The following is a 57,671-nucleotide window of genomic DNA, read 5'->3' on the forward strand; positions in this document are numbered from 1 at the left end:
TGCGCCATGCCGATGCAGGCTACGAGATTGCAGTGGAAGCTTCCAAGCGCCATGGGCTCAACCTGCCGATGGTCAAGTAACTGTCACCCCCTGAGGCGCTTACGCGCCTTCCCCCTCTCTCGCTGCGCGGGAGGGGGACGACAGCCTCGGTGCGGGACGGCCCTTCCTCGCTGTCTCTCGCCTGGGCCGCGCCAGTTTTAAGCTGCGTTTTGTTGTAGTTTTTGTGCTTTTGATCGATGCAACGCTTTGACCTGAACCAGATTGCGCCCAGCCCGTGGAAGAACGGGGGCGGCAGCACGCGCGAGATTGTCTGCTGGCCGCAGGGCGCGGGCATGGACAGCTTTGGCTGGCGCGTGAGCGTGGCCACGATTGCCCAGGCCGGCCCGTTTTCGGCATTTCCGGGCATAGACCGGCAGATCATGCTGCTCGATGGCGACGGGGTGCGGCTGCACAGCGCCCAGGCCGGGCTCGAGCATGCATTGACCGAGCGCTGGCAGCCCTTCGCCTTTTCGGGCGATATGGCGCTGGATTGCGATCTGCTGGGCGGCCCGTCCAGCGACTTCAATGTCATGACCCGGCGCGGACAATGGTCGGCCCGGCTGGAGCAGCTCGGCGGCCAGGCCGAGGCGGGGCTGAGCGCCGCAGGGCTTTGCATGGTGTTGCAAGGTGGCTGGAAATGCGCCGACGGGCGGATACTGCAAGCCGGCCAGGGCCTGTGGTGGAGCAGCGTCCGGCACGAGCCGCTGGTCGCGCAGGGTGAGCAGGCCAGGCTGATCATGGTCAGCCTGACGCCGAACAGCTGAAACAGGAGCAGCTTGCGCGCTTTGGTTGGTCATTTCAATGCTTATTGATATGAAAAATCAAGAGAGGCAAGCGCATGAAGCTATGAAATAAGGAGCTTCATGGTTTGAATTGTCGTCATCGAACACGAGGAGCATCGCCATGGCGCAAGCTAATCCCCATCCCGCAGTCTCAGCCGACGGCTGCTGGCACAACCTGCGTCTGGCGCCGCAGCTGTATGTCTCCGAGGTGGCGGATATTCCCGAGGGCATGCTTGCCTGCATCGTGGTGGAGCAGGGCCGCATGGTCTGGGTGGGCCCACAGGACGCCATGCCTGCCCAATACCAGGCGCTGCCCAGACACGATGGCGCAGGGCGCCTGGCCACGCCGGGCCTGATCGACTGCCACACCCATCTGGTCTATGGCGGCGAGCGTGCCAACGAATTCGCCATGCGCCTGGCCGGGGCCAGCTACGAGGAAGTGGCCAGGGCCGGCGGCGGCATCGTCTCCAGCGTCAGGGCCACGCGCGAAGCGTCGGAGGACGAGCTGGTGGCACTGGCGCTGCCGCGTCTCGAGCAGTTGCTGGCCGAAGGCGTGACGGCCATAGAGATCAAGTCTGGCTACGGCCTGGCACTCGAGCACGAGCGCAAGCAGCTGCGTGCCGCACGGCGCTTGGGCGAGCGGTGTGCCGTGACCGTGCGCACCACGTTTTTAGGGGCCCATGCGCTGCCGCCCGAGTACGCGGGCCGCAGCCAGGAATACACGGATCTGGTCTGCGAGCACATGTTGCCGGCGCTGGCCGCCGAAGGTCTGATCGATGCCGTCGATGTGTTCTGCGAACGCATTGCCTTCTCGCTGGCCGAGACCGAGCAGGTCTTCCAGGCGGCCAAGGCCTTGGGCCTGCCCGTCAAGCTGCATGCCGAGCAGCTGTCGAATATGGAGGGTGCGGCCCTCGCGGCCCGCTATGGCGCGCTGTCCTGCGACCATATCGAGCATCTGTCCGAGCACGGCATCGCCGAGATGAAGAAGGCCGGCACCGTGGCCGTGCTACTGCCCGGGGCCTTCTACACGCTGCGCGACACCAAAGTGCCCCCGATTGAGGAATTAAGGGCCGCCAAGGTCCCGATGGCCGTTTCTACCGATCACAATCCGGGTACCTCCCCATGCTTGAGCTTGCTGCTCATGGCCAATATGGCTTGCACGCTGTTCCGTCTGACGGTTCCCGAGGCTCTGGCCGGTATCACCCGGCATGCCGCGCAGGCTCTGGGCCTGCAGGACGAGCAAGGCCTGATTGCCGTGGGTCGCCCCGCCAATTTCGTGCTCTGGCCCGTGCAGCAGGCAGCAGAGCTGGCCTACTGGTTCGGCAACAAGCCTGACTGTACGGTGGTGCGCCAGGGCCTGATTGCACAGCAAGCCAAAGCCTGAATGCGGGGAGCGCGAAAGGTTGCTGATGTCTCACGAACAATTTCTCAATGAACTGATCTCCACTCTGGGTGCCGACGTGGCGCTGCGCGGCACGGACACGCCCGAGCGTTGTCGCACCGACTGGAGCGGCACGCCGCCCCAGCAGCCATTGGCGCTGGTGCGCCCACGCACCACGGAGGAAGTCAGCGCGGTCATGCGCCTGTGCAGCGCCCATAGGGTTGCGGTAGTCCCGCAGGGCGGTCTGACCGGCCTGGCCGGTGCCGCGGTTCCGATGGAGGGGGCAGTGGCCCTGTCGCTGGATCGCATGAATCGCATCGAGGACATCGATGCCAAGACCGGACTGATGCAGGTGCAGGCCGGCGTCACCCTGCAAGCCGTGCAGGAGGCGGCGGTCGATGTCGGCATGGTGTTCGGCGTGGATCTCGGCGCTCGCGGCAGCTGCCAGATCGGCGGCAATGTCTCCACCAATGCGGGTGGCAACGGCGTGCTGCAGCACGGCATGATGCGCGAGCAGGTGCTGGGCCTGGAGGTGGTGCTGGCCGACGGCACGGTGCTGCCCATGCTGCGCCCCATGATCAAGAACAACACGGGCTACGACCTCAAGCAGTTCTTCATCGGAGCCGAAGGCACGCTGGGCATCATCACCCGCGTGCTGCTGCGCCTGCGTCCCGCGCCCCAGGCCACGGCCACGACGCTGGTGGCCATGCCCGATTTCGACGCGGCGCTGGCTGTGCTCAAGCGCATGCAATCGCGCTTCGGCAACAGCGTCGCGGCCTACGAGCTGATGTGGGACAGCTTTGTGCAGGCCTCCATGGCCTGGCTCAAGCTCGCCGCGCCTTTTGAGCAGCGCTACCCCTTGCTGGCCCTGATCAATGTGGACGGCAAGGACGAGGCGCAGCTGCAAGGCGATGTGCAGCAGGTGCTCGAGGAAGCCATGGAAGCCGGCGAGGTGCTCGATGCCATCGTGGCCCAGTCGGTCGCCCAGGTGCAGCAGCTGTGGAAGCTGCGCGAGGCCCCGGCCGAGCTCAACAACAATATGCATCCCGCAATCAACTTCGATGTGAGCCTGCCCCAGGCGGACATCGGCCGTTTTGCCGAAGCCTGCATGCAGGCTTTTGCCGCTCGCTGGCCTGGTCACCAGGCGCTGTACTTCGGCCATGTGGGCGACGGCAATCTCCATGTCTCGGTGGATGGCAAGACCGTCAACGGCGAATGCGAGCAGGTGGAGGAGCTTCTCTACCGCATCGTGGGCGAGATGCAGGGCAGCGTCTCCGCGGAGCACGGCATCGGCCTGCACAAGAAGCCGTATCTGAGCAACAGCCGCACGCCCGCGGAGCTGGCGGCGATGCGGGCCATCAAGCTGGCCCTCGATCCCCTGGGCCTGATGAATCCCGGAAAGGTGTTTGATCTATGACGAATTCCCTGGTGGCCTCGCTGGCCCGTGCCCAGGTGCGCCCGCTGCCCGCATACAACGCCGGCCTGTCCAATGAGGCGGTGCGGGCGCGCTATGGCGTGACCGATATTGCCCGCCTGGCCAGCAACGAGAACCCTTTTGGCGCCAGCGCCTCGGTGCGCCGGGCGATTGCCGAAGTGGCCAACGATGTGGGCAACTATCCCGATGCCAACTGCACGGCCTTGCGCGAAGCCATTGCCAAGCGCACGGGGCTGTCTGCCGGGCGCCTGGTGTTCGGCGACGGCTCGGAAGACCTGATCAAGATTCTCTGCGAGGTCTTTCTGGCCCCCGGCGATCTGGTGGTGACCCAGCGTCCCGTGTTCGGCCTGCACGAAATCTATCCGAAGATGATGGGCGCGCAGGTCGAGCTCCTCGATCTGAACGATGAGCTGGGCTTCGATGTGGCCCGCTGGTGCGCTGCCGTGGCCAAGGCCCCCAAGATCGCCTTCCTGCCCAACCCGTCCAACCCCGTGGGCTGCATGCTGGATGCGGCGCAGTTTGCACAGGTGCTGGAGGCCACGCCCGCCCACACCGTGCTGGTGGTGGATGAGGCCTATTACGAATACGCGCTGCATGACGATGACTACCCCGATGTGCTGGCCATGCTGGAGGCACGGGTCGGGCCCTGGATCGTGCTGCGCACCTTCTCCAAGGCCTGGGGCCTGGCCGGCCTGCGCGTGGGCTACGGTATGGCCGACAGCGCCGAGCTGGTGGGCCTGATGGACAAGGTACGCTCGCCCTTCAATGTGAACATGGCGGCCCAGCGCGCGGCGCTGGCTGCCTGGAGCGATCCTGCGCACATGCGCAGCGGTGTGGCGACCACGGTGGCGTTGCGCGAAGATCTGCGCAGACAGCTGCTGGCGCTGGCAGGGCCGGGCCGGCCGCTGCAAGGCCTGCGCATTGCGCCCTCGGTAGCCAACTTCCTGTTTCTCGACCTGGGCCGTCCCAATGCCCCGGTGACCGAGGCGCTGCTCAGGCAGGGCGTGATCGTCAAGCCCTGGAAGGAGCCCGGCTTCGAGAATTTCCTGCGCGTGTCCATAGGCACCGAAGGCGACAACGCGCGTTTTGTGCAGGCCTTGCTGGCCGCGTTCGAGGCCTGAGGCATGAAGCTGTTCCGGGGCTGGACGATTGTTGCGGCGGCCCATGGCCTGCTCGCCCTGGCCTTCGGTGCGGCTTATTCCTTTGGCGCTTTTTTCAAGAGCATCCAGACGCAGTTCGATGCGGGCCGCTTCTCGGTGGGCTCGCTGTTTGCCGTGACGGCTTTGCTGTATTACTGCGTGGGAGCCATTGCCGGTACCCTGGCCGACCGCATAGGCCTGCGTCGCGTGACCGGTGCGGGGGTCTTGCTGCTGGCCACAGGCTTTGCGCTGGCCAGCCAGACCCGCTCGCTGGCGCAGCTGTTCGTGGTTTTTGGCCTGTTTGTGGGCGGTGGCGTGGGCCTGATCTACGTACCGGCCCTGGTGGCCGTGCAGCGCTGGTTCATAAGGCTGCGCAGCCGTGCCTCCGGCCTGGCCTCGGCCGGCACCGGCGTCGGCACGTTCGCCGCGCCGCTGTTTGCGGGCTGGCTGCTGGAGCAGCAGAGCTGGCAGATCGCCATGCAGTGGTTTGCGCTCGTCATCTTGCTGCTGGGACTGCCGGCCGCGCTGTCCATGGTCGGCCAGCCCTCGCAGCTGGGCCTGAGCTGCGACGGTGATCCTCACCCTGCTCAGGCTGCAGCCCAGGCGCAGGGCATGGAGCTGTCCCAGGCCTTGCGCAGCAGCAGCTTCGGCTGGTTTTTTCTCGCCATTTTCCTGGCTTCGGTGAGTCTGTTTGCCGCCCTGGTGCATATCGCTCCCATGGCCCAGGGCCTGGATATCGATGCCGTTTCAAGCCAGTGGCTGATCGCCTTGATAGGCGCCGGCAATGTGCTGGGCCGACCGCTGCTGGGCGGTCTCGGCGACCGGCTGGGTGCGCTGCGTCTGCTCATGGGTCTGAGCATATTTCTGGCCCTGCTGCACCTGCTGTGGTGGCAGGCCCATGGCTGGGCTGCGCTGGCCGTTTTTTCCCTGCTGTTCGGTGCGGCGCACGGCGGCTGCATCGCCCTGTTTCCCGTCCTGGCCGCCCAGTGGTTCGGCACCTTGCGGCTGGGGGCCATTTTGGGCATTCTTTACATCAGCGTGGGGCTGGCGGCAGTCGCCGGCGCCAGCGCGTCCGGCTGGGTGTTCGACCAGACTGGCGGCTACACCCTGGCCATCCAGGTCAGCGCCACTCTGGCCTTGCTGGCCGTGGCTGCGCTGGCGCTTGCGGCCCGTGGCCAGCGTTTGGCTTTATCTCCTTCAGGCATTTCGAAATGATCATGCACTCCTCCTTCTCCAGCGGCACACTCTTTGCCGAAGACGCCTTACTGCCCACGGGGTGGGCGCGCAACGTCCTGCTGAGCTGGGATGAGAGCGGGCGTCTGGCCGAGGTGCTCACCGATGTAGATCCGCAAAGCGGCGAGGCCGGCGAGGTCGATACCGCCATCCGCGCCGCAGGTCCGGTGATCCCCGGCATGCCCAATCTGCACTCGCATGCTTTCCAGCGCGCCTTCGGCGGGCTGACCGAATTCCGCGGCCAGGCGCAGGACAGCTTCTGGAGCTGGCGCAAGCTGATGTACGGCTTTGCCAACCGCATGACGCCCGAAGCCCTGGAGGCGATCGCGACCTGGCTGTACCTGGAAATGCTGGAGGCCGGCTACACCTCGGTCTGCGAGTTCCACTATGTGCACCATGATGTGGGCGGCAAGCCCTATGCCAACGATGCCAGCCTGTCCCTGGCGCTGCTGCGTGCGGCGCAGAAGACGGGCATAGGCATGACCTTGCTGCCCGTGCTCTATCAGACCAGCGGTTTCGGGGGCCTGCCGCCTCGCGAGGATCAGGCCCGCTTCATTCGCAGCACGGACAATATGCTCTGCCTGCTGCAGCAGCTGGAGCCCGTGACCAGGGCGCAGCAGGCCGCTCTGGGCCTGGCTCCGCACTCGCTGCGCGCCGTGCCGCCGGACAGCCTGAAAACCGCGCTCGCAGGCCTGCACGCCATGCTGCCAAAGGCTGTCGTGCACATCCATATCGCCGAGCAGACCCAGGAGGTGGATGACTGCCTGGCCTGGAGCGGTCAGCGCCCCGTGCAATGGCTGCTCGACCATGCGCCTGTCGATGCGCGCTGGTGCCTGGTTCATGCCACGCATATGACGCCCGAGGAATATGCAGGCGCGGCTCGCAGCGCTGCCGTGGCCGGCATCTGCCCCACCACCGAAGCCAATCTCGGCGACGGCATTTTCGACATGCCGGCGTGGCTCAGGCATGGCGGCCGCTGGGGCATTGGCTCGGACAGCCACGCCACGGTCAATGCGGCCGAAGAGCTGCTGATGCTCGAATACAGCCAGCGCCTGAACCTGCGTCAGCGCAATGTGCTTGGCGGCGGCGTCCAGCCGCAGGTGGCGACCTCCATGACCTTGCAGGCAGTGGCCGGCGGTGCCCAGGCGTCGGGCCGTGCCATTGCCGGTCTGGCCGTGGGCCAGCAGGCCGACTTCGTGGTGCTCGATGCCCGGCATGTGGCCCTCAACGGTCTGCCTGCCGACAGCGGTCATGCCGCCCATGTGTTTGCCAGCCATCGCACTTCGGCCATTGCCGATGTCTGGGTTCGCGGCCAGCAGCGCGTGCAGTCGGGCCGCCATGCGCTGCACGAGGTCGCGCAACAGGGCTTTGTCCAGGCCCGCAAGGCATTGCTGCAAGGCGCCTGAGCGCGGCTTGCCATCAGATTTTTGACACAAGAGAGACGCTCCATGAGCCCATCCGTTCCACCCTTTGTCTTTCACCAGGGTACGGCACCGCTGCTGATTTCCATGCCGCATACCGGCACCCATGTGCCGCCCGACATCGCTGCCAGGCTCACGCCCGAAGGGCGCGAAGTCCACGACACCGACTGGCACATGCCGCAGCTCTACGACTTTGCCCGGGCGCTGGGCGCATCCATGCTGGTCGCCACGCATTCGCGCTATGTCATCGACCTGAACCGTCCGCCCGATGGCGCCAGCCTCTATCCGGGCCAGAGCGTGACCGGGCTGTGCCCGGTCGATGGCTTTGACAGCGAGCCTCTGTATGCCAGCAAGGACCTGGAGCCCGACGAGGTGGAAGTCGCGCGCCGCCGCGAGCTTTACTGGCAGCCCTATCACGCGCAACTGCGCGCCGAGCTCGATCGCATCAAGAGCCAGCACGGCGTGGCCATGCTGTGGGACGCCCACAGCATCCGCTCGGTGCTGCCGCGCTTTTTCGAGGGCAAGCTGCCCGACCTGAACCTGGGCACCGCCGACGGCAAGAGCTGTGCGCCGGCGCTGGCCCAGCAACTGCTGGACATCGCGCAGCAGGCACCGGGTCACACCAGCGTGCTCAATGGCCGCTTCAAGGGCGGCTTCATCACGCGCAACTATGGCCAGCCGGAGCAGGGCTTCCATGCCGTGCAGCTGGAGATGACGCAGTCCAGCTATATGCAGGAGCAGATGCCGTTTGACTACCTGCCCGAGGTCGCGGCCCGTATCCAGCCCACCATGCAGCGCCTGCTGCAGGCCGTTGTGGCCTTCGCCCAAACCAGCGGCCGCTGAGCCCAAGGCGAGGGCGAGGCGAGGGCAAGGCTAGTGGCCCTCGGGCTGTAGCGCATCGCCAAGCCAGCGGCGCGGCCCCGGGCCGCCGCGCTGGCATTGGTCGTCGGGGTTGTACATGCTGCAGACCTTGAGCGACAGACAGCCGCAGCCTATGCACTGGTTCAGGCTGTCGCGCAGACGCTGGAGCTCGTCGATGCGCTCGTCCAGCCGCTGCTGCCAGATGCGCGACATCTTCTGCCAGTCGCCGCCCGTGGGCACATGCCGCGTCGGCAGCCGCGCCAGCTGCGCGGCGATCTCCTCCAGCGTGAACCCCACGCGCTGCGCAAACACGATGTAGGCAATGCGCCGCAGGCCCGAGCGGTGGTAGCTCCGCCTTCCGCCGCTGCTGCGCACCGATTCGATCAGACCCAGCGACTCGTAAAAGCGCAGCGCCGATGCGTTGACGCCGCTGCGCTGCGCGAAGTCGCTGATGCTCATCAGCGGATCATCCTCAATTTTCATGATGTCTTTCCTCGGGGCTTGACTTCAAGTTAACTTGAACTTGAAGAATGTGAGCCATTGTGATCGATAGCGCAGGAGCCGGGCAAGTCCGCTGAGGCAGTCCATGAAGGCCAGTTGGCCGGACTGAGAAATTCTTTGGCTGAAAGTTGCAATGACGCCGCTGCTGTTCACTCATAAAGTAATGAGACGCATTTTTATTGGTAAACATAGACGGGAGGTTCCATGTACATCGACAGCAGCAGCTATCCACTGGTCCGCATGAGCTACGAGCGTGACAAGGCCCAGCCAATGGACCGCTTGCTGGCGGATTTCTCGGCTCTGCTCGATCGCGGCCAGGCCTTTGTCTTCTACAGCGACGGCGACATGTCCCAGGAGGATCGCTCGCCCGAGGAGCGCAAGCAGGTGGTGCTCTGGATGAAAGCCCGCCGCAGCCAGCTCAAAAGCCTGGTTCGCGCTCTGGTTCATGCCGAGCCCGATGCGCAAAAGCGAGAACAGGCCCAGGCCTTGGCGCAGATGTTCGGCAAGGCATGGGGTTATCCGATGCTGCTGGTGGCCTCCACGCATGAGGCGCGCGAGCGAGCGCTGGAGCTTCTTGAGAGCGATTGAAATGGAATGAGGGAAAAGCGATGAATGCCGTGGATGAAGCCTCGCTGCAGGACAGGTTCGGAATGTGGGATCCCGACCAGGTGGACCGCCCGGTGATCGTGCTGCCCATGCAGTCGGGCCCGGGGGATTGGGGCATGGACTTCCATGCCCATCGCAAGAGTCAGCTCATGGTCACGAATGTGGGACTGATCACGCTGGAGACCGATGCTGGCGTCTGTGTGGTTCCGCCGCGCAGCGCCGCCTGGATCGAAGGCGGCATGCCGCATCGCGTCAGCTTCAGCGGCGCGGCCAGCGGCTACATCGTCTTCGTGGCAGCGGGGGCGGCGCGTCCAATGACCGGCCCCTGTCATGCGCTGGCGGTATCGCCATTTCTGAGTGCGCTACTGGAGCGCGTGCAGGCGTTGCCGCAGCACTACCGTGTTGATGACGGTGACGGCCGGTTGATGCAGGTGCTGATCGACGAGATCCAGGCGGCACAGCCCGAGGGTCTGCACCTGCCGATGCCGCGTGACCGGCGTCTGCGCCGCATGGCCAGCACCCTGTGCGCCGAGCCGCAGTTGCAGGTTCGGCTGGCCGATTGGGCGCAGCGCATAGGCATGAGCGAGCGCAGCATGACCCGGCTGTTTCTGGCCGAGACAGGCCTCACCGTCAACCAGTGGCGTCGTCAGCTCCATGTGCTTACCGCGCTGCAGCAGCTCTCGGAAGGGCAGCGCATACAGACCGTGGCAGACGCCCTCGGCTACGAAAGTGCGCCTGCCTTCGTGACCATGTTCCGCAAGGCGGTGGGTAGCTCGCCGCGGCGCTTTCTGGCGCAGCGCAGAGCACCGCTGCAGCCTGCGTGGCCCGGGCTGCGGCCTGTGTCCGGGGCCTCGGTCTGAAGGCCGGCAGGCCCCGTTTTCAACCTGTTTTCCACGACGTCCATTGCGCGCCACGCGCTGCGCAGGGACGGGTGTGCCCGTAAAGCGCCGCAGCACGCCGTGCACGGCCGTTTCCTGAAGGAGAGAGTCTCATGTTTGTCTTCCAAGCACCGCAGCTGCGGCCTACCATGCTTGCCAGCGCCGTGGCGGCGCTGGCCCTGCTTTCCGGCTGCAGCCGTTCCGGCGCGGGCGATGCACATGCCAGCAACGGCCCACCGCCCGCGCCCGAGGTGCAGGTGGCCGAGGTCGCCTTGCAGGCCATACGCCCCTGGGACGAGTTCAACGGCCGCATCGAGGCCGTGGAGTCGGTGCAGCTGCGCTCGCGCGTGTCGGGATATATCGAGCGCATCGCCTTCGTCGAAGGTCAGGAGGTGAAGAAGGGCCAGTTGCTGTTCGTGATCGACCAGCGGCCCTATCGCGCGTCCCTGGCCAGCGCCCAGGCCCAGCTCGAACGCGCGCGTGCCGCTGCCGGGCTGGCGCAGACGCAGGATCAGCGCGCGCGCCAGCTGGTGGCCGAGAATGCGGTCTCGCGCGAGGAGGCAGACACAAGGGCCGCAACGCTGGCCCAGGCCACGGCCCAGGTGCGCGCGGCCGAGGCCGAGCTGGCTATCGCGCGGCTGCAGCTGGACTTCACCGAGGTGCGCGCGCCCATCACGGGCCGTGCCAGCCGCGCCCTGCTCACCGTAGGCAATATGGCCCAGGCCGACCAGAGCGTGCTGACCACCCTGGTCTCGCAGGACCCGGTGTATGTGTATTTCGATGCCGACGAGCACAGCTTTCTGCGCTACCAGAAGGCCGGTCTGGCCGGCCAGGGCCGCGCGGTGCGCATCGCCCTGGTCGGCGACGACGGCTTTGCCCATACGGGCACGCTGGACTTCAGCGACAACCAGCTGCAGCCGGGCACGGGCACCATGCGCCTGCGCGCGCGTCTGGCCAACCCCGAGCGGACGCTGACGCCAGGCCTGTTTGCACGCGTGCAGATGCAAAGTGGCCCGCAGCGGCAGGAGGCCGAGCCCCAGGCGCTGCTGATCGACGACAAGGCCGTTCTCACCGACCAGGACCGCAAGTACGTCTATGTGGTGGGCGAAGGCAATCTGGCCGAGCGTCGCGACCTCACGCTGGGCCGCATGGTCGATGGCAGGCGCCTGGTGGAAAAGGGCCTGGCTGCGGGTGACCGGCTGGTGGTGGGCGGGGTGCAGCGCATCTACTACCCCGGCATGCTCATCAATCCCAGGCCGGTGGCAGCAGCGGCAGCGGCCGCGCAACCCGCGCCGGCCGCTGTGCAGTAAGGGGAAGTGCCATGGACTTCTCCAAATTCTTCATAGACCGGCCCATCTTCGCGGTCGTGCTCTCCATCATCATGTTTGCCGTGGGGCTGGTCGCGATTCCGCAGCTGCCTGTGGGCGAGTATCCCGAGGTCGTGCCGCCCAGCGTGGTGGTGCGCGCCACCTATCCGGGGGCCAATCCCAAGGAGGTCGCCGAGTCGGTGGCCGTGCCGCTGGAGGAAGCCATCAACGGGGTCGAAGGCCTGATGTACATGAAGTCGGTCGCGGCGTCCGACGGCAGCCTGCAGGTGGTGGCCACCTTCCGCCCCGAAATCGACCCCGACACCGCCGCCGTACGCGTGCAAAACCGTGTCAGCCAGGCCCAGAGCCGGCTGCCCGAGGAGGTGCGACAGTTCGGCGTGACCACGCAGAAGCAGGCCTCCACGCCGCTGATGTACGTGGGCCTGGTGTCCCGCGACGGCGCGCATGACGCGCTGTATCTGCGCAACCATGTCACGCTCAAGATCAAGGATGTGCTGGCGCGCATTCCCGGTGTGGGCGACGTGGGCATCTACGGCGCGGGCGACTACGCGATGCGCGTCTGGCTGGATCCGCACAAGGTGGCGGCACGCCAGCTCACGGCCGGCGAGGTGATCGCCGCCATTCGCGAGCAGAACATCCAGGTCTCGGCCGGTCAGCTGGGCGCCGAGCCCAGTGCGCAGAAGTCCGACAAGCTGCTGTCCATCAATGTGCGCGGGCGGCTGAAGACGGCCGAGGAGTTCGGGGACATTGTGCTCAAGAGCGGCGAAGACGGCCAGGTCGTGCGTCTGGCCGACGTGGCGCGTATCGAGCTGGGCGCCAGCGACTACACGCTGCGCTCGTGGAGCGACACCAAGAACATGGCGGCCGTGGGCATCTTCCTGTCGCCCGGTGCGAATGCGCTGGGCGTGGCCGAGCAGGTCTACGCGGCCATGGAGCGGCTCTCCAAGGATCTTCCCGAAGGCGTGGTCTTCGAGTCCGTCTGGGACCCCACGGTCTTTGTGCGCGACTCGATCAAGGCCGTGCAGAGCACGCTGATCGAAGCCGTGATCCTGGTGGTGCTGGTGGTCATCGTCTTTTTGCAGACCTGGCGCGCCTCCATCATTCCGCTGCTGGCCGTGCCCGTGTCCATCATCGGCACTTTCGCGGGCCTGTACCTGCTGGGCTACTCGATCAACACGCTGACCTTGTTCGGCCTGGTGCTGGCGATCGGTATCGTGGTGGACGACGCCATCGTCGTGGTCGAGAACGTGGAGCGCTACATCGAGCAGGGTCACAGTCCGCAGGAGGCTGCCCATCTGGCCATGAAGGAAGTCTCGGGGCCCATCATCGCCATCGCCCTGGTGCTGTGCGCGGTCTTCGTGCCCATGGCTTTTCTCAGCGGCGTCACGGGCCAGTTCTACCAGCAGTTCGCGGTGACCATTGCCATCTCCACGGTGATCTCGGCCATCAACTCGCTGACCCTGTCGCCCGCGCTGGCGGCCAAGCTGCTGCAGCCGCACGGCGCACCGCGCGACGCGCTGGCGCGTGTCATCGACAAGGGCCTGGGCTGGCTCTTCCGGCCCTTCAACCGCTTCTTCGATCGCAGCGCCCACGGCTACCAGAACTCGGTGGGCCGCTCGCTGCATCGACGCGGTCTGGTGTTCGCGGTCTATGCGGCGCTGCTGGCCGGCACTGCCGTGCTGTTCCACGCCGTGCCCGGGGGCTTCATTCCCATGCAGGACAAGCTCTACCTGTTTGCCGGTGCCAAGCTGCCAGAGGGCGCGTCGCTGAACCGCACCGATGCGGTCACGCGCCAGATGGTGGAGGCGGCCAAGAGCGTGGATGGCGTGGACATGGTCGCCGCCTTCGCGGGCTTCAATGCGCTGCAGTCCACGACCACGCCCAATCTGACCAGCTCCTACATCATGCTCAAGCCCTTTGGCGAGCGCACCCGCAGCGCCGAGGAGATCAACGCCGAGCTGGGCGCCAAGTTCGCGCAGATCGAGGGTGGCTTCGCCTATGCGCTGATGCCGCCGCCCATACAGGGCCTGGGCAACGGATCGGGCTATTCGCTGTTCCTGCAGGACCGCGCAGGTCTGGGCTATGCAGCGCTGCAGCAGGCGCTTGCGGCCTTTCAGGCCGAGATCGCCAAGACGCCCGGCATGACCTACCCGGTCAGCAGCTACCAGTCCAACATCCCGCAGCTGGAAGTGAAGGTGGATCGCATCAAGGCCAAGGCCCAGGGCGTGGCGCTGACCGATCTGTTCCAGACCCTGCAGGCCTATCTGGGCTCGGTCTATGTCAACGACTTCAACGCCTTCGGCCGCGTCTGGCGCGTGATGCTGCAGGCCGATGCCGACCACCGCCAGGCCGTGGAGGACATCGCCCAGCTGCGCACGCGCAACGCGCGCGGCGAGATGGTGCCCATAGGCTCCATGGTCACCGTGGTGCCCAGCTACGGGCCCGATCCGGTGCTGCGCTACAACGGCTTTCCGGCCGCCGACCTGATCGGCGACTCTGATCCGCGCCTGCTGTCCTCGGCCGAGGTGCTGACCAAGCTGCAGGAGATCGCGCAGCGCACGCTGCCGCGCGGCATCGAGCTGGCCTGGACGGATCTGAGCTACCAGCAGGTCGAGCAGAGCCATGCCGCAGCCGTGGTCTTCGTCATTGCCGTGATGCTGGTCTTTCTGGTGCTGGCCGCGCTCTACGAGAGCTGGACCCTGCCGTTGGCCGTGATCCTGATCGTGCCCGTGTGTATCTGCGCGGCGCTGTTCGGCGTGTGGCTGGCCGGGGGAGACAACAATGTCTTCGTGCAGGTGGGCCTGGTGGTGCTCATGGGCCTGGCCTGCAAGAACGCGATTTTGATCGTGGAGTTCGCACGCGAGCTGGAGATGCGCGGCTCGTCCATCGTCGATGCCGCGCTGCAAGCCTGCCGCCTGCGGCTGCGTCCCATCGTCATGACCTCCATCGCCTTCATCGCGGGCGCCGTGCCCTTGCTGATCGGCAGCGGCGCGGGCAGCGAGGTGCGCGCGGCCACGGGCGTGACGGTGTTCTCGGGCATGCTCGGCGTGACGCTGTTCGGTCTCTTCCTCACGCCGGTGTTCTACGTCACGCTGCGCCGCCTGTCGGGCCGTTCGCTGGCGACCCGCACGCCTGCCCAACCCGCTTCAACTGTTGCACCCGCATCCCTGGAGAGCCGCCATGTCTGAGATCCCCCAACCTCTGCGCCGGCATGCGCTGGCATGGGCCGTGGCGGGCCTTTCGGCCCTGCTCGCAGGCTGCGCCGTAGGCCCCGATTTCCGCACGCCCGAGCTGCCCCAGGCCGGCGCGCAGTTCGCGCGGGCCGAGCCGCCTGCCAGCACGCAGCCTGCCAACGCGCCGCAGCCAGCCCCCGATGCCGCATTCTGGCGTCAGTTCCAGGATGCGCAGCTCACGCAGCTGGTCGAGCAGGCCCTGCGTGCCAACCAGGATCTGCGCGGCGCGCTGGCGCGGCTGGATGCGGTCCAGGCCCTGCTGCGCGAGAGCCGTCTTGATCAGCTTCCCACGCTCACCCTTTCGGGCCAGGCGCTGCAGCAAAGACGCAGCGAAAGCCAGGCAGCAAGCGGGCCGCGCAGCCAGCGCAGCTACAGCGCCGGCATCAACGCGAGCTGGGAGCTGGACCTGTTCGGTCGCGTGCGCCGCAGCATCGAGGCCGGCAGCGCCGAGCTGCGTGCCAGTGCCGCCGATCTGGCCGCGCTGCAGGTTGCCATTGCGGCCCAGGTCGCTGCCAGCTACGCCGATCTGCGCGGCTGGCAACAGCGCCTGCATCTGGCCGAGGCCAATGCCGCCAATCAGCAGGACACGCTGCGCCTGGTGCAGCTGCGGCTGGCCCATGGCAGCGGCTCCGACTTCGACCTGGCGCGCGCCCAGGCGCTGCTGGAGACCACGCGCTCGCGCATTCCGGCGCTGCAGGCTCAGATCGCCGTAGCCCAGCACCGCCTGGCCGTGCTCACCGGCCAGGTGCCCGAGGCACTGATCGCGGCGCTGGACGCGCCGGCCGCGTTGCCGCAACTGCCGCAGACCATCGCTCCCGGCACGCCCGCCGAGCTGTTGCGCCGTCGCCCCGATGTGGCAGCCGCCGAGGCGCGTCTGCATGCCGCCACGGCGCGGGTGGGTGTGGCTACGGCCGAGCTGTTCCCGCGACTGTCGCTGGGCGGCCTGCTGGGCAGCTCTGCCTTTGGTGCGGGCGCGCTGTTCGAGGCCGGCAGTGCCAGCCGAAGCGTATTTCTGGGCGTGGACTGGTCTTTTCTCGACGTGGGCCGCGTGCGCGCGCGCATCGCTGCCGGCGAGGCGGGCGCCCAGGCCGCGCTGGCCCAGTACCAGCAAAGCGTGCTGCTGGCGCTGGAGGACACGGAGAATGCCCTGGTGCTTCTCACGCGCACCCGCAGCGAGGACGCCCATCTGACCCAGGCCGCCGAGCAGCGTGCACGCGCCGAGCAGCTCGCGCAGCGCCGCTACCGCTTGGGCAGCGTGGGCCTGTACGAGGTGCTGGACGCGCAGCGCGACCTCTACGCGGCCCAGGACGCTGCGGCCGACAGCCGCGCGCGCGGCCTGCGTGCCGCCGTGGCGCTGTACCAGGCGCTGGCCGGTGGCTGGGAGGGGCAGCCGCCTGCCAGGCCTATGATGGCGTTGCAATGACGCTTTCGCTGTTTCCTCTCGACCCCCTGCCCGCCGAAACCATTGATGACGGCGCCGTGCTGCTGCGCGGCTTCGCGGCAGCCGAGGAGCAGCGCTGGGTGGCCGAGGTGACGGCCTTGCAGACGCGGGCCGCATTTCGCACCATGCAGGTGCCCGGGGGCAAGTTCATGTCGGTGGCGATCAGCAACGCCGGCGGCTGGGGCTGGATTTCGGATCTGCAGGGCTATCGCTACAGCGCCGTCGATCCGCAAACCGGAAAGCCCTGGCCTGCCATTCCCGCTTTTCTGGGCGAGCAGGCGGCCAGGGCTGCGGCGCTGGCCGGCTATCTGGGCTTTGCGCCCGATGCCTGCCTGATCAACCGCTATCAGCCGAGCGCGCGCATGGGTTTGCACCGCGATCAGGACGAGAGCGACTTTGCTGCGCCCATAGTCTCGGTCTCGCTGGGCCTGGCTTGCAGCTTTCTCTGGGGCGGGCTGACACGCCACAGTCCCACCCGGCGCCTGGCGCTCACTCATGGCGATGTGCTGGTCTGGGGCGGGCCCTCGCGCCTGGTGTTTCATGGCGTCGCCCCGCTCAAGCAGGGCCAGCACCCGCTGCTTGGCAATGAACGCTGGAATCTGACGTTCCGCATGGCCAAGGCTCGCTACCCGGCAGGCCTGCCATCGGAATAGGCGCTGGCAGCAGGGCAATGCCCGGCTGTCCGGCAAAGCCTGCCAGCTTTCCTACAATGGCGGCCTATGAGCCAGTCGCACCCCACCCCCGCCTACACCCGAGCCCAGGAGCTGCCCGCAACGCTTGCCAAGCGCCTCGTCATTCTTGACGGCGCCATGGGCACCATGATTCAGCGTTTCAAGCTGGGCGAGGCGCAGTATCGCGGCGAAGGCTATGCCGGTGCCGACGGTGCGGGCGAGCGCTTCAAGGACTTCGCCCATGACGTCAAGGGCAACAACGAGCTGCTGTCGCTGACCCGTCCCGACGTGATTCGCGACATTCATGAGAAATACCTGGCTGCCGGCGCCGATCTGATCGAGACCAACACCTTTGGTGCGACCACGATTGCGCAGGAGGACTATCACATGGCCGATCTGGCCTATGAGATGAACCTCAAGAGCGCCCAGCTGGCGCGTGCGGCCTGCGACAAGTACAGCACGCCCGATCACAAGCGCTATGTGGCCGGCGCCCTGGGCCCCACGCCCAAGACGGCCTCCATCAGCCCCGATGTGAATGACCCCGCCGCGCGCAACATCACCTTCGAGCAGTTGCGTCAGGCCTATCTGGAGCAGACGCTGGCGCTGATTGAAGGCGGTGCCGACGTGATCCTGGTCGAGACCATCTTCGACACCCTCAACGCCAAGGCCGCGCTGTTTGCCGTGGACGAGGCCTTCGAGCAGACCGGCGAGCGCCTGCCCATCATGATCAGCGGCACGGTGACCGATGCCTCGGGTCGCATTCTGAGCGGACAGACCGTGACGGCCTTCTGGCACAGCGTGCGCCATAGCAACCCGCTGTCCGTGGGCCTGAACTGCGCGCTGGGTGCCACGCTGATGCGTCCCTATGTGCAGGAGCTGGCCAAGGCGGCTCCCGACACCTTCATCAGCTGCTACCCCAATGCCGGCCTGCCCAATCCCATGAGCGACACCGGTTTTGACGAAACGCCCGAGATCACCAGCCGTCTGGTGCACGAGTTTGCGGCCGAAGGTCTGGTCAATATCGTGGGCGGCTGCTGCGGCACCACGCCCGACCATATCGGTGCCATTGCCAAGGCCGTGCAGAACACGACCACGCGCAAGCTGTTCTACCCGGCAGAAGCCTGATTCTGCCCGCAATGGTTCGTCCCTGGCGCGCGCTTCTGATCGCAGGCTGAACCACGCGGCCCCGGCGCGGGAACCCCTGGTGCTGGAGCCACAAGCGCTGGCTGCTCTTTTTTGCGATGCTTATCCGCAGGGGGCGGGCACAATGGCCTGATTCCGGCTTTGATGCCCCAGCACTGATGACCGCATGACTGCACCACTGCAACCCGTTGCCCCCGTACTGCCCGTGTCCGTTCCCACGGGCCAGGCGGCTGCGCAGGCCGGCAATGTGGCGGCAGCCGCTGCCTCAGGCCTTCCCGCAGCGCAGCAACTGCCTGCCGCTCAAGCTGCGTCCCCGGCGACCAGCATGGTGCAGTGGTCGCCGCAAACCTTGCAGAACCTCAAGCTCCAGGCCTTTGAGCATCTGATTGCGCAGCTGGCCCTGCAGGTGCAAGCGCAGCCCGGTGCGCCTGCGGCGAGCTGGCCCAGTCAGGGCCTGCCAGCGGCCGTGCAGCAATTTGTGCAAGGCCTGCTCGCGCAGGTTCAGGTCAGCCTTCAGGGACAGGCGCAGCCCTTGCAACTGCTGGCCGGCCAGCAGGGATCGGTTGCGCTGATGCAGGCCTTGGCGCAGGCTGCGGCGTCTGGCGCACAGCCACCCAGCTCGGCTTTGCAGACGGCTGCGGCCCTGTCGCCCACGGCGGCTGTGGCGCTGGAGCAGGCGCAGCAGGGCATGGCGGCTGCACCTGCAGGAGGCGCTGCCGCACCGCGTCTGCCCCAACTGCAGAACTGGCTGGTGCAGCAAGGCACGCTGGTCACGCCGCAAGGCGAACGCAGCTTTTCCCTGACATTGCAGGTGCCCGCCGCCTGGGCGCAGGCTGTTGGCGCGCCAAGCATCCCGGCAGCCCAGGGACCGGGGACGGCCCTGCGCCTGCCCATGGCGGATCCGGGTGTCTTGAGCAGCGGCCCTCTGGCTCTGGTGGTGCAGCCGCAGTCGTCGGCGGCGACCACCACGCTTGCCACCAGCGCGTTGCTGTGGCTGGAGCTGCAGCCCGTCGCGGCGAGCGCGGCTCAGGCGACGCCGGCACAGATGGCCGGTCTGCCCCTGGCCCTGCCCGCACCGGCTCTGGCGCAGGAAGTGCAGCAGTTGCTGCAAAACAAGTCCGATCCCTGGCTGATGATGGCTGCGGCCCAGGCTGCCAATGCCCTGCCTGTGCCGCGCCGCAGCAGCGAGCACCGCTCGCATCTATGCATGACCGAAGGCTGTCAGTACCAGGGCCTGGCACCCTGCGCCCAGCCGTTTTGCAGCGAAATGAACCGCATCTGGGCTGCTTCCGGCGTGGCGCGCAGCGGCTGAACCAAGCTGACGCTGGGCTGGACTCTGCCAAGGCCCAACTTTCATAATGCGTCTCGTTGCCTGCTTTTTGAGCAGGCTTCTCGGGTCGGAATTGGCAGCCCAGCTGCCAGCCATGTTCCGGCTGTCTTCAGTGCATCAGGCCGTGCCTGACTGCCTGTCATCGCCTCATCTCACAGGTCTTCGACCTTCTCTGTCTTCTGCTGTGCCAAGGGCTGGCTGCGGGGGCAGTGACTTCACAATTCAAGGAGAACCACCGGCATGCGCTTGCGTACTGGCATTGCTTGTTCCACATGTTTCACTCTTTTGTCTGCCGTGCAGCCTGCGGCAGCCCAGTCTTCCAACGTCAGCATTGGCGGCCTGATCGATGGCGGCATCTATCGCGGCTTTGATGGCACGGCCCAGGCCGGCACGATTCAGCGCAGCAATCTGGCCATTGCCGGCTGGGAAGATCTGGGCGGCGGCCTCAAGGCCACCTTCCGTCTGAGCGCGCGTTTCGATATCGACACCGGGCGTCTGGAGGATCAGGGCAGCAAGCCGTTCTGGCACGACGAGTCCACGGTGGGCCTGCAAGGCGGTTTTGGCCACGTGCGCCTGGGTCGCGCCCTGTCGGCCATGTGGTCGCAGGACTGGAAATTCGACCCCTGGGCCAACTTCAACCGCATTTCCTCGCCGGCCTGGTACCAGTGGCACTACCTCACGCCTACCGACCGCTACAGCAACAACGGCACGGCCGAGTATGGGCGCATGGCCAACGGCATCTTCTACGACTCGCCCACGGTGGGCGGATTCACCCTGCATCTGAGCGCCTCGCCCGAGCGCACCGAGGTGCCGCTTACCTTGCGCCGTGAGGGGCGTGGCTACTCGGCCTCTCTCAACTATGACTCGGACAGCCTGAGCGGCATGCTGGCCTTCGAGCGCAACGGCAGCGGTGACAAGGACACTTTCGTGGCTGGCAAATACCGCTTTGGCGCAGCCGCCGTGATGGCCGCCTGGGACTACTCGCGCGTGGCCCAGACGGCACTCTCGGCCAAGGCCCTGACGCTGGGCGCGACCTACCAGATGGGGCAGACCACGCTGAAGGCCGGCTATGGCCGCCAGCGCATGCAGGAGCAGACCAATCATTTCTACTCCCTGGGGGCCGACTACGCGCTGTCCAAGCGCACCACGCTCTATGCCAGTCTGGGCCGCAAGAGCTACGAGTACGGCGCGGATTCGGGAACTTCGTTCGGTGTGGGCGTGGCGCACGCCTTCTGAGCCCAGGCTTCCCGCCCTCCAGCCGCAGCCTTGCTGCGGCTTTTTTGCGCTCGGTGTGAATGTCCAACAAGAGTTGAGGGAATTAAATCCGCCAGTTTTGGGTGTTTGTCCGCCTTTGCACGGACGGCACAGCACTGTTTTTGGCCCTGAGTCGGACCTTGTCCGGGTAAAAATCGCCAAAAACCGTGTTTTTTGACGATATCTACGCTCTTCCTCGTTGAAATCCAGGGTGTGAATCTGGTGCATTGCGTTGAATTGAGCGCACAAGGGCTGCAGTTGACGGAAGTTATGGCTGGCTGTTTCGAATATGCGCTGAAAATCCGTCAAATGCATTGAAATGACATTCAAAAATAGCGCTTCTTGCTGCAACTCTTTGGTGGTCAACTATTTGCATGCGGGCTCTGTAAATCCTTGATTTTTTTGCCCAAAATGCGCGGCATTCCCCCGATTGAGGAGAGACCGCGATGTCCCATACCAAGTCCGAGCAAGACAGTCCTGTCCGCGCTGCCGACACACAGCAAGCCGCCGCCTGCGGCAGCCAGACCATGCACTGGCATGCGCCGGCCAAGCCCGCCGCAGCCTCCGAAGCGCAGCGCTGGCCTGTGGAGGCCGTGCAGACCCTGCTGGATATGCCATTTCTGGATTTGCTGCACCGCGCCCAGAGCGTGCATCGCGAACACTGGCCGGCGGGCGAGATCGAGCTGGCGACCCTGCTGTCCGTCAAGACCGGCGGTTGCCCCGAGAACTGCGGCTACTGCCCGCAATCGGCCGAGTTCGATACGGGCGTGAAGGCCGAGAAGCTGATGAGCGTGGACGAGGTCACCCGCGCCGCCAAGGCGGCCCAGGATGCCGGAGCCACCCGCTTTTGCATGGGCGCTGCCTGGCGCGCGCCCAAGGACCGCGATATCGAGAAGATGAACGAGCTGATCGGTGCTGTGAAGGGACTGGGCATGCAGACCTGTGCCACGCTGGGCATGCTGCAGCCGCACCAGGCGGCATCGCTGCGCGATGCGGGTCTTGACTACTACAACCACAATCTCGATACCGCGCCCGAGTACTACAAGGATGTGGTCAGCACGCGCCAGTACCAGGATAGGCTGGACACGCTGGCGGCCGTGCGCGATGCGGGCATCAGCGTGTGCTGCGGCGGCATCATCGGCATGGGCGAGACCGAGGTGCACCGTGCCGGCCTGATTGCCCAGCTGGCGAATATGCAGCCCTACCCCGAGTCCGTGCCCATCAACAGCCTGGTGCCCGTGCCCGGTACGCCGCTGGCCGACAGCGAGCCGGTGGACCCGCTGGACTTCGTGCGTGTGATCGCCGTGGCGCGCATCACCATGCCCAAGGCCCGCGTGCGCCTGTCGGCCGGCCGTCAGCAACTGGGCGAGGCCGTGCAGACCCTGTGCTTCATGGCTGGGGCCAATTCCATCTTCTACGGCGACAAGCTGCTGGTGACCGGCAATCCCGATGTGCAGGCCGATACCACCTTGATGCGCAAGCTGGGCCTCAAGGGCCTGGGGACATCGGCCGCGAGCTGATCCCTGAATCTTCCCCGGCCATCGCGTCGGGGCTTCTCTTTCCGGATGGCCTGGCCTGGCATCTTGCGCAGGTCAGGCCCCGCCGTGCCTGCGATCTGGCAAGGCGGGTGATTCGCCTCAGGAGTTTTTTGATGGACCACAGTCTTGCCAGCCGCAGCGTGCGCCATGTCTGGCACCCCTGCACCCAGATGAAGCGGCACGAAGCTGCGCCGCCGATTGCCATTGACCATGCCATCGGGCCCTGGCTGGTGGATACCGATGGCCGCCGCTATCTGGACGGCATCAGTTCCTGGTGGGTCAATCTGTTCGGTCACTCGCATCCGCATATCCGGGCGGCGCTGACCGAGCAGTTGCACAAGCTCGATCATGTGATGCTGGCCGGTTTCACCCACGCCCCCGTGGTCGAGCTGTCCGAGCGCCTGGCCGGTCTGACCGGCCTGGGTCACGCGTTCTACGGCAGCGACGGCGCTTCGGCCACCGAGATTGCGCTGAAGATGAGTGCCCATTACTGGCGCAACCAGGGGCATCCTGCCAAGCACCGCTTCGTGGGCCTGGCCGGCGGCTACCACGGCGAGACCGTAGGCGCGCTGTCGGTCACCGATATTGCGCTGTTTCGCGACGCCTATGGCCCCCTGGTGCGTCTGTCGGCCACCGTGCCCAGCCCCGATGCACGCCAGGCCAGGCCCGGCGAATCCGCTGCCGATGTGGCGCGCCGTGCAGCACAGGGCCTGGAGGCCTGGCTGCAGGCGCATCATCAGGAGACCGCAGCCCTGATTCTGGAGCCGCTGGTGCAGTGTGCCGCCGGCATGGCCATGCATGACGCCGAATACCTGCGCCTGGCCCAGGCGCTGTGCGACCGCTATTCGGTGCATCTGGTGGTGGACGAGATCGCCGTGGGCTTTGGCCGTACCGGCAGCCTGTTTGCCCATCAGCAGGCAGGTATCAGGCCGGACTTCATCTGCCTGTCCAAAGGTTTGACCGGCGGCACGCTGCCCTTGTCGGCAGTGCTGACCACCGACGCGGTCTATGCCGCTTTTTATGACGACGATGCCGCCCGCGGCTTTCTGCACTCGCATTCCTATACCGGAAACCCGCTGGCCTGCCGCGCTGCCGTGGCCACGCTGGAGCTGTTCGAGCAACTGGACCAGTTGGTCGCCAATCGGCAGCTGGCTGAAAAGATCAGTGCTGCATTCGCCGGGCTGAATGCTCACCCCCGCGTCAGCAACGCGCGCCAGCAGGGAATGATCTGGGCCTGGGACATCGATAGCGCCCTGCCGGACTTTGCGCAGCGCTACCACGAGGCGGCGCTGGATCTGGGCCTGCTGCTGCGCCCCATAGGACGCACGCTGTACTGCATGCCGCCCTATGTGCTGGACGATGCCGATATCGCTCACCTGGCTCAGGCCGCGCTGGCTGCGCTGAACACCACCTTGCAGCAGGAAGCGGAGCTTGCCGCGCAGAAGGGAAACGCATGATCGGCTGTTTCGTCACGGGCACCGATACCGGTGTGGGCAAGACCCTGACCAGCTGCGCACTGCTGCACGCACTGGCAGGCCATCATCCACGTGTGGTGGGCATGAAGGCCGTGGCCGCGGGTGCCGAGCCCGACGGGCAGGGCGGCTGGGTCAACGAAGACACGGTGGCCTTGCGTGCGGCCTCCACACTGGCCGTGCCGGCAGCGCTGGACAACCCCGTGCTGCTGCCCGACCCCATGTCGCCGCATATCGCGGCCCGGCGCGCGGGCGTGGAGGTGACGCTGGCGCCGATTCTCGACGCCTACCGGCAATTGGCCGCGCAGGCCGATGCCGTGGTGGTCGAGGGCGCGGGCGGCTGGCGCGTGCCGCTGTCGGACTCTCTTTGCATTGCCGACCTGGCCGTGGCGCTGCAGCTGCCGGTGGTGCTGGTGGTGGGCCTCAAGCTCGGCTGCCTGAACCACGCGGTGCTGACTGCCGAGGCGATTCGCGCCGCCGGCTTGCCGCTGGCGGGCTGGGTGGCCAGCCGTGTGGAGCCGCAGATGCTGGTGCCCGAGGAAAACATGGACTGGCTGCGCAACCAGCTGGGACGGCTTGGCGCGCCGCTGCTGGCCGATATTCCGTGGCAGGCCAATCCCGATCCGCGCCTGACCAGTTTCTCTTTGCCCAAGGAATGGCAATGACTGCATCTTCCAATTTCTGGCTGCAGGATATTCCACAGCAGCTGGCTGTCCTGGACGCCGCCGCGCTGCGTCGTACCCGTCGTACCGTAGCGCCTCTGCAAGGCGCGCGCATCCTGGTCGACGGGCAGCCCATGCTGCAGTTCTGCAGCAACGACTATCTGGGGCTGGCCCAGCACCCGGCCATGATTGAGGCGGCCTGCGCCGGTGCGCAGGACTTTGGCGTGGGCTCGGGCGGCTCTCCCATGGTCAACGGCCATAGCACGGCCAATGCTGCGCTGGAGGAAGAGCTGGCCCGTTTTGTGCAACTGCCCCGTGCGCTTTACTTCTATGCCGGGTTTGCCACCAACGCCAGCATCATTCCGGCGCTGGTGGGGGCGGGCGACGCCATTTTTTCGGACGCTCTGAACCACGCCAGCCTGATCGATGGCTGTCGTCTGTCGCGCGCGCAGATCCACCGTTTCGAGCATGGCGATCTGGACGCATTGGAGCAGCTGCTGGCTGCTTGCCCGGTGCAGCGCAAGCTGGTGGTGAGCGATGCCGTCTTCAGCATGGACGGCAATGTGGCTGATATCGAGGGTCTGCTGGCCCTGTGCGAGCGCTACGACGCCCTGCTGCTGCTCGACGATGCCCACGGCTTTGGCGTGCTCGGCCCGCAAGGCCGCGGCAGCCTGGCGGCCGCAGGGCTGACGGGGGCCAAGGCTTCGCCACGCGTGCTGTACATGGCCACGCTGAGCAAGGCGGCCGGCGTATCGGGGGCCTTTGTGGCAGGCCATGCGCTGCTGATCGAATGGCTGCTGCAAAAAACGCGCAGCTACACCTTTGCGACCGCAGCCCCTGCGATGCTGGCGCGCGCCCTGCAGACCAGCTTGCAGCTGATAGAGCAGCACAGCGCTTTGCGCGAGCAGCTGCAGGCCCGTATTGCCCAGTTGCGCGCGGGTCTGCAGCCCTTGCTGCAGGGCACGGGATGGCAGCTTTTGCCATCGGAAACGGCCGTGCAGGCACTGGTGGTGGGCCGCAATGACGCTGCGCTCAGCCTTATGGAAGGACTGCGCCGCCGCGGTCTGTGGGTGCCGGCGATCCGTCCCCCCACCGTGCCCGCGGGCACGGCACGGCTGCGCATCGCACTGTCGGCGCTGCACACCGAGGCGGATGTGAACCAGCTGCTGGCAGCGCTGCAGGAGCTGGCAGGCTGACGCTGTCCGGGTCTTTGCGAGGAGTCATCTAGGCAAAATCAGACTCACCAGATCTGCTGTCGATGCGACACAAGCGCAGGCCGTCGAGCTCGGCGAGGCGTCGGTGCCCGGCTGCTTGTGCCGGATCGGGTACAGAGCGGGTGCGGGCGGTCAGATGCACAGCGCACGCAACACGCGCGCCAGCTTCCTGGCAGCTACTTCCAGCTCATGCGGGGTGTGAGCAGCAAATCCCATGAGGAAACCCGCCTTGTGCTGGCTCGATGCATGCAACTGCGTCAACCCGAGCAGGTCGATGCCTGCTTTGCGAGCGCAATCCACTGCGGTGCGTTCGGAAATGTCGCGGATCAAGGTACACGGCATCTGCATGCCGCCCGCAGGCACCCGCGGCTCCAGAAAATCCCCCAGATGCTCGCACACCAGCCGCGCCAGCACGTCACGCCGCTCGGCATAGACGGCGCGCATGGTACGCACATGCGCTCCCAGGTGGCCGCCTTCGATGAAGCGCGCCAGCGTCAATTGCGCAATGGGTGCGCTGTGTCCATCAAGCAAGGTCCGCGCCACCGTCATGGGGGCAACCAGCGAAGTCGGCAACACCATATAGCCTATGCGCAGCCCGGGGAACATCGACTTGGTGAAGGTGCCGATATAGATGGTGCGCTCGTGCTGATCGAGCCCCTGCACGCAGGCCTTGGGCTTGCCGGCGTAGTGAAACTCACTGTCGTAGTCATCTTCGATGATCCACGCCTGCTCCTGCTGCGCCCAGGCTATGGCGGCCAGCCGGCGATCCAGGGCCAGCGTGGTGCCCGTCGGGAACTGGTGGGAGGGAGTCAGGAACACCGCCCTGGCGGCGGGCAGGGTTTGCAATAAATCCACCTGCATGCCGTCGGCATCCAGCGGCACGGGCACGCATTCCAGCCCCGCAGCATCGAAGGCTTTGCGTGCGCCGTGATACACCGGGTCTTCGATGAAGATGCGATCACCGGCGTCCAGCAGCACGTTGGCGCACAGGGTCAGAGCCTGTTGCGAGCTGGTCAGCACCAGCACGCGTTCGGGCGTGGCGCGCGCGCCGCGCTCCAGATTGACATAGGCGGCAATGGCCTGGCGCAAAGCCTCGGTGCCCTGCGGCGGACTGTGCAGCAGAGCCCGGGTGCCGTGCTCCTTGAGTACCTGCCGCTGCAACCTTTCCCAGGTCTGAAGCGGAAAGTTGCGTGTCTCCGGCACACCGGGCGCAAAAGCGCGTGGCGCCAGGAAATCACGCAGGCCACCGCCCGCGAACATGGCTGCGCCGCGCTGGCTCAAGCGCAAGACAGGAGCGCGCACTGCAGGGCTGTGCATCAGGCCGCGCCCCGGAAGGCGCTGCACCTGCTCGGACACAAAGCTGCCGCTGCCTGTGTGCCGTTCGATAAAGCCTTCGGCATGCAGCTGGCCATAGGCGGCCTCCACCGTATCGCGCGAGACGGACAGCGATTGGGCCAGGGCGCGCGATGCCGGCAGGCGCCGGCCCACGTCCAGCGCGCCATCGAGGATCAGCTGCCGCAGGGCTCGCTGGATGCGGGCATGCAGCGGCAAGAGGCCATGAGCGGGGTCGCTGATCCAGGCCTTGACGGATTCGAGTTGGGCGTGCTTGAACAATTGGTCTGTATGCCTTCAGAAAAGTGGCTGGGAATGTCAGTCCATTTCGATTCTATAAATCGAATGCCCCCAGGGCCGATCAATTTTCAAGAGCTACTGCAAGACATGCCAACCATCCATTCGCCAGCGCGCCTTCGCTGCAACGATCTCCTTCATCCCATCGTGGCAGGCCTGATCTCGGTCATCGTCAACTACGGGGGCACCTTCATCCTGGTGTTCCAGGCGGCCAAGGTGGCTGGCCTCGGCCCCGAGCTGACGGCCTCCTGGGTATGGTCGATTTCGATTGGCGTAGGGGTGACAGGTCTGCTGCTGAGCTGGGTGACGCGTGAGCCCATCATCACGGCCTGGTCCACGCCTGCTGCGGCCTTCCTGGTGACGGCCCTGGCGACCACGCCTTATGCCGAGGCCGTGGGTGCCTATCTGGTCTCCGCGCTGGCTTTCGTGGTGCTGGGGCTGTCGGGCTATTTCGAGCGCCTCATCCGGCTGATTCCCGCCGGCGTTGCGGCCGGACTGCTCGCGGGCATCCTGCTGCAATTCGGTATCAAGGCGTTTGGCGGCATGAGCGTCGATCCCGCGCTGGCTGGCCTGCTGATCGTGGCCTATGTGGTGCTCAAGCGGATTTCGGCACGCTATGCCGTCGTCGGCATTCTGGTGCTGGGGCTGGTCTTTTTGCTGTCTCAGAACCGGGTTGATCTGTCCGGGCTGGAGTTGAAACTCGCTGCTCCCGTGTTCACCAGGCCGCAGTTCTCGCTCAATGCCCTGCTCAGCGTCGCGCTGCCGCTGTTTCTCATCACGTTGACCGGCCAGTACATGCCCGGCATGCTGGTGCTGCGCAACGATGGCTTCAAGGCCAGTGCCAACCCCATCGTCACGATCACGGGCCTGGGATCGCTGGTCATGGCGCCGTTTGGCTCGCACGCATTCAACATCGCCGCGATCACGGCCGCCATCGCCACGGGCCGGGAGGCGCATGAAGATCCGTCCAGGCGCTGGATTGCCGGCGTTGCTGCAGGCGTGTGCTACATCCTGGTCGGCATGTTCGGGGTCACGCTGGCGGCGGTCTTCATGGCCTTTCCCTCCACCTTCATCACCACGCTGGCGGGCCTCGCCCTGCTGGGCACCATTGGCGCCAGCCTGGCCACGGCCCTGGCGGATGCCAAGGTGCGCGAGGCCGCGCTGATCACCTTTCTGGCTGCCGCCGCCAACATCACGCTGCTGGGTATTGGCGGCGCCTTCTGGGGCCTGGTCATAGGGCTGCTCGCCTATGCGGTGCTCAACGGCCGGATTCCATGGAGCGCACAGCCGGGCGCGACAGCCGCCATCGAACAAGCATGAGGGGATGATCATGACTTCAGAAACCCTGACCCGGCACGATCAACACGGCCTGTACCCCGAGGCCGGCACGGTAGAGGACTTCCGCCGCAACCTCGCTACCGTGCAGGAGCGCATTGCAGCTGCCTGCCAGCGCGTGGGGCGTGATCCAGCCAGCGTGCGCTTGCTGCCCGTCAGCAAGACCAAGCCGCAAGCCAGTTTGCGTCTGGCCTATGCGGCGGGCTGTCGCTGGCTGGGCGAGAACAAGGTGCAGGAGGCTTTCGGCAAATGGGAGTCCATGCAGGACCTGACCGATCTGCGCTGGTCGGTCATCGGCCACCTGCAGACCAACAAGGCCAGGCTGGTGGCGCGCTTCGCCAGCGAGTTTCAGGCCTTGGACAGCCTGCGCGTCGCCGAGGCGCTGGACAGGCGTCTGCAGGCCCAAGGGCGGTCGCTGGACGTGTTTGTGCAGGTCAACACCTCGGGCGAGGCCAGCAAATATGGACTGAGCCCCGAGGCGGTGCCGGACTTCATCCAGCAACTGCCCGTGTTTTCCGCGTTGCGCGTGCGTGGTCTGATGACGTTGGCGCTGTTCTCCGCCGAAGCCGAACGGGTGCGCCGGTGTTTCATTCTCCTGCGTCAGCTGCGCGATCAGTTGCGGCAAAGCGCGCCTGCGGGCATGGAGCTGGATGCGCTGTCGATGGGGATGTCCGGCGATTTCGAGATCGCCATCGAGGAGGGCGCTACCGTGGTGCGCGTGGGGCAGGCCATCTTCGGCGCGCGTGCATTGCCCGATAGCTATTACTGGCCAACGCGCTCTGATCCGGATACGCCGGAGTCCGCTGTCGATTGACATGGCATAGGCGCGATCGCAAGTGTGCCCGCGCGGCCCTGCGCCGGCGGCAAGCCAGCCTGGCAGGCCGCTGGCAAGGCGGCCAATCTGCCCCCAAGTCCTGTCAGTGCTGCGCCATGCCCGGCAGGCGCGATGCGCGATTTTTGCCGCTGACACCGGGCCTCGACCCGCTGCAGAGTCCTCCTGAACTGGCTGATTCCCGCCAGCTTTCCTTCATATCCCACCGGAGCATTGCATGTTGCAAACCGACTCTCACCTGATGCGGGCCTACGCCCGCCAGCCCGTTTCTTTTGTGCGCGGACGCGGCGCGCTCCTCTGGGATGAGCAAGGGGTGGAATACCTGGACGCCATCGCCGGAGTGGCCGTCACCAGCCTGGGCCATGCGCATCCCGAGATTGCCGCCGTCATGGCCGATCAAGCCGCCACGCTGCTGCATACCTCCAACGTATTCCGTATCGACTGGCAAGAGCAGCTTGGCCAGCGCTTGTGTGCGTTGGCCGATATGGAGAGAGCGTTCTTCTGCAACTCGGGCGCCGAGGCCAATGAGACGGCTCTCAAGCTCGCCCGGTTGCACGGGCATCGCAAACAGGTGGCCGTGCCGCAAATTCTCGTGATGGAGAACGCTTTTCACGGCCGCACGCTGGCGACGCTCGCTGCCACGGGCAACGCAGCCAAGCAACAGGGCTTCGGGCCGCAGATGCCCGGCTTCGTGCGCGTGCCCTATGACGACATCGATGCGGTGCGCCAAGCGGCCCGGGAGACGCCGGACATCGTTGCCGTGCTGGTTGAACCTGTACAGGGTGAAGGCGGTATCCGTGTCGCCAGCTCCGGCTACCTGCGCGCGCTGCGCGAGCTTTGCGACAGCCAGGGCTGGCTGCTGATGCTCGACGAAATCCAGACCGGCCTGGGCCGAACGGGGGCCTGGTTCGCGCACCGGCACGCCGGGATCACGCCTGATGTGATGACCCTGGCCAAAGCGCTGGGCAATGGTGTTCCCATTGGCGCCTGTCTGGCGCGTGGCGCCGCCGCGAACCTGTTCTGTCCCGGCCAGCACGGCTCCACCTTCGGTGGCAATCCGCTGGCATGCCGCGTGGCTTGCGCCGTGCTCGACATCATGGAAAGAGACGGCATTGCGCAGCGGGCCGCCCTGCTGGGCGAGCGCCTGCTGGCCGGGCTGCGGCTGGCTCTGGGAGGACACCCAGGTGTGCAGGCCATCCGAGGCCTGGGTCTGATGGCAGGAATAGAGCTGGACCGGAGCTGTCAGGAGCTGGTCGGCCGCGCACTGGCCGAACAGCGATTGCTGATTACCGTGACCCGTGAGCGCACGATCCGGCTGTTGCCGCCGCTGATCTGTGACGAAGCGCAGATTGACGACATCGTGGCTCGAGTTGCAAGTCTGTGCCATGACAGTGGCGCAAGCCACCGCGCGGTCTAGCCCGCGCCTGCTGAGTCCGCAAAAAAAGCCGCTGCCATGCAGCGGCTTCTGACTTGCGGGAGGCGGGCAGTCTTATTTGCCCGCGCCTTCCACCACCTTGAGTACGCGGGGAGCAACGGCGCACATCAGCTCATAGCCCAGCGTGCCGGCAGCAGCGGCCACCTCGTCGATGGGCAGCACGGCGCCATTGCTGGCGCGACCCCAGAGCGTGACCTCGCTGCCCAGCCTGGCCTTGGGAACGGGGCTCAGGTCCACGGCCATCATGTCCATGCTGACGCGGCCCAGGGTGCGGGTGCGCACACCGTCCACCAGAACGGGCGTACCCGTGGGGCAGACGCGCGGATAGCCGTCCGCATAGCCGCAGGCCACCACGCCCAGGCGCAGTGGTCCGTCGCACTGAAAACGCGAGCCGTAGCCCACGGTGTCGCCGGAATGCAGCTCCTGCGTTCCGATGATTTTTGACGACAGCGTCATGGTCGGCTCAAGACCCCAGTGAGCTGCATCATGGGTGGGGAAGTCTGGCGAGCTGCCGTAGAGCACGATGCCGGGGCGCACCCAGTCGCAGCGCACATTGTTCTCGTCACCATGGAGCAAGGTGGCAGCGCTGTTGCTGATGCTGCGCTCGCCGGGCAGGTCCAGCGTGGTTTCGTGAAAGACCCTGAGCTGGTGGTCCATGCCATGCGCCACATCGGCATCGCTGAAGTGGGTCATGAACGAGATTTCGTCGACCTGGGGCAGGGCGTTCAGCCGCGCATAAGCCGCACGAAAACGCTCGGGTGTAAAGCCCAGCCGGTTCATGCCGCTGTTCATCTTGAGGAAGATTCGGTGACCGACCTGGGTCTTGTGCGCGGCCAGCCAGTCGATCTGCTCGTCGCAGTGCACGGCATGCCAGATGCCCAGGCGCGAGCAGATTTCCAGGTCGCGCAGCTCGAACACGCCTTCGAGCAGCAGGATGGGGCCGCGCCAGCCCAGATTGCGCACGCGCTGGGCCTCGTCGAGGTCCAGCATGGCGAAACCGTCCGTCGCTCGCAGGCCGTCGAACACGTTTTCGATACCGTGGCCATAAGCGTTGGCTTTGATCACGGACCACAATTTGGCATCAGGGACGGCTTGCCGTACCCGCTCCAGATTGTGGCGAACGGCTTCAGGATGGATGGTGGCAGTAATGGGACGAGGCATGGTTTTTCTCAATCAGACCAGTGGGATTCTGGCACTGTAGGCTCAAGCCTGCGTGATATAACCGCCAGTCACTTGCCACGGGGTCTCTTATTTACTCGGCATCGGTCCGCCCGGTGCCAGTTACAGCTAATTCATGAAGCGCGGTTTCTACACCATCATGTCAGCGCAGTTTTTCAGCTCGCTGGCAGACAACGCCTTGTTTGTGACCGCTGTAGAGCTGTTGCGTGCCAATGGTGCCCCCGAGTGGCAACGTGCTGCCCTGGTGCCCATGTTCGCACTGTTCTACGTGGTTCTGGCGCCCTTTGTCGGAGCCTTTGCGGACGCCTTGCCCAAGGGCAAGGTCATGTTCATCAGCAACGCCATCAAGGTGGTGGGCTGTCTGATGATGCTTTTCGGCCATCATCCCCTGATTGCCTACGCCGTCATCGGACTGGGCGCGGCGGCCTATTCGCCGGCTAAGTACGGCATCCTGACCGAGCTGCTGCCGGCCTCCCAGCTGGTCAAGGCCAATGGCTGGATCGAGGGCCTGACCATCACCTCCATCATCTTGGGGGTGCTGGTGGGCGGACAATTGGTGGGGCCGACCATCTCCCAGCATCTGCTGGGCTTTGACTTCCCGTATTTCAGCACTGGCGTGGATACCCCAGCCGAGGCTGCGATTGCCGTGCTGATCCTGATCTACATCGTGGCGGCCTGGTTCAATCTGCACATCCCGCTGACGGGCGTGGCCATGCGTCCGCTGCGTGAAGACCCCAACAAAAGCCTGGTTGCCAATCTGCTGGGCCTGCTGCCCGATTTCTGGCGCTGCAGCAAACGCCTTTGGGCCGACAAGCTGGGCCAGATCTCGCTGTCCACCACCACGCTGTTCTGGGGGGCGTCGGGCAATTTGCGCTATATCGTGCTGGCCTGGGGGGCCGCAGCCCTGGGTTACAGCACCACCCAGGCTTCGGCCCTGGTTGGGGTGGTAGCAATAGGTACGGCCGTCGGTGCGGTGCTGGCATCCATGCGCATGCGCCTGGACAACGCCACGCGTGTGATTCCCCTGGGCGTACTCATGGGCCTGCTCGTGGTCTGCATGATCTTTATCGACAATCTCTGGGTGGCCGTGCCCTTCCTCATTTTGCTTGGCGGTTTGGGCGGCTTTCTGGTCGTGCCCATGAATGCCTTGCTGCAGCATCGCGGCCACAATCTCATGGGCGCGGGTCGCTCGATTGCGGTGCAGAACTTCAACGAGCAACTGGCCATTCTGGCCATGGGCGGTTTCTACAGCCTGTCCACCAAGATGGGATTGACTGCCTTTGGTGCGATCACGGTATTCGGTCTGCTGGTTGCCGTTAGCATGGTGCTGATCGGCATTTGGCACTGGAACAATTGCAGAAAGTACCCGGCAGAGGTCGAGAAGCTGCTGGAAGTCGCCCGCCGCGACTGTCATTGAAATCCTGCAGCTGGCGCCGACAAGCTGCATTCACTACACAATCAATAGCTTCTAACGCTTGCAAAGAAAGCGTTAGAAGCCTTTTTTATGCATAGTCCACTGCCTGTATTTGCGCTGCTGCTCAATGCCCTGATCTGGGGTTTGTCATGGTGGCCGTTTCGTCTCATGCATGAGGCCGGACTGCATCCGCTTTGGGCCACGGCATCGATGTATGCACTGGTGCTGGCCGGTCTGCTGGCGCTGCGCCCCGCCAGCCTCAGGCAGGCCTGGCAATACCCGGTGCTCTTGCTGCTGGCCGCCAGCTCGGGCCTGAACAACGTGGCCTTCAACTGGGCCGTGACCGTGGGCGACGTGGTGCGCGTCATCTTGCTGTTCTATCTCATGCCCGCCTGGGCGGTGCTGCTGGCCTGGAAGCTGCTGGGCGAAAAACCCACTCCCATGGCGCTGCTACGCCTGTTGCTGGCCTTTGGCGGAGTGGTGCTGGTGTTGCTGCCCGCCGATGCCTCGCTCTCCGGGCTGTTTGCCGGTCTCACCGTGGCCGATGCGCTGGCCGTGTTTGGCGGCTTCATGTTTGCGCTGACCAATGTGTTGTTGCGCCGCTTTCAAGGCATTCCGGCCCAGGCCCGGATGTTGGCCATGTTTGCCGGCTGCATGAGCATGGGCCTGCTGACTGCCTTGACCGCCAGCAGCCTGGGAGTGGTGCCGGGCTTTCCGGCCTTCGACGGCAGCTGGGCCTTGGTGGCACTGGGCCTGGCCGGGTTGTTGATGCTGGGCAACTGGGCCCTGCAATTCGGCGCTGCCCATCTGCCTTCGGGGGTGACCTCGGTGGTCATGCTCAGCGAAGTGGTGTTTGCCAGCGTCTCCTCCGTGCTCATCGCCCATGAGGTGCTCTCGGCGCGGACGCTGACCGGCGGCGCACTCATCATGGGCGCGGCATTGCTGGCGTCTCTGGGCCGAAGAAGACAGGCCTGAACAGGCACCAATCAAACTCAGAGACGCCGAGCACGGTTCGAGCCGGCGGCCCCGCCCCGTGGCAAGGGCGTCGTCCCGCCCTCCAGGGGGAAGGCGCACAGCGCCTCAGGGGGTCACATCAGCTTCCCCGCCAGGATCAGGTATCCGGGCACCCAGCCCGTCAGTACGCCTTGGGCAATGCACAGCCAGCCCGTGGGGCGGTCTATGCTTTTCTTGAGCGCCAGCAGTGCGAAGAACAAGGCCCAGAGTACGGCCCAGGCCGCCCAGTTGACGCCCATCCACCAGTCCAGCCCTGAGCTGGCGCTGGTCAGCGTATCCAGGGCGACGGGCACGGCAGTGATCGCCACGAACAGGCTGAACCAGCCCAGACCGCGGCCGTCGGCACCGCTGAAGCGATTGAAAGCTACCCAGAGATAGGTGAAGGCGAACAGCAGGGTCAGCGCGCCGCTCTTGACCGATGCCGCGTCGGCCGCCGGGCCGAAGATGCTGGCCAGGCCAATGCATAGCGACACTACGCCGGTGAAGATGTTGATGACCCAGATTTCCTTGTCGGCAATCTTGCCCAGCATCCACAGGCCGTTGAGAAACAGCACCGCACCCACATAAAACAGCGACAAACCCAACCACATACACGCTCCTCGGCTGCAGGCCGGTGCAGCGCGGCCGAGATTGTGGGGCCGTGCGGGGTGCGGCGTAACCCTGGGCGAAGGCAAAAGAGTCTTGCGCCCTGGTCAGCAATGAGTCAGAAGTCATGCTCCCGACCGCCGCGCAGACGGCGGTACAGCGTGCCGCGCGAGATGCCCAGGGCGCGCGCGGCCTGGGAGACATTGCCGCCATGCTGCTCCAGCGTCTCCCTGATCAGCTGCGCGCTGTGCTCGCGCAGCGTCGCCAGGGGTTGTGCCTCGGCGACGGGCGTTGCTTCGGTGGTTACGGGGCTGGCCTGGTCTTGTGCGCTGCTGGTGTCCAGGTGCGTGCCAAGGCCGTGAGAGGTTTGCAGATGCGCCTGCATCCAGACGCCCAGGCCACTGGCCAGGCGCAGCGGTGCGGGGCCGGGCTGGCCGCTCAGTTGCAGCAAGCGCGACAGATCATGGCCCAGCAGTTCCTGCGCGCTGCACGCTGCATGTACGGGCTGGCCGATGAGCTGGGCGGCGGTGCCGTTCATCCAGGCGACGCGGCCATCGGCAGCCACGCCCATCAGCGCCTGCAGCGGCGTGTGCAGCAGTGCCGGCGTCACCTGAAAGCGCAGCACCAGATGCTCGTGCGACTGCGCCTGCAGCAAGGTGTTTTCGATGGTCGTGGCATACATGCCGACCACGGGACTGGCATCGAAGCTGAAATGCTGCTCCTCCACCATCAGATTGAGCACCCCGGCCAGGCGGCCGTGCACATCGCGTATGGGTGCTGCTGCGCAGCGGAAGGCGTGCAGCTCGTCGAAGTAGTGCTCGCCGTTGGTGACGGTGCAGGCTTGGCCGGTGGCGGCGACGATGCCCGGTGCGGTCGTGCCCATGGCCTGCTCGGACATGTTCAGGCCGACCCGCTCGTCACGGGGCCGCATGGATGCCGGGGAAACATGGAGCACGATGCCCTTGTCGTCCGTCAGCATCACGCGCGTGCCGGTGCCCGCCAGTGCCTGCTCCAGGGTCGGCAGCTCGTGCTGCAGTGCCTGCAGCAGACTGCGGCAGCGCTCCTGCGTGGCATGCAGCCGGCTGGGGCTGACGGGAGCCAGAGCCAGCCGCCGTCCGTTGCAGTGCTGGCGCTGGCTGCGCAGCCAGGACTGGATGACCGCCTCGCTGACCAGGCCCGAGGGGCGTATGCCTGCCTCGAAGAACTGGCGGCGAGCCTGCAGGGCCCGCTCCGCCCCGGTGCTCGAGAAGCACTGCTGTAGCGCGTCCATCGCGCGTGGCTCGCCAAGGCTCATGTCATTTCCAGGCAGTCCTAAGGAGGGATCAATGTGTCTCGCAATGGAACAGTTTCGGCCTGGGGAAATCCCGATCGTGAACAAAAACAGGCGATACACCATGCTTTGCGGCATAGCAATCACAACAGGAGACCTCGATGAAACGGCTGATCGACAACTCTCGCAGACGGCCAGGCCGCATGGTCTGGTTGCTGGCTGCCTGCCTGGGCAGCGCAGCGGCCCTCGCGCAAGCCGAGCCTGCGGCGCAGGCCGCTGCCGCCGTGCAGCGCGTCGATGGTGCTTTCATTCGCGCCAATGCCGCCAAGACGCCCGACTGGCCCACCACCGGCGTGGACTATGCCGAGACCCGCTACAGCCGCCTCGACCAGATCAACGCCGCCAACGTCAAGGACCTGGGCCTGGCATGGTCGTACAACCTCGAGTCCACGCGCGGCGTGGAGGCCACGCCTGTCGTGGTGGACGGCATCATGTACGTCAGCGCCTCATGGAGCGTGGTGCACGCCATCGACACCCGTACCGGCCAGAGGATCTGGACCTATGACCCGCAGGTCGACCGCAGCACCGGCTTCAAGGGGTGCTGCGACGTCGTCAACCGCGGCGTGGCACTGTGGAAGGGCAAGGTCTATGTGGGTGCATGGGATGGCCGCCTGATCGCGCTGGATGCCGCCACCGGCAAGGAGGTCTGGCACCAAAATACCTTCGAGGGGCAAAAGGGCTCGCTCACCATCACGGGCGCGCCGCGCGTGTTCAAGGGCAAGGTCATCATCGGCAACGGCGGCGCCGAATATGGCGTGCGCGGCTACATCACGGCCTATGACGCCGAGACCGGCGAGCAGAAATGGCGCTGGTTCAGCGTGCCCGGCGATCCGTCCAAACCCTTCGAGGACGAATCCATGAAGCGCGCCGCCAAGACCTGGGATCCCGGCGGCAAGTGGTGGGAGGCCGGCGGCGGCGGCACCATGTGGGACAGCATGACCTTCGATGCCGAGCTCAACACCATGTATGTGGGAACGGGCAATGGCTCGCCCTGGTCGCACAAGGCGCGCAGTCCCAAGGGCGGCGACAACCTGTACCTGGCCTCCATCGTGGCCCTGGATCCCGACACCGGCAAATACAAGTGGCACTATCAGGAAACGCCGGGCGACAACTGGGACTACACCTCCACCCAGCCCATGATCCTCGCCGACATCAAGATCGCCGGCAAGCAGCGCAAGGTCATACTGCATGCGCCCAAGAACGGTTTCTTCTTCGTGCTTGACCGCACCAACGGCAAGTTCATCTCGGCCAAGAACTTCGTGCCCGTGAACTGGGCCAGCGGCTACGACAAGAATGGCCGGCCCATGAACATTGCTGCGGCGCGCGACGGCAGCAAGCCCCAGGACGCGGTTCCGGGCCCCTATGGCGCGCACAACTGGCACCCCATGTCCTTCAACCCCCAGACGGGCCTGGTGTATCTGCCTGCGCAGAATGTGCCCGTCAATCTGATGGACGACAAGAAGTGGGAGTTCAACCAGGCCGGACCGGGCAAGCCCCAGTCGGGCACGGGCTGGAACACGGCCAAGTTCTTCAATGCCGAGCCGCCCAAAAGCAAGCCCTTTGGTCGCCTGCTGGCCTGGGACCCCGTTGCGCAAAAGGCCGCCTGGAGCGTGGAGCATGTCTCGCCCTGGAACGGCGGCACGCTGACCACGGCGGGCAATGTGGTGTTCCAGGGCACGGCTGATGGCCGCTTCGTGGCCTATCACGCGGCCAGCGGCGAAAAGCTGTGGGAAGCGCCCACGGGCACCGGTGTGGTGGCAGCGCCCAGCACCTACATGGTGGACGGCAAGCAGTATGTCTCGGTGGCCGTGGGCTGGGGCGGGGTCTATGGTCTGGCTGCGCGCGCCACCGAGCGCCAGGGCCCGGGCACGGTCTATACCTTCGCCGTGGGCGGCAAGGCCAGGATGCCGGAATTCGTGGCCCAGCGCACGGGCCAGTTGCTGCAGGGCGTGAAATACGACCCCGCCAAGGTCGAGGCCGGCACCATGCTGTATGTGGCCAACTGCGTGTTCTGTCACGGAGTGCCTGGCGTGGACCGCGGCGGCAATATTCCCAATCTGGGCTATATGGACGCGAGCTATATCGAGAACCTGCCCAGCTTCGTCTTCAAGGGCCCGGCCATGGCGCGCGGCATGCCGGACTTCACGGGCAAGCTGTCGGGCGATGATGTGGAGTCCATCAAGGCCTTCATCCAGGGTACGGCGGACGCCATCCGGCCCAAGCCCTGAAGCTTGCATTTCACTACGCCGGAGCGCCGGGCTGCCGGTGCGCCCGAGCCACGCACCGGCAGCCCCAGATCGCAAATATCTTCTTTTGACTCGATACCAAGGAAATAGCCTCATGCAAGACCATCTGCAGTTCTATATCGACGGCCAATGGGTGAATCCGGTCAGCCCGCGCAGCCTGGAGGTCATCAATCCCTCCAACGAGCAAGCCATTGCCCGCATCAGCACGGGCTCGGCCGCCGACGTGGACAAGGCCGTGGCCGCCGCGCGCCGCGCCTTCGGGAGCTACTCGCGCACCAGCCGCGAAGAGCGCCTGGCCCTGCTGGCCAAGGTGCTGGAGGTCTATCAGCGCCGCTACGGCGACTTTGTGCAGACCATCTCGCAGGAGATGGGGGCACCGCTGTGGCTGTCCAAGGCGGCGCAGGCCGCCATGGGTGTGGCCCATCTGGGCTCCACCATCGAGGTCCTCAAGAACTTTGCCTTCGAACATGTGCAGGGCAGCACGGCCGTCGTGCACGAGCCCGTGGGCGTGGTTGGCATGATCACGCCCTGGAACTGGCCCATCAACCAGATCATGTGCAAGGTTGCCCCGGCCCTGGCCGCAGGCTGCACCATGGTGCTCAAGCCCTCGGAGGTCGCCCCGCTCAATGCCCTGCTCGTGGCCGAGGTGCTGCACGAGGCGGGCGTGCCGGCCGGCGTCTTCAACCTCGTCAACGGCGACGGCCCCGGCGTGGGCGAGGCCATGTCCTCCCACCCCGACATAGACATGATGACCTTCACGGGCTCCACGCGCGCGGGCATTGCCGTGGCCAAGGCTGCGGCCGACAGCGTCAAGCGCGTGGCCCAGGAACTGGGCGGCAAGTCCGCCAACATCGTGCTGGACGACGCCAATCTGCAAAAGGCCGTGACCCAGGGCGTGCAGGCGGTGCTGATGAATTCGGGCCAGAGCTGCAACGCCCCCACGCGCATGTTCGTGCCGCGCGCCCTGCATGGGCAGGCCGTGGAGATCGCGCGCAGCGTCGCCGCAGCAGCGACCGTGGCCGATGCGCTGGCCGAGGGCATGCACATGGGCCCCGTGGTCAGCGAGGCGCAATGGGGCAAGATCCAGGCCCTGATCCGCAAGGGCATTGAAGAGGGCGCGACCCTGGTGGTAGGCGGCACAGGCCGCCCCGAGGGGCTGGATCGGGGCTACTTTGTCAAACCCACGGTGTTTTCCGACGTGAGCAACGACATGACCATCGCGCGCGAGGAAATCTTCGGTCCCGTGCTGGTGATGATTCCCTACGATGACGAGGAAGACGCCATCCGCATGGCCAACGACACGGTGTACGGCCTCTCGGGCTATGTGCAATCGGGCAGCCTGGAGCGTGCGCGCCGCGTGGCCGCGCGCCTGCGCACGGGCATGGTGCACCTCAACGGCGCGGGGCCTGACTTCAATGCGCCGTTCGGCGGCTACAAGCAGTCAGGCAATGGCCGTGAATGGGGCGAGCACGGTTTCCGCGACTTCCTCGAAACCAAGGCCGTCATGGGCTACGGCGCGACCTGATCTATTCAAGATCAATAGCTGCTGGTGCCTTTTCGATGGGCACCAGCAGCTATTTTTATTGAATATTGTGCTGGCGGCGACGCGCGCGTTCCAGCTGCTGTGCGACCTGGCGCGGATTCATGCCGTACATCTCGGCGAACTCCTGCTCCGAAGTCTGGCCGCTGAGCTGGAAGGAGCGCAGCAGCGCCTCGTCCTTGGCTGCGCGGGCATCGGCCTCGGCCAGAGCATCTGCCACCAGGGCGTTGGTCTTTTCGTCACGGCCCTGCACGCGCTCGGCGTATTCCTCGCGTGTGAGGCCGGAGGCTTCGTAGGCGACGACGATGCGGTTGCGCAGCTTGGGCGTCAGGTCTTCCTGCGTGCGCTGCTGGCGGCGGCGGAAGACTTCGATCAGCGCGTGGTGAACATGCTCGGGCAGAGTGGCTTCCACGGGCTGGCCACCCAGGTCATGGCGCTGCTGGCCGCTGGCCATGGCGGCCAGATAGCGACCGGAGCGGGTGTGCTGCTGCAGCGCGCTCTTGAGTGCTTCCTTGTCCAGCTCCGGGTGGGCGGCGAGCAGGTCTTCAAAAATGCCGCGCTTGAAGGGCAGCAGCTGCTCGCCAAACAGGGCCGGGTGCCACTGTGCCAGTTGCTCCAGCAAGGGGTGTTGCGGACGTGCGGCCTGCGGGGCGGCTTTGGCTGCAGGGGCCGGGTTCTGGCGGCCACGGCCGCCTCGGCGCGAGCGTGAGCCGGGCTGCGAGTCCTGCACGCTGTGCTGCGATGCCGCTTGCGAGGCTTTCTGCTCTTGTGATTCAGACACGATTTCAGTCATGGCAAAGCCCGTGGGCCTGGGAAAACAAAACCCCCAATCATGCCAGCATTGGAAACTGCAGTGGCATGCAAGGGTGTCAGCCGGTGGCCAGGGCCTGATCCAGCAGCTCCACCCAGTGCATGACCGGGACCTCGGTTCCGTTTTGCAGATGGACGATGCAGCCCATATTGGCCGAGAGAATTGCTGCGGGCTTTTCGGGGGCGAAAGGCTCGTCCAGTGCAGCGATCTTGCGGTCGCGCAACTGGTGCGAGATCTCGGGCTGCAGCACCGAGTAGGTGCCGGCAGAGCCGCAGCACAGATGCGATTCGGTGCGCGCCACGCGCAGATCGAACCCCAGCTCGCGCAGGCCCGCTTCCACGCCGCCGCGCAGTTGCTGCCCATGCTGCAGTGTGCAGGGCGGGTGATAGGCCACGGGAGCCCGTGGCACCGTGACGCGGTTCCTGAGCTTGTCCACCAGCTCGGGCAGCATGGCGGGCAGCAGTTCGCTGAGGTCGCGGCTCAGGGCGCTGATGCGCGCGGCCTTGTCGGCGTATTGCGGCTCCAGCCGCAGCAGATGGCCGTACTCCTTGACGGTGACGCCACAGCCCGAGGCGTTCATCACGATCGCCTCGACCTCGCCGCGTTCCACCAGTGGCCACCAGGCGTCGATATTGGCGCGCATCTGGGCCTTGCCGCCGTCCTGGTCGTTGAGGTGGAATTTCACCGCACCGCAGCAGCCGGCCTTGTCTGCAATCACGGTCTGCACGCCCACGGCGTCCAGCACGCGGGCCGTGGCGTAATTGATGCGGGGCATCATGGCCGGCTGCACGCAGCCTGCCAGCAGCAGCACCTTGCGCGCATGCTCGCGCACGGGCCAGGCCCCGGCATCCTGAGCGGCCGGTATTTTTTCGCCCAAAGACTCCGGCAGCAGGCCTTTGACTGCGCGGCCCAGCTTCAGCGAGGGGGCGAACAGCGGAGAATTCATGCCCTCCTTGAGCAGCCAGCGCTGCAGCTTCTCGCCCGTGGGGCGCTCGACCTGCTCATCGACGATCTTGCGGCCGATATCGACCAGGTGGCCGTACTGCACGCCGCTGGGGCAGGTGGATTCGCAGTTGCGGCAGGTCAGGCAGCGGTCCAGATGCAGCTGCGTGGCCCGCGTGGGTGTTTGCCCTTCCAGCACCTGCTTGATCAGATAGATGCGGCCGCGCGGGCCGTCCAGCTCGTCGCCCAGGATCTGATAGGTGGGGCAGGTGGCGGTGCAGAAGCCGCAATGCACGCATTTGCGCAAAATGGCTTCGGCTTCCTGACCTTCGGGCGTGGCACGGTATTCGGGCGCGAGATTGGTTTGCATGGGGTGCTGTCCTTGTTCTTACCAATGCGCCGAGAGACGGCCCACATTGAGAATGCCGGCGGGGTCGAATGCCTGCTTGAGGCGGGCATGCAGCTGTGCCGATGTGCGGCCTGCCGGGCTGGCCTTTGCATGCGCATCGAGATCGCTGCTGGCGCTTGTCTGGCTGCCTTCCTCGGCTCTGAAAAGAGAAGCGGATCCGCCGGCTGCCTGCGCGAGTTGCTGCAAGGCGGCAGCTGCCGAGCGCGGGGCCTGCACCCAGCGCTGAGCGCCATGCCAGTCGATGAACGGGCCTGCTGCGCCTTGCGGCAATGGCAGCGGCGCTGCGGTCGCAGGAGTGGACAGACGCCACAGGCAATGATCGGCAGCGCGCTGCTGGAACCAGGGCAGGCGCAGATCGCGGCTGGCGCTCCAGTCGGCGGCAACGGCGTCGCTGTCCAGCCGCTCGCCCCCCAGGCGCAGCGTGGCGGCCTGAACGGCGGCGCGGGCGCCGCGCAGTCGCAGGTACAGCGTGCCCTTGCCGTCTTCTTCCAGCCAGTTGCTGGCATTGAGCGGCAGCGGCTGGCCGCCCCAGTGATTGAGCCAGTCCAGGGCCTGCTCCTGGCTGCAGCCATCAAAGCGCAGCGTGGCCTCCGCTGGCGCCACGGGCAGGACCTTGAGGCTGATCTCTGTGATCAGGCCCAGCGTGCCCCAGCTGCCCGTCATCAGGCGCGAGACGTCATAGCCGGCCACATTCTTCATGACCTGGCCGCCGTAGCGCAGCAGCTCGCCCTGGCCGTTGATCATCTCCAGGCCCAGCACAAAGTCACGTACTGCGCCCACGCTGGCACGCGACGGGCCGGACAGGCCTGCTGCGACCATGCCGCCCACGGTGCTGGCGGCGCCGAAGTGCGGCGGCTCGAAAGCCAGGCACTGGCCCTGGCTGGCCAATGTTGCCTCCAGCTCGGCCAGCGGCGTGCCGCCGCGAACGGTCACCACCAGCTCGCTGGGCTCGTAGCTGACGATACCGCTGAGAGAGCGCGTGGACAGCGGCTCGCCCTGCAGACGCAGGCCGTAGAAGTCCTTGCTGCCGCCGCCGCAGATGCGCAGCGGGGTCTTGTCATTGGCAGCGGCGCGAATGCGCTCGCCGAGCTGATTGATTTGGCTGGTGGCTGAATCCATGGCCTGCATGGTAGCCGGGGCGCCCCTTGGGCAGGAAGGCCTGGTCTTTGATTTTTTTGAAAAGCGGGCGTGAATAAAAAAGCCCCGCAGCTTGCACTGCGGGGCAACGTAATGAAACTGAACTTGCGAAGAGCCTGCCGCTTAGCGGGTGTAGGCCACCTCACCGTGAGAAGTGATGTCCAGACCCTGGCGCTCGGACTCTTCCGAGACACGCAGACCCACGGTCAGATCGGCAATCTTGTAGGCCACGTAGGAGACCACGCCGGACCAGACGATGGTCACCAGCACGCTCTCGACCTGCACCCACAGCTGATGGGCCATGTTGTAGCCCTCGGGCTCGATACCGCCCAGGCCCTTGGCGCAGAACACGCCGGTCAGGATGGCACCCAGGATACCGCCGACACCGTGGACGCCGAACACGTCGCAGACGTCGTCGACCTTGAGCATGTGCTTGAGGCCGGAGACGCCCCAGAAGCACAGAGGGCCGGCGATGATGCCCATGACGATGGAGCCCATGGGGCCGACGAAACCGGCGGCGGGCGTGATGGTCACCAGACCGGCCACGGCACCCGAGGCGGCGCCCAGCATGGAGGCCTTGCCGCGCAGCAGCGCTTCGGCCACGATCCAGGAGATGGCGGCAGCGCCGGTCGCCAGGATGGTGTTGATGAAGGCCAGGCCGGCAATGCCGTTGGCGGCACCGGCAGAGCCGGCGTTGAAGCCGAACCAGCCCACCCACAGCAGCGAGGCGCCCACCATGGTCAGCGTCAGGCTGTGAGGAGGCAGGGCTTCCTTGCCGAAGCCGATGCGCTTGCCCAGCATGTAGGCACCCACCAGACCGGCCACGGCGGCGTTGATGTGCACCACGGTGCCGCCCGCGAAGTCCAGCGCGCCATCGGCACCCAGCAGACCGCCGCCCCACACCATGTGGGCCATGGGGATGTAGCTGAAGGTGAACCACAGCACGGAGAACACGATCACGGCCGCGAACTTGATGCGCTCGGCAAACGCACCCACGATCAGCGCCACGGTGATGGCGGCGAAGGTGGACTGGAAGGCCACGAACACATATTCGGGGATGGTCTTGAGCATGGACGACAGCGTGTCAGGCGTGATGCCCATGAGGAACAGCTTGTCGAATCCCGCGAAGAACTTGCCCTCGCCGCCAAAGGCCAGCGAGTAGCCATAGATGGCCCACAGCACGGTGATCAGCGAAAAGATCACGAAGACCTGTGCCAGCACGGACAGCATGTTCTTGCTGCGCACCAGGCCGCCGTAGAACAGCGCCAGGCCGGGGATGACCATCAGGATCACCAGCATGGTAGAGGTCAGCATCCAGGCGGTGTCACCGGCGCTCAGGGTGGGAACAGCCTCGGCCGCTGCTTCGGCCACAGGCGCTGCGGCGGCGGCAGCCGTGGCAGCTTCCTGGGCAAAGCCTGTGGCGCTGGCAGCCAGCAGGCCCAGTCCCAGGCCTGCGCTCAATAGTTTCTTGATCATGGCAATCTTTCTCAAAACGGTTCCAGAGAGACTGGGCCTTTACAGGGCCGCGTCGCCGGTTTCTCCTGTACGGATACGGATCGACTGCTCCAGCGCCTGCACAAAAATCTTGCCGTCGCCGATCTTGCCGGTACGGGCTGCGCCCTCGATGGCGTCGATGGCGGCATCGACCAGATCGTCGGCAATCGCGGCCTCGATCTTGAGCTTGGGCAGAAAGTCCACCACATACTCGGCGCCGCGGTACAGCTCGGTGTGACCCTTTTGACGACCAAAGCCCTTGACTTCGGTCACGGTGATGCCTTGCACACCGATTTGGGAAAGAGCTTCACGCACTTCGTCGAGCTTGAAGGGTTTGATGATGGCAATCACCATTTTCATGACGGGCTCCTGAAAAATTAGAAAGTCTTGGAGAGCGTCAGAATCAGACGCGCCTTGTTCACATCGCCGAAGTAGGCCTTCTTGTTGGCGCCGGTCACCGCTGCACCTGCAGAGAAGCCGTCGCCCAGGTCATAGGCACCACCGACGCTGTAGTCCACATAGTTGGGAACACCCAGGTCCTTGATGTCGCTGGAGAAATGGGTGTAACCAACTGATGCTTTCAGTGTCACCTTGGGCATCACTTCCTGGCTGTAGGAGAACTGCAGATAACCGGTGTTGCGGCCCTTGAGACCCGAGCCGGCCTTGGCGCCGGCCCAGCCGAAGTAGTCCTTGGACACCGTGTGCGAGTACTTGGCCGTGAACGGGCCGTAGGTGCCGGAGCCGTAGATCTCGGTGGTGTTGCCGTTGGCGTTGCCCGAGTACACATAGGTCAGCAGACCCACGTCCCAGTCCACATCGGCAGCCTTGAACTTGTAGCCGCCGTAGAAGTCGGTTTCCAGCGAGTTGCCAGGCAGCCAGTCCACGGAGGAGTTCCAGTTGCCCACGTAGAAGCCGCTGTCGCCAAACGTGTAGTCAAAACCACCTTGCAGCGCTGGCTTGACGGCCCTGGTGCGGCTGGCGTCCTGGTCCTGACCGCGGAACTTGTAGTTGGTGGTCAGGGCAACGTTGGCGGAGAGCTGGGCATGGGCCCACATGGGGGCGACAACGGCGCAGGCCAGGGCGGCAGTCTTGGCGAAAGTCTTGAAACGGCTTGCAGCGGGACTAGGCATTCAGGGTTCCTCCGGTTTGAAAATTTCGTGGCAAAAATCTCGGATGAACTCTCAAAGCACAGACCGTGCCAGCCTCTGCAGCGGCTGCGGAGCGGTTCGCTGCCCAAGGCCCTGAAACAGGCACCGGACCATAGCTGCCCACTACAAAAAGCTACGAGTTTTCACAATCACTGAGCGCAACTTTCGCCACCCCGGTTGCGGTCAGCACCGACTGCACCAAGATGGTGCGTTTTTGCGATGCACCGCCATGGCTCGGCTTTTGTCCAGCTTTTTGCACCAAACAGGTGATTTGAAAGTGAGTGCGTGCTCTCTGTTTGGGCGTGGACGCAAAAAAGCCCATCGCCGGGGCGATGGGCCTGCAGGCCGGGCGCAGCTCAGAAGCTGGCCTGGGGCAGATCTGCCTTGGTGAATACCAGCGAGACCTTGGCTTCCTCGGGAATCGGCGGCAACTCCTGATTCCAGTGCTGCCAGGCGCTGCGCAGCTCGGCCAGTTTCCGGGGCTCACGGTCACGCAGATTGGCGCGCTCGCGCGGGTCGCTGGCGATGTTGAACAGGTATTCGATGCCCTCGATCTGCAGGTATTTCCAGTCGCCGCGTATCAAGGCCTTTTGCTCGCGGTGCTTCATGCGCCAGGCCAGGTCGCGCTCGGGCGTCCAGCTCTGATCCTGCATCAAGGGCAGCAGGCTGATGCCGTCCAGCGGATAGTCGGCATGTGCGGCAACGCCGGCGGCGGCCAGGAAGGTGGCCGACCAGTCCATGGTCAGACTCGGCGTGTCGCAGACGGCGCCGGCCGTCATGCGCGCCGGCCAGCGTGCCAGCAAAGGCACGCGGATGCCGCCCTCGAGCAGGTCCATCTTCTGGCCCACGAAGGGCCAGGTATTGGAGAAGCGCTCGCCGCCGTTGTCGCTGGTGAAGACGATGAGCGTGTTCTCGCTCATGCCTTTTTCCTCCAGCGCATCCAGCAGCCAGCCAATGCCTTCGTCCATGTGATGGATCATGCGCTGATAGGTGTCGATGGAGCCGCCGTCGATGTGCTTGCCCATGCCTTGCAGGCGTTCGGACTCGGCGCGGTCCTCGCGCGTCAGCCAGGGCCAGTGCGGCGCGCTGTAGTGCAGCGAGAGGTAGAAGGGCTGCTCGGCCGTCTGGCGCTTGACGAAGTCCACGGCGCGGCGGCTCAGCAGATCGGTCAGATAGCCGTCTTCGGTGTGCGGCTCCTCGTTGCGCCAGAAGTCGGGGCGCCCGCGCGGATCGCAGTGGGCGAAGTAGTCGGCGCCGCCCGCGTGAAAGCCGTAGAACTCCTCGTAGCCCGACAGGCGCGGGCCGAAATGCGGCGGGTAGCCCAGGTGCCATTTGCCGACCAGGGCCGTGGCATAGCCGGCATCGCGCAGCAGCGAGGCCACCGTGGGGTGATCGGGCGGCAGGCCCAGCACCTTGTCGCCATGCACGCTGGCGATGGGTTCTTCGGCCGCACCGCGCAGGCGGTACTGCCAGCGGCCCGTGGCCAGCGCAAAGCGCGTGGGCGAGCACACCGAGGAGTTGGAGTAGCCGCGCGTGAAGCGCAGGCCCTGCGCCGCCATGGCGTCCAGGCGCGGCGAGACGTCGGTGGCGTTGTTGTGCGCATCGCGCGCACCGGTGCAGCCCAGGTCGGCATAGCCGAGGTCATCGGCCAGGATGAAGATCAGGTTGGGGCGGGAGTCGGTCATGAGAGAGCGGAGAACATTCAAAAACAGGAGCTGCTATCGCTTGTTATGTAAGGATTCTGGATAGATTTGATGCTGAAAATGTTTTATGGCAAGCGATAGGTGCTCCTTTAATATCAGGGCTTGAAGCCCGAGCGCTGCACCACCGGCGCCCATTGCGCGCGGTAGGCCTTGAGCATGCTTTCCGTGTCCTGCGCGCTGCTGACCACGGGCACCAGGTTGGAGGCGGCGAACCTGTGCTGCGTGTCGGCTTCCTTCATCACCTCCTGCACCAGCTGGGACAGGCGCTGCACCGTGGCCGGCGCCATGCTTTGCGGCGCGAACAAGGTGTTCCAGCCCGTGCCCACCAGATTCACGCCCAGCTCCTTGAGCGTGGGAATGCCGGGTGCCATGGCGCTGCGGCGCTCGCCCGAGGTGGCCAGCACGCGCAGCTTGCCCGCTTCGTGCTGGGCGATCTGGGTGTCGAAAGTGTCCACGGCGATGGGGATCTGTCCGCCCATCAGGTCGGTGAGCAGCGGGCCCGAGCCCTTGTAGCCCACGACCTCGACCGGCACCTTGGCGGTCTCGCCCAGCATCAGTGCGAAAAAGTGCGGCAGGCTGCCCGTGGCCGGCACGCCGAAATTGGCCTGTTGCGGATTGGCCTTGAGCCAGGCCAGCAGGTGCGGCAGCTCCTTCACGGGCACGGCACTGGCCACGGCCAGGCCGAACTCGTAGCGGTTGACCTCGCTGATGGGGCGGAAGTCCTTTTCCGGCTCGTAGCCCGAGTCCGGAAACACCAGCGGCGCCACCACCATCACGGCGGGATTGGCCAGCAGCACGGCGGGCTGGGAGGCCGGCGCATTCTTCACGTACTGGGCCGACAGACGGCCGCCTGCACCGGGCTTGTTTTCCACGATCACCGGGCTGCCCAGGCGGGCCTGCAGCCGCTCGGCCACGATGCGTGCCACGCGGTCGGTGGCGCCGCCGGGCGGATAGCCGACCACCAGGCGCAGCGGTGTCTTGTTGGCAAACAGGGCATGGCTCTCCTGGGCCTGCAGCGCGCCGCTGCCCAGCAACCCTGCGCTCAGGCCGAGCCCCGCCGCGAGCTTGCCGAAGATTCTTCTTTGCATCGTCATGTCTCTCCTGGTCTGTGATCCGCGCCGGTACCGGCTCGCGGATTCACACCATTGCTGATTGGGAACCGGGCAGTGTAGGTGGGTTCCGGCACCGGCCTGAACCGCTCACATGGCCGGCACCAGGGACTGCGGCCTCAATCGGGTTTCAGATTGATCTTGCGGGCCAGCGCTTCCCATTTGTCCGAGATCTCGCGCACCCTGGCCTGGGCCTGCTCGGGGCTGCTGCCCACCATCTCGATATCCACGGCCTTGACCCGCTCCTGCTGCTGCGGCGAGCGGATGGCGGCATCCATGGCGGCGAGAAAGCGCTTCTGGATCTCGGCCGGAACGCCCTTGGGGGCGGCCAGCAGCAGCCAGTAGGTGCCGTCGAAGTCGGGGTAGCCGGACTCGGCAATCGTGGGCAATGCCGGCAGCAGGGGCGAGCGCGTGCGCCCAGTGGTGGCCAGGGCGGTGACCCGGCCGCTCTGGATCTGGGGCAGCACCGTGGGCGCTGCCAGGAAGCCGCAATCCACCTGGCCGCCCATCAGGTCCTGCATGGCCGGTGCCGGCCCCTTGTAGGGCACATGCACCATCTTCACGCCGGTTGCCGACAGCAGCGACTCCATGACCAGATGGCCGGGCGAGCCCGCGCCGCCGGTGGCATAGGTCAGCTCGCGCGACTTGGCGGCGTCCAGCATGTCCTTGACGGACTTGAAGCCGAGGCCGGGGTTGCAGATCAGGGTCTGCGAGAACCTGGCGGCGGCGTTGAGCACCACGATGGCATCGCTGGAGTAGCCGATGTTCTTGTAGATATGCTTGTTGACGGTGAGCACCGGGTCCATGGCCCACAGCCAGGTATAGCCGTCGGCCGGGGCTCGGGCGACCTCGGCCGCACCGATATTGCCGTTGGCACCCGCCCGGTTTTCCACGATCACGGCCTGGCCCAGCGCCTTTTGCACGGCCGCTGCCAGCGGGCGCACGGCGATGTCGGACGGGCCGGCGGGCGGCGTGGGAACGATGATGCGTATGGGCTTGGCGGGCCAGTTGTCGGCAGCTTGGGCTGCCGTAAGCAGCGCGGCGGCCGCCAGCCCGGCCAGAGCGCTGCGGGCAATACGGGCGATACGGGTGCAAGGCATGGTGTCTCCAGTCGTTTTCTTTGGAGCCACTGTAAGCAGTGACTCGATAATGGATCTAATCCATCATTCCTAGAGAAAACCCACAAACACCCATGACCAAGGCGCAGCGCCACCCCTGGCGGCAGCCGTCCGAGCTGGACGATCTGTTCCTCTACCATCTGGCCCGCCTGATGAGCTCGGCCGGAACCATGGTGGTGCGCCTGTGCGAGGGCGGCTTCGGCATCACCCGGCGCGAGTGGCGCATGATCGGCCTGTTGGCCACCAAGGGCGCCATGCAGCCGTCCCGGCTCGCAGAGCTGGCGCAGCTCGATCGCACGCGCACCTCGCGCACCATCTCCACGCTGATTGCCAAGGGGCTGCTGCACAAGCAGGGCATGGCCGGCGACGGGCGCCAGGCCATGGTGCAGCTGACGGCCGCCGGGCTGGCGCTGCATACCCAGCTGTTTCCGCAGATACAGGCGATCAACCAGGAGCTGCTCGGCGACGTCAGCGATGCCGAGCTTCAGGTGCTGTCGCAGGTCTTCGAGCGCGTGCGCACCAGGGCGGCGCTCATGCAGGAGCAGGGCAGCTTTCCCAAGGCCGAGCGCCGTCGTGGCCGTGCCGCGGGCAAACAGCCGCCCCGCGATGACGCCGCCGGCTGACGGCCTGTGCACACCCCTATTGCCTGTTTGAGCTGCCCGCGCATACGCTAGGCCCTACAGTCCGGCTTGAAGGGGAGGGGCGTGATGGGTCTGGCACTGGTTCAAAGTCGTGCCCTGCTGGGCTTGCAGGCACCGGCTGTCACGGTGGAGGTCCATCTGGCCAACGGACTGCCTTCGTTCACGCTGGTGGGCCTGGCGGATGTGGAGGTCAAGGAGGCCCGCGAGCGCGTGCGCGCGGCCATCGTCAATGCGGGGCTGCAGTTCCCGAACAACCAGCGCATCACGGTCAACCTGGCTCCGGCGGATCTGCCCAAGGATTCAGGTCGCTTTGACCTGCCGATAGCGCTGGGAATTCTGGCGGCCAGCGGCCAGATCGATGCACAGCGGCTCGCCGACTATGAGTTTGCAGGAGAGCTGTCCCTGACCGGTGCCCTGCGCCCGGTACGCGGTGCCCTGGCTACGGCGCTGGCCTTGCAGCGTCAGCAGGGCCGCGTGCGCCTGGTGCTGCCGCCAGACAGTGCGCTGGAGGCCGCTTTTGTGCCGGCTATCGAAGTCTTCGGCGCCGCACATCTGCTGGATGTGGTCAGGCAGTTCATCGCGCATGACGCCACCCTGTCGGAGCAGGGCGATGGCGCTGAGGGCTGGCAGCGGGTGCACTCCAGCCCTGCCGAAGCCTCTTTGCCGTCGCTGGATCTGCGCGAGGTGCGAGGCCAGATGCAGGCCAAGCGCGCGCTTGAAATTGCAGCTGCCGGCGCACATGGTGTGCTGATGATCGGCCCTCCAGGTTCGGGAAAATCCATGCTGGCCCAGCGCTTTGCCAGCTTGCTGCCGGGCATGACCGATGAGGAGGCGCTCGAAGCCGCAGCCATTGCCAGCCTCAGCGGTCGTTTCACGCCGCAGCTGTGGCGCCAGCGGCCGTTTGCCGCGCCTCATCACACGGCCAGCTCCATCGCGCTGGTCGGCGGCGGCTCTCCGCCCAGGCCCGGCGAGATCTCCTATGCCCATTGCGGGGCGCTTTTCCTTGACGAGCTGCCCGAGTTCGCGCGCAGCGCCCTGGAGGCCCTGCGCGAGCCGCTGGAGACCGGGCGCATCACCATCGTGCGGGCCGTGCAGAGGGCGGAGTTCCCGGCCCGTTTCCAGCTGGTGGCAGCCATGAACCCCTGCCCCTGCGGCTTCTGGGGCTCGCGCGTGAGGGCCTGCCGCTGCTCGCCCGACCAGGTGGCACGTTATCAGGCGCGTATCAGCGGCCCCTTGCTGGACCGTATCGATCTGCATGTTGAGGTGGCGGCACTGTCGCCCGAGGAGCTGCTGGCAGCGCCCGAAGGGGAGAGCAGCGCTGCCGTGCAGCAACGCGTGAGTGCGGCCAGAGACAAGGCCTTGCAGCGCCAGGGCCTGCCCAATCATCAGTTGCAGGGGGTGCAGCTCGACACGCATCTGCAGCTGGAGCCCGAGACGCTGGCCTTTGCGCACAAGGCTGCAGCGCGCCTTGGCTGGTCGGCGCGCGGCACGCACCGGGCCCTGAAGGTGGCGCGAACCATTGCCGATCTGGCGGACTCGGATGCCATCACGCAAACCCATCTGGCCGAGGCATTGCAATACCGCCGTGCGCTGATGCAGCCGTGATGGCCTGCCGCTGTCAGGCGGCAAGAGCCAGCGCCACGGGCTGCGCCTGTGTGGCCTGCGGATGGACACCCAGTACCTGCGCAAATGCATGCAGTGCCGGCGACCAGCCTTGCACGGCAGCAGTCACAAAACAGGTGTCGACAAAGGCCAGCTCCTGCCCGCTCTTGCCGGGCAGAGTCATCCAGTGCACGCCAAAGCGCTGCTGCTGGGCTTCGACCAGCGAGCGCGACAGCAGCGCATAGCCCATGCCGGCGGCCACGCAGCCGAGGATGGTGTCCAGCATGCCCAGCTCCATGATGCGCACTGCCGTCACACCCATGGAGGCCATCAGCAGCTCGATCCGCTGGCGATAGCTGCATCCCTGGCGAAAGGCCAGAAACACGGCACTGCTGAACTCTGCGGCGGTGGGAAACCGCGCCAGCGGCTGTCCGCTGACCAGCACCAGCTCTTCACGAAATACCGGCCAGGATTGCAGCTCGTTTTGAGGTGCGGCACCGTTGATGAAGGCGCAGTCGATGCGACCGGCGGCCAGCTCCATCAGCAATGCGGCGCTGGGCTGGGCGTCCAGTTCCAGGTCGATGTCCGGATGCCGCCTGCGCAACTCGGCCAGCAGTGGCGGCAGACGCAGTGCGGCCGTGGTTTCCATCGAGCCTATGCGCAAGGCGCCCTTGACCTGGCCGGCTGCAAACTGCCGGGCTTGCAGCATGGCCAGCACCTGGTCATGCGACTGCAGCATCTGCCGCGCAGACTCCAGCAGCGTGCGTCCGGCCGGAGTGGGAAAGACCGGGTTGGCCCGCATCAGCAACTGCACGCCTGCTTCGTCCTCGAGCTTTTTGATATGGGCCGTGACATTGGATTGCACGGTGTGCAGAAGCTGGGCTGCGGCACCAAAGCTGCCGCTTTCGCAGACGGCTTCGAACATGCGCAGGGATTTGAGTTGCATATGCGGCTCCAATATCTTGAATTGAGATGCAAGTCATCATTTTGAATCATTGGACATGATCGAGTCGCAGCGTTTAGGCTTGATGCCAATTTCCCTCCGGAACCCGAGCTGTGATCGAGCGCAAAGAACTTCCCCTGCTGTTGACCGGCTTCATGGCCACCTTGAGCGGCGTCGGCCTGGCTCGCTTCGCCTATACGGCGCTGATGCCGCAGATGGTGCATGCGGGCTGGTTCAGCGGCGAGCAGGTGGCCTATCTGGGAGCCGCCAATCTGCTCGGCTATCTGATCGGCGCCCTGGTCGCCGCGCCGCTGGCCGAGCGTCTGGGCGCGCTGCGCGTGCTGGTGATCTGCTGGGTGGCGGTGATGCTCAGCTTTGCAGGCTGCAGCCTGCCCCAGCCCATGGCGCTGTTCTTTGTCTGGCGACTGATCTCGGGCATTGCCGGTGCCGCGCTGATGGTGCTGGGCCCGTCGGTGGCCATGGCTGCAGCCGCGCCGCAGCGCCGTGCCACGCTGGGCCCGCTGATGTTCTGCGGCATTGGCGTGGGTGCCTTGCTGGCCGCCACGCTGGTGCCCATGTTTGCGCGCAGCAGCCTGAGCGCCGTCTGGTGGGCGTTGACGGCGCTATGTGCGCTGGCGCTTTACAGCGGCTGGCATGCTGCGCGCCAGATCCAGCTGCATGCACCTGTGGCGATCCAGCCCACGGCGACGGCCGCCACTTCCGGTGCAACGCCATGGAGCCTGGCGGTGATCCTGGTGCTGGTCGCCTATGCCTGCGACGCCTTCGGCTTTGTGCCGCACACCGTGTTCTGGGTGGACTACCTGGACCGCGAGCTGCAGCTGGGCGGCGCCTATGCTTCGACGCAATGGGCATTTTTCGGGCTTGGCGCGATGGTCGGGCCGCTGTGTGCGGCCTACTGCGCTACGCGCTGGGGCTGGTGGGGCACGACCACGGGCGCCTACGCCCTCAAGGCCGTGGCCATCGGCCTGCCGCTGGTCTGGGTCGGCTTCGGCGGCCATGCACTGTCGGGCTTTGTGGTGGGAGCGCTGTCGCCGGGCATGGCAGCCATTACCTCGGGCTATCTGATGCAGCTCATTGGCCCCGGCCAGCACAAGAAGATGTGGGGCTACGCCACGGCGGCGTTTGCGCTGCTGCAGGCCAGCTCCGGCTATCTGATGGCATTCGTCTACGCCAGCAGCGGCAGCTATCGTCAGCTGTTCGTGCTGGGCTGCGCGGCGCTGGGCCTGGGGGCGCTGCTGGTGGCCTCAAGCCGCCTGGCCCGCACCGCGCAATGATCAAAATCGAGATGTGAAACCGGGAGACGCGCGATGAGCAAACTACCTTCATGGATGACAGGCCTGGGTCTGCAGCATCCCATCATTCAGGCCCCGATGGCCGGGACATCGACCCCGCAGCTGGCGGCTGCCGTGAGCAATGCATCGGCCCTGGGATCGGTCGGCATAGGCGCCTATGGCCTTGAGCAGGCGCGCCAGCACATCGAGCAGACGCGCGCGCTGACCGAGCGCCCCTTCAACGTCAACCTCTTCTGTCACCGTGCGCCGGCAGCAGATGCAGAGCGTGAAGCACAGTGGCTGCGCTATCTGGCGCCGGAGTTCGAGCGCTACGGCGCGTCCGCGCCGCCCGGCCTGCGCTGCATCTACGAGTCCGCACTGGGAAATGTGCGGTTGCAGGCCATGCTGCTGGAGCTGCGTCCCGCCGTGGTGAGCTTTCATTTCGGCCTGCCGGAGCAGGGCTTTGTCGATGCCTTGCGCGCTGCCGGAACCACCACGCTGGCCTGCGCCACCAGTCTCGACGAGGCGCGCCAGATCGAGCAGGCCGGGGTGGATGTGATCGTGGCCCAGGGCATGGAGGCGGGCGGACATCGCGGCGCTTTCGTGCCAGAGCAGGACACGCTGATGGGGACATTGGCGCTGGTGCGGCTGCTGGCGCGCGAGTCCCGCCTGCCCGTGGTCGCCGCAGGCGGCATCATGGACGGCGCGGGCATTGCCGCTGCACTGCAGCTCGGAGCCTGTGCCGTGCAGATGGGTACGGCCTTCATCCTCTGCCCCGAATCTGCAGCCAGCCAGGCCTACCGCGCCGAGCTGCAAAGCGACAGCGCGCAGCACACGGCCATCACCGCCGCCATTTCCGGGCGTCCTGCGCGCGGCATGTTCAACCGTCTGCACCAGCTGGGACGAGACTATGCGGGAGCACTGCCCGCCTACCCCATGGTGTATGACGCGGGCAAGGCGCTGCACCAGGCCGCCAGCGCGCAAGGCAGCAGCGACTATGCCGCGCACTGGGCCGGCCAGGGCGCACCGCTGGCTCGCGCCATGCCTGCCGCCGAGCTCGTGCGTACGCTGGCGCAGGAGCTGGAGCAGGCGGAGCACGCCTGAGCGGGCTTGAGCGGATATGTGGCGAGTCTGGAGCCATCATCTGATTTGATAGCTGCCATCGCTTGTAATGCATCAGATCTGGGTTGTTTGTGCCAAGATTTGAATACTGGATTGCGATGACTACTATGGTTTTAGCTGCTGCAGCGAACGACCGATGCATCCTTTGACGCGAACAGACGTTGCACCGCATCGGCGCGCCGCGCCAGCACCGCGCGCTGGTTGACGTAGCCCTTGTCGGTGATCTCTCCGGCCTCCGCATCCGGCGGATCGGCCAGCACCAGCGCGCAGCCGGGGCTTTGCGAGCTGCCCGCGCCTGCGTCGCGCTGCTCGTGCATCACGCGGCGCAGTGCCTGTGCCAGGGTTTCGGGGGCGGCAGCGCCTGCGGGCGTGGCAAACACCAGCAGACCCAGCTCGTCGCGGTCGTGGCCTGCGATGACGATGTCCTGCACCCATGGCGCCAGGCGCGACACCAGCTCCACGCGCAGCGTTCCCACCGAGACCCAGGTGCCGCTGGAGAGCTTGAAGTCCTCGGCGACCCTGCCGTTGAAGATGACGCCGCGCTCGGGTCGCTGCTCGTCGACCATGAAGCCAGCGTCGCCTATGCGGTAGTAGCCCTGCTCGTCGAAGGCAGCGGCCGTTTCGCGCGGTGCATCTCGGTAGCCGGGAAACACCGACACGCCTTTGACGCGCATTTCCTGCTTGTTGCCATTGGGCACGAACTTGAGCTCCAGCCCGGGCAGCGGCGCACCTATGCAGCCTGCGCCGTCGAGCTGCCAGTGGGCCGAGGTGATCGCGGGCGAGGTCTCGGTGCAGCCCCAGGACGTGGTCAGCCACAGGGGGCGGCCCGGGCGCACGCGCTGGGCCACCGCCTCCAGCCGCTTCCAGGTCGCAGGGGCCAGCGCCGCAGCTGCGTAGAAGGCCAGGCGAAGGCGCGAGAGCATGTCCGCTGCCAGCGTGTCGTCGGCCTCCATCAGCGGCAAAATCATCTCGAAGCCGCGCGGCACGTTGAACCACAGGGTGGGGCGGACGTCACGCAGATTGCGCACCGTCTTCTCGATCAGACCCGGTGCGGGCCGGCCTTCGTCGATGTAGAGCGTGCCGCCGTGCGCCAGCACCAGATGCAGGTTGTGGTTGCCGCCGAAGGTGTGGCTCCAGGGAAGCCAGTCCACCAGCACGGGCTTTTCCTGCTCCAGGAAGCGCCAGGTCTGCGCCATTTGCTGCTGGTTGGCGCACAGCATGCGGTGCGTGTTGATGACCACCTTGGGCGTGCCTGTGGAGCCCGAGGTCAGCAGGTATTTGGCATGCGTGTCGGGCGTGATGGCCTCATAGGCGGTGCGCACGGCAGCCGTCTCGGGTCTGGCCATGAGGGCCTCGAAGTCCAGCCCGCCAGGCCAGTGCTGTGCATGCGCGCTGAAGACGCAGGGCGCGCGGGTTTCGCAGGCCGCCAGCGCCGGTCCGTACAGGCGCGCGTCCGATGCGTAGATCAGCGCAGGCTGCAGTGCCAGGAGCATCTGGCGCAGCCGCCCGAAGTCGCGCGCCGTGCGCGAGTAGGCACTGGACAGCGAGCAGGCTGCCCGGCCCACATGCATGGCGGCCAGCATCATCACCGCGTGATCGATGGCGTTGTCCGACAGGATGACCACAGGGCCGGGGGGCAGATCCAGGTCCAGCAGTCCCTGGGCCGTGCGTCCCACGACCTTGCGCAGCTCGCCCCAGCTCAGCATGCGCCAGCCGCTGCCGTCGGGTGTGCGCTCGGCCAGGGCCGGCGCCTCGGGTGTCTCGCACGCCCAGCGCTCTATCCATTCGCCCACGCAACGTGCATAGGGCCTGAGCGCCACGGGCGATCGCAGCACGAAGCTGCCGTCGTCGAAATCGATGCGCAGGCTGCGCGGCGGGGCGACCTGCTGCGGGTCGGACAGGAAGTCTATGGCTTCTTGCATGCATGCTCCTTCATGTGGGCTCAGTACAGCGAGCCCTGGGCCTTGGCACGTATCAGGTCGGTCAGCAGTTCGTCGCGCGTGCGTTCCAGCTCCTCCTCGCGGCGCATGCCGCGCGCCTCGGCCACGCCCTGCACCACACTGTCCTTGAGCGCCGCTGTCATGGCCGGCTTGCCAAGA

Annotated in this window: 48 protein-coding genes and 1 pseudogene (1 of these 49 running past the window's edge); 32 read left to right on the top strand and 17 right to left on the bottom strand. The window is 65.9% G+C overall.

The window, feature by feature from the left end:
• Positions 1-236: 236 nt before the first annotated feature.
• From P353_RS14840 to hutG, 7 genes are all read left to right on the top strand, one after another.
• The gene (locus tag P353_RS14840) at positions 237-803 is read left to right on the top strand and encodes a HutD family protein (protein WP_034370869.1); all 567 of its coding nucleotides are present in this window, start codon (positions 237-239) and stop codon (positions 801-803) included.
• 139 nt (positions 804-942) lie between these two features.
• Entirely contained in the window at positions 943-2,205 is a 1,263-nt protein-coding gene (hutI, locus tag P353_RS14845; RefSeq protein WP_034370872.1) for an imidazolonepropionase, read from the top strand.
• 25 nt (positions 2,206-2,230) lie between these two features.
• Positions 2,231-3,619 carry an FAD-binding oxidoreductase gene (locus tag P353_RS14850; RefSeq protein WP_034370875.1) on the top strand — a complete coding sequence of 463 codons (1,389 nt, stop codon included), beginning with the start codon at positions 2,231-2,233 and terminating at the stop codon, positions 3,617-3,619.
• Positions 3,616-4,758, top strand: coding sequence for a histidinol-phosphate transaminase (locus P353_RS14855; RefSeq protein ID WP_034370878.1), 1,143 nt, complete (start codon positions 3,616-3,618; stop codon positions 4,756-4,758). The genes P353_RS14850 and P353_RS14855 overlap by 4 nt, the downstream gene beginning before the upstream one ends.
• Before the next feature lie 3 nt (positions 4,759-4,761).
• A complete protein-coding gene (locus P353_RS14860; protein WP_034370880.1) occupies positions 4,762-5,991 on the top strand; it encodes an MFS transporter in 1,230 nt (409 codons plus the stop codon).
• Positions 5,988-7,415: a formimidoylglutamate deiminase gene (locus tag P353_RS14865; RefSeq protein ID WP_034370883.1), complete on the top strand. Its 1,428-nt coding sequence runs from the start codon at positions 5,988-5,990 to the stop codon at positions 7,413-7,415. The genes P353_RS14860 and P353_RS14865 overlap by 4 nt, the downstream gene beginning before the upstream one ends.
• 42 nt (positions 7,416-7,457) lie before the next feature.
• The gene (gene hutG, locus P353_RS14870; protein WP_034370886.1) at positions 7,458-8,273 is read left to right on the top strand and encodes an N-formylglutamate deformylase; all 816 of its coding nucleotides are present in this window, start codon (positions 7,458-7,460) and stop codon (positions 8,271-8,273) included.
• A 30-nt stretch (positions 8,274-8,303) separates the two neighbouring features.
• Here hutG and soxR read toward each other — a convergent pair whose 3' ends face one another.
• Complete coding sequence (gene soxR, locus P353_RS14875; RefSeq protein ID WP_034370889.1) at positions 8,304-8,774, bottom strand: redox-sensitive transcriptional activator SoxR; 471 nt, start codon at positions 8,772-8,774, stop codon at positions 8,304-8,306.
• 222 nt (positions 8,775-8,996) lie between these two features.
• Between soxR and P353_RS14880 the strand changes: the two genes are divergently transcribed.
• The 14 genes and pseudogenes from P353_RS14880 to P353_RS30325 form a co-directional block, all read left to right on the top strand.
• Positions 8,997-9,380 carry a hypothetical protein gene (locus P353_RS14880; protein ID WP_034370890.1) on the top strand — a complete coding sequence of 128 codons (384 nt, stop codon included), beginning with the start codon at positions 8,997-8,999 and terminating at the stop codon, positions 9,378-9,380.
• A 20-nt stretch (positions 9,381-9,400) separates the two neighbouring features.
• Positions 9,401-10,258, top strand: coding sequence for a helix-turn-helix domain-containing protein (locus P353_RS14885; RefSeq protein WP_034370893.1), 858 nt, complete (start codon positions 9,401-9,403; stop codon positions 10,256-10,258).
• A 131-nt stretch (positions 10,259-10,389) separates the two neighbouring features.
• A complete protein-coding gene (locus P353_RS14890; RefSeq protein WP_034370896.1) occupies positions 10,390-11,586 on the top strand; it encodes an efflux RND transporter periplasmic adaptor subunit in 1,197 nt (398 codons plus the stop codon).
• Positions 11,587-11,597: 11 nt separating this feature from the next.
• Complete coding sequence (locus tag P353_RS14895; RefSeq protein WP_034370899.1) at positions 11,598-14,792, top strand: efflux RND transporter permease subunit; 3,195 nt, start codon at positions 11,598-11,600, stop codon at positions 14,790-14,792.
• Positions 14,785-16,260, top strand: coding sequence for an efflux transporter outer membrane subunit (locus tag P353_RS14900; RefSeq protein WP_034370901.1), 1,476 nt, complete (start codon positions 14,785-14,787; stop codon positions 16,258-16,260). The genes P353_RS14895 and P353_RS14900 overlap by 8 nt, the downstream gene beginning before the upstream one ends.
• Positions 16,257-16,931, top strand: a complete 675-nt coding sequence (gene alkB / locus P353_RS14905; RefSeq protein WP_034370904.1) for a DNA oxidative demethylase AlkB — start codon at positions 16,257-16,259, stop codon at positions 16,929-16,931. The genes P353_RS14900 and alkB overlap by 4 nt, the downstream gene beginning before the upstream one ends.
• A gap of 66 nt (positions 16,932-16,997) precedes the next feature.
• Positions 16,998-18,074 (top strand): homocysteine S-methyltransferase family protein, encoded by a 1,077-nt coding sequence (locus P353_RS14910; protein WP_034370907.1) that lies wholly within the window; start codon positions 16,998-17,000, stop codon positions 18,072-18,074.
• A 184-nt stretch (positions 18,075-18,258) separates the two neighbouring features.
• Positions 18,259-19,404, top strand: a complete 1,146-nt coding sequence (locus tag P353_RS14915) for a hypothetical protein (protein ID WP_034370910.1) — start codon at positions 18,259-18,261, stop codon at positions 19,402-19,404.
• Positions 19,405-19,662: 258 nt separating this feature from the next.
• The gene (locus P353_RS14920; RefSeq protein ID WP_034370913.1) at positions 19,663-20,658 is read left to right on the top strand and encodes a porin; all 996 of its coding nucleotides are present in this window, start codon (positions 19,663-19,665) and stop codon (positions 20,656-20,658) included.
• Positions 20,659-21,203: 545 nt separating this feature from the next.
• Positions 21,204-22,196 carry a biotin synthase BioB gene (gene bioB, locus P353_RS14925; protein WP_034371026.1) on the top strand — a complete coding sequence of 331 codons (993 nt, stop codon included), beginning with the start codon at positions 21,204-21,206 and terminating at the stop codon, positions 22,194-22,196.
• A gap of 131 nt (positions 22,197-22,327) precedes the next feature.
• Positions 22,328-23,671: an adenosylmethionine--8-amino-7-oxononanoate transaminase gene (gene bioA / locus P353_RS14930; protein ID WP_034370917.1), complete on the top strand. Its 1,344-nt coding sequence runs from the start codon at positions 22,328-22,330 to the stop codon at positions 23,669-23,671.
• Positions 23,668-24,351, top strand: a complete 684-nt coding sequence (gene bioD, locus P353_RS14935; protein WP_034370920.1) for a dethiobiotin synthase — start codon at positions 23,668-23,670, stop codon at positions 24,349-24,351. The genes bioA and bioD overlap by 4 nt, the downstream gene beginning before the upstream one ends.
• Positions 24,348-25,544 (top strand): 8-amino-7-oxononanoate synthase, encoded by a 1,197-nt coding sequence (bioF, locus tag P353_RS14940; RefSeq protein WP_080750552.1) that lies wholly within the window; start codon positions 24,348-24,350, stop codon positions 25,542-25,544. The genes bioD and bioF overlap by 4 nt, the downstream gene beginning before the upstream one ends.
• A gap of 37 nt (positions 25,545-25,581) precedes the next feature.
• A pseudogene (locus P353_RS30325) lies at positions 25,582-25,671 on the top strand (DUF4102 domain-containing protein); the annotation flags it as partial.
• Between the two features lie 23 nt (positions 25,672-25,694).
• Here P353_RS30325 and P353_RS14945 read toward each other — a convergent pair.
• On the bottom strand, positions 25,695-27,176 hold the full coding sequence (locus P353_RS14945; protein WP_034370926.1) for a PLP-dependent aminotransferase family protein: 1,482 nt from the start codon (positions 27,174-27,176) through the stop codon (positions 25,695-25,697).
• 105 nt (positions 27,177-27,281) lie between these two features.
• Between P353_RS14945 and P353_RS14950 the strand changes: the two genes are divergently transcribed.
• The 3 genes from P353_RS14950 to P353_RS14960 all read left to right on the top strand — a co-directional run bounded on the left by P353_RS14950 (position 27,282) and on the right by P353_RS14960 (position 30,775).
• Entirely contained in the window at positions 27,282-28,511 is a 1,230-nt protein-coding gene (locus P353_RS14950) for a benzoate/H(+) symporter BenE family transporter (RefSeq protein WP_034370928.1), read from the top strand.
• A 4-nt stretch (positions 28,512-28,515) separates the two neighbouring features.
• Positions 28,516-29,340 carry a YggS family pyridoxal phosphate-dependent enzyme gene (locus P353_RS14955; protein ID WP_034370932.1) on the top strand — a complete coding sequence of 275 codons (825 nt, stop codon included), beginning with the start codon at positions 28,516-28,518 and terminating at the stop codon, positions 29,338-29,340.
• A gap of 235 nt (positions 29,341-29,575) precedes the next feature.
• Positions 29,576-30,775 (top strand): aspartate aminotransferase family protein, encoded by a 1,200-nt coding sequence (locus P353_RS14960; RefSeq protein WP_034370935.1) that lies wholly within the window; start codon positions 29,576-29,578, stop codon positions 30,773-30,775.
• 72 nt (positions 30,776-30,847) lie between these two features.
• Here P353_RS14960 and alr read toward each other — a convergent pair whose 3' ends face one another.
• Positions 30,848-31,954 (bottom strand): alanine racemase, encoded by a 1,107-nt coding sequence (alr, locus tag P353_RS14965; RefSeq protein ID WP_034370938.1) that lies wholly within the window; start codon positions 31,952-31,954, stop codon positions 30,848-30,850.
• A gap of 133 nt (positions 31,955-32,087) precedes the next feature.
• Between alr and lplT the strand changes: the two genes are divergently transcribed.
• Positions 32,088-33,389: a lysophospholipid transporter LplT gene (lplT, locus tag P353_RS14970; RefSeq protein ID WP_034370940.1), complete on the top strand. Its 1,302-nt coding sequence runs from the start codon at positions 32,088-32,090 to the stop codon at positions 33,387-33,389.
• An 87-nt stretch (positions 33,390-33,476) separates the two neighbouring features.
• Positions 33,477-34,361 (top strand): DMT family transporter, encoded by an 885-nt coding sequence (locus P353_RS14975; protein WP_034370942.1) that lies wholly within the window; start codon positions 33,477-33,479, stop codon positions 34,359-34,361.
• A gap of 113 nt (positions 34,362-34,474) precedes the next feature.
• Here the strand turns inward: P353_RS14975 and P353_RS14980 are convergent, their stop codons facing one another.
• Positions 34,475-34,990 carry an AmiS/UreI family transporter gene (locus P353_RS14980; RefSeq protein ID WP_034370946.1) on the bottom strand — a complete coding sequence of 172 codons (516 nt, stop codon included), beginning with the start codon at positions 34,988-34,990 and terminating at the stop codon, positions 34,475-34,477.
• 113 nt (positions 34,991-35,103) lie between these two features.
• Positions 35,104-36,255, bottom strand: coding sequence for a helix-turn-helix domain-containing protein (locus P353_RS14985; protein ID WP_034370949.1), 1,152 nt, complete (start codon positions 36,253-36,255; stop codon positions 35,104-35,106).
• A gap of 161 nt (positions 36,256-36,416) precedes the next feature.
• On the opposite strand from P353_RS14985, the gene P353_RS14990 reads away from it, so the two are divergent.
• Positions 36,417-38,543 carry a PQQ-dependent dehydrogenase, methanol/ethanol family gene (locus P353_RS14990; RefSeq protein ID WP_034370951.1) on the top strand — a complete coding sequence of 709 codons (2,127 nt, stop codon included), beginning with the start codon at positions 36,417-36,419 and terminating at the stop codon, positions 38,541-38,543.
• 112 nt (positions 38,544-38,655) lie between these two features.
• A complete protein-coding gene (locus tag P353_RS14995; RefSeq protein WP_034370954.1) occupies positions 38,656-40,086 on the top strand; it encodes an aldehyde dehydrogenase family protein in 1,431 nt (476 codons plus the stop codon).
• A 55-nt stretch (positions 40,087-40,141) separates the two neighbouring features.
• On the opposite strand, the gene P353_RS15000 is transcribed toward P353_RS14995, so the two are convergent.
• The 9 genes from P353_RS15000 to P353_RS15040 all read right to left on the bottom strand — a co-directional run bounded on the left by P353_RS15000 (position 40,142) and on the right by P353_RS15040 (position 49,954).
• On the bottom strand, positions 40,142-40,894 hold the full coding sequence (locus P353_RS15000; RefSeq protein ID WP_034370957.1) for a ProQ/FinO family protein: 753 nt from the start codon (positions 40,892-40,894) through the stop codon (positions 40,142-40,144).
• Between the two features lie 76 nt (positions 40,895-40,970).
• A complete protein-coding gene (glcF, locus tag P353_RS15005; protein WP_034370960.1) occupies positions 40,971-42,224 on the bottom strand; it encodes a glycolate oxidase subunit GlcF in 1,254 nt (417 codons plus the stop codon).
• Positions 42,225-42,242: 18 nt separating this feature from the next.
• A complete protein-coding gene (gene glcE, locus P353_RS15010; protein WP_034370963.1) occupies positions 42,243-43,391 on the bottom strand; it encodes a glycolate oxidase subunit GlcE in 1,149 nt (382 codons plus the stop codon).
• 132 nt (positions 43,392-43,523) lie between these two features.
• The gene (locus P353_RS15015; protein WP_034370965.1) at positions 43,524-44,876 is read right to left on the bottom strand and encodes an ammonium transporter; all 1,353 of its coding nucleotides are present in this window, start codon (positions 44,874-44,876) and stop codon (positions 43,524-43,526) included.
• 39 nt (positions 44,877-44,915) lie between these two features.
• Positions 44,916-45,254, bottom strand: a complete 339-nt coding sequence (gene glnK, locus P353_RS15020) for a P-II family nitrogen regulator (RefSeq protein WP_003059648.1) — start codon at positions 45,252-45,254, stop codon at positions 44,916-44,918.
• A 17-nt stretch (positions 45,255-45,271) separates the two neighbouring features.
• Complete coding sequence (locus P353_RS15025; RefSeq protein ID WP_052084877.1) at positions 45,272-46,024, bottom strand: TorF family putative porin; 753 nt, start codon at positions 46,022-46,024, stop codon at positions 45,272-45,274.
• Positions 46,025-46,398: 374 nt separating this feature from the next.
• Complete coding sequence (locus P353_RS15030) at positions 46,399-47,727, bottom strand: sulfatase (RefSeq protein ID WP_034370968.1); 1,329 nt, start codon at positions 47,725-47,727, stop codon at positions 46,399-46,401.
• Between the two features lie 113 nt (positions 47,728-47,840).
• On the bottom strand, positions 47,841-48,833 hold the full coding sequence (locus P353_RS15035; RefSeq protein ID WP_034370971.1) for a Bug family tripartite tricarboxylate transporter substrate binding protein: 993 nt from the start codon (positions 48,831-48,833) through the stop codon (positions 47,841-47,843).
• 140 nt (positions 48,834-48,973) lie between these two features.
• Entirely contained in the window at positions 48,974-49,954 is a 981-nt protein-coding gene (locus tag P353_RS15040; RefSeq protein ID WP_034370974.1) for a tripartite tricarboxylate transporter substrate binding protein, read from the bottom strand.
• Between the two features lie 92 nt (positions 49,955-50,046).
• Here P353_RS15040 and P353_RS15045 point away from each other — a divergent pair, with 92 nt between their 5' ends.
• On the top strand, positions 50,047-50,595 hold the full coding sequence (locus P353_RS15045; protein WP_034370976.1) for a MarR family winged helix-turn-helix transcriptional regulator: 549 nt from the start codon (positions 50,047-50,049) through the stop codon (positions 50,593-50,595).
• 84 nt (positions 50,596-50,679) lie between these two features.
• A complete protein-coding gene (locus tag P353_RS15050; protein ID WP_034370979.1) occupies positions 50,680-52,218 on the top strand; it encodes a YifB family Mg chelatase-like AAA ATPase in 1,539 nt (512 codons plus the stop codon).
• Between the two features lie 13 nt (positions 52,219-52,231).
• Here the strand turns inward: P353_RS15050 and P353_RS15055 are convergent, their stop codons facing one another.
• Positions 52,232-53,161, bottom strand: coding sequence for a LysR substrate-binding domain-containing protein (locus tag P353_RS15055; protein WP_034371031.1), 930 nt, complete (start codon positions 53,159-53,161; stop codon positions 52,232-52,234).
• Positions 53,162-53,271: 110 nt separating this feature from the next.
• Here P353_RS15055 and P353_RS15060 point away from each other — a divergent pair, with 110 nt between their 5' ends.
• Positions 53,272-54,453, top strand: a complete 1,182-nt coding sequence (locus P353_RS15060; protein ID WP_034370982.1) for a YbfB/YjiJ family MFS transporter — start codon at positions 53,272-53,274, stop codon at positions 54,451-54,453.
• A 33-nt stretch (positions 54,454-54,486) separates the two neighbouring features.
• Complete coding sequence (locus P353_RS15065; protein WP_034370984.1) at positions 54,487-55,554, top strand: NAD(P)H-dependent flavin oxidoreductase; 1,068 nt, start codon at positions 54,487-54,489, stop codon at positions 55,552-55,554.
• Between the two features lie 131 nt (positions 55,555-55,685).
• On the opposite strand, the gene P353_RS15070 is transcribed toward P353_RS15065, so the two are convergent.
• A complete protein-coding gene (locus P353_RS15070) occupies positions 55,686-57,494 on the bottom strand; it encodes a feruloyl-CoA synthase (RefSeq protein ID WP_034370988.1) in 1,809 nt (602 codons plus the stop codon).
• 20 nt (positions 57,495-57,514) lie between these two features.
• Positions 57,515-57,671, bottom strand: partial view of a 3-hydroxyacyl-CoA dehydrogenase NAD-binding domain-containing protein gene (locus P353_RS15075; protein WP_034370991.1) — the 3' portion only. The gene runs 791 nt beyond the window's last position; only the last 157 of its 948 coding nucleotides appear in the window; its start codon lies beyond the right edge, outside the window; the stop codon is at positions 57,515-57,517.

The sequence above is a fragment of the Comamonas testosteroni genome, from assembly GCF_000761245.1.
In the GTDB taxonomy this organism is placed as follows: domain Bacteria; phylum Pseudomonadota; class Gammaproteobacteria; order Burkholderiales; family Burkholderiaceae_C; genus Comamonas; species Comamonas testosteroni_C.

Bases quoted from the DNA above. Each gene is read 5' to 3' on its own strand.
- P353_RS14840 (WP_034370869.1), top strand. From the start codon at position 237: ATGCAACGCTTTGACCTGAACCAGATTGCGCCCAGCCCGTGGAAGAAC.
- hutI (WP_034370872.1), top strand. From the start codon at position 943: ATGGCGCAAGCTAATCCCCATCCCGCAGTCTCAGCCGACGGCTGCTGG.
- P353_RS14850 (WP_034370875.1), top strand. From the start codon at position 2,231: ATGTCTCACGAACAATTTCTCAATGAACTGATCTCCACTCTGGGTGCC.
- P353_RS14855 (WP_034370878.1), top strand. From the start codon at position 3,616: ATGACGAATTCCCTGGTGGCCTCGCTGGCCCGTGCCCAGGTGCGCCCG.
- P353_RS14860 (WP_034370880.1), top strand. From the start codon at position 4,762: ATGAAGCTGTTCCGGGGCTGGACGATTGTTGCGGCGGCCCATGGCCTG.
- P353_RS14865 (WP_034370883.1), top strand. From the start codon at position 5,988: ATGATCATGCACTCCTCCTTCTCCAGCGGCACACTCTTTGCCGAAGAC.
- hutG (WP_034370886.1), top strand. From the start codon at position 7,458: ATGAGCCCATCCGTTCCACCCTTTGTCTTTCACCAGGGTACGGCACCG.
- soxR (WP_034370889.1), bottom strand. From the start codon at position 8,774: ATGAAAATTGAGGATGATCCGCTGATGAGCATCAGCGACTTCGCGCAG.
- P353_RS14880 (WP_034370890.1), top strand. From the start codon at position 8,997: ATGTACATCGACAGCAGCAGCTATCCACTGGTCCGCATGAGCTACGAG.
- P353_RS14885 (WP_034370893.1), top strand. From the start codon at position 9,401: ATGAATGCCGTGGATGAAGCCTCGCTGCAGGACAGGTTCGGAATGTGG.
- P353_RS14890 (WP_034370896.1), top strand. From the start codon at position 10,390: ATGTTTGTCTTCCAAGCACCGCAGCTGCGGCCTACCATGCTTGCCAGC.
- P353_RS14895 (WP_034370899.1), top strand. From the start codon at position 11,598: ATGGACTTCTCCAAATTCTTCATAGACCGGCCCATCTTCGCGGTCGTG.
- P353_RS14900 (WP_034370901.1), top strand. From the start codon at position 14,785: ATGTCTGAGATCCCCCAACCTCTGCGCCGGCATGCGCTGGCATGGGCC.
- alkB (WP_034370904.1), top strand. From the start codon at position 16,257: ATGACGCTTTCGCTGTTTCCTCTCGACCCCCTGCCCGCCGAAACCATT.
- P353_RS14910 (WP_034370907.1), top strand. From the start codon at position 16,998: ATGAGCCAGTCGCACCCCACCCCCGCCTACACCCGAGCCCAGGAGCTG.
- P353_RS14915 (WP_034370910.1), top strand. From the start codon at position 18,259: ATGACTGCACCACTGCAACCCGTTGCCCCCGTACTGCCCGTGTCCGTT.
- P353_RS14920 (WP_034370913.1), top strand. From the start codon at position 19,663: ATGCGCTTGCGTACTGGCATTGCTTGTTCCACATGTTTCACTCTTTTG.
- bioB (WP_034371026.1), top strand. From the start codon at position 21,204: ATGCACTGGCATGCGCCGGCCAAGCCCGCCGCAGCCTCCGAAGCGCAG.
- bioA (WP_034370917.1), top strand. From the start codon at position 22,328: ATGGACCACAGTCTTGCCAGCCGCAGCGTGCGCCATGTCTGGCACCCC.
- bioD (WP_034370920.1), top strand. From the start codon at position 23,668: ATGATCGGCTGTTTCGTCACGGGCACCGATACCGGTGTGGGCAAGACC.
- bioF (WP_080750552.1), top strand. From the start codon at position 24,348: ATGACTGCATCTTCCAATTTCTGGCTGCAGGATATTCCACAGCAGCTG.
- P353_RS14950 (WP_034370928.1), top strand. From the start codon at position 27,282: ATGCCAACCATCCATTCGCCAGCGCGCCTTCGCTGCAACGATCTCCTT.
- P353_RS14955 (WP_034370932.1), top strand. From the start codon at position 28,516: ATGATCATGACTTCAGAAACCCTGACCCGGCACGATCAACACGGCCTG.
- P353_RS14960 (WP_034370935.1), top strand. From the start codon at position 29,576: ATGTTGCAAACCGACTCTCACCTGATGCGGGCCTACGCCCGCCAGCCC.
- alr (WP_034370938.1), bottom strand. From the start codon at position 31,954: ATGCCTCGTCCCATTACTGCCACCATCCATCCTGAAGCCGTTCGCCAC.
- lplT (WP_034370940.1), top strand. From the start codon at position 32,088: ATGAAGCGCGGTTTCTACACCATCATGTCAGCGCAGTTTTTCAGCTCG.
- P353_RS14975 (WP_034370942.1), top strand. From the start codon at position 33,477: ATGCATAGTCCACTGCCTGTATTTGCGCTGCTGCTCAATGCCCTGATC.
- P353_RS14980 (WP_034370946.1), bottom strand. From the start codon at position 34,990: ATGTGGTTGGGTTTGTCGCTGTTTTATGTGGGTGCGGTGCTGTTTCTC.
- P353_RS14985 (WP_034370949.1), bottom strand. From the start codon at position 36,255: ATGGACGCGCTACAGCAGTGCTTCTCGAGCACCGGGGCGGAGCGGGCC.
- P353_RS14990 (WP_034370951.1), top strand. From the start codon at position 36,417: ATGAAACGGCTGATCGACAACTCTCGCAGACGGCCAGGCCGCATGGTC.
- P353_RS14995 (WP_034370954.1), top strand. From the start codon at position 38,656: ATGCAAGACCATCTGCAGTTCTATATCGACGGCCAATGGGTGAATCCG.
- P353_RS15000 (WP_034370957.1), bottom strand. From the start codon at position 40,894: ATGACTGAAATCGTGTCTGAATCACAAGAGCAGAAAGCCTCGCAAGCG.
- glcF (WP_034370960.1), bottom strand. From the start codon at position 42,224: ATGCAAACCAATCTCGCGCCCGAATACCGTGCCACGCCCGAAGGTCAG.
- glcE (WP_034370963.1), bottom strand. From the start codon at position 43,391: ATGCAGGCCATGGATTCAGCCACCAGCCAAATCAATCAGCTCGGCGAG.
- P353_RS15015 (WP_034370965.1), bottom strand. From the start codon at position 44,876: ATGATCAAGAAACTATTGAGCGCAGGCCTGGGACTGGGCCTGCTGGCT.
- glnK (WP_003059648.1), bottom strand. From the start codon at position 45,254: ATGAAAATGGTGATTGCCATCATCAAACCCTTCAAGCTCGACGAAGTG.
- P353_RS15025 (WP_052084877.1), bottom strand. From the start codon at position 46,024: ATGCCTAGTCCCGCTGCAAGCCGTTTCAAGACTTTCGCCAAGACTGCC.
- P353_RS15030 (WP_034370968.1), bottom strand. From the start codon at position 47,727: ATGACCGACTCCCGCCCCAACCTGATCTTCATCCTGGCCGATGACCTC.
- P353_RS15035 (WP_034370971.1), bottom strand. From the start codon at position 48,833: ATGCAAAGAAGAATCTTCGGCAAGCTCGCGGCGGGGCTCGGCCTGAGC.
- P353_RS15040 (WP_034370974.1), bottom strand. From the start codon at position 49,954: ATGCCTTGCACCCGTATCGCCCGTATTGCCCGCAGCGCTCTGGCCGGG.
- P353_RS15045 (WP_034370976.1), top strand. From the start codon at position 50,047: ATGACCAAGGCGCAGCGCCACCCCTGGCGGCAGCCGTCCGAGCTGGAC.
- P353_RS15050 (WP_034370979.1), top strand. From the start codon at position 50,680: ATGGGTCTGGCACTGGTTCAAAGTCGTGCCCTGCTGGGCTTGCAGGCA.
- P353_RS15055 (WP_034371031.1), bottom strand. From the start codon at position 53,161: ATGCAACTCAAATCCCTGCGCATGTTCGAAGCCGTCTGCGAAAGCGGC.
- P353_RS15065 (WP_034370984.1), top strand. From the start codon at position 54,487: ATGAGCAAACTACCTTCATGGATGACAGGCCTGGGTCTGCAGCATCCC.
- P353_RS15070 (WP_034370988.1), bottom strand. From the start codon at position 57,494: ATGCAAGAAGCCATAGACTTCCTGTCCGACCCGCAGCAGGTCGCCCCG.